Origin of the sequence: Marinobacter sp. DUT-1, assembly GCF_050379415.1 — a bacterium.
In the GTDB taxonomy this organism is placed as follows: domain Bacteria; phylum Pseudomonadota; class Gammaproteobacteria; order Pseudomonadales; family Oleiphilaceae; genus Marinobacter.
The window spans coordinates 57188-114858 of the sequence record NZ_JBNRLS010000005.1; the positions used below are offsets into that span (position 1 = coordinate 57188).

Genomic DNA, 57671 nt, shown 5'->3' on the forward strand with positions numbered 1-57671 from the left:
GACCGTGGCCACGGCATCCCGTTCGAGGGCAACTACAGCCAGTGGCTGGAGAACAAGGAGAAGCGTCTGGAGATGGAGGCCAAGCAGGAGGCTTCCCATCAGAAGGCCATCAAACAGGAACTGGAGTGGGTTCGCAGTAACGCCAAGGGCCGCCAGTCCAAGAGCAAGGCCCGTCTGGCCCGCTTCGAGGAGATGAGTTCCCAGGAATTCCAGAAGCGCAACGAGACCAACGAGCTGTACATTCCGCCCGGACCACGCCTGGGCAACAAGGTGATCGAGGTGGAGGGCATCAGCAAGTCCTTCGGCGACCGCCTGCTGTACGAAGATGTCTCCTTCAGCGTACCGCCGGGTGCCATTGTCGGCATTATCGGTGGTAACGGTGCCGGTAAGTCCACGCTGTTCAAGATGATTGCGGGTTATGACAAGCCCGATTCCGGCGACATCACTATCGGTGAGACGGTAGACGTCGCCTACGTCGACCAGATGCGGGACCTGGACGGCAGCAAGACCGTCTGGGAAGAACTGTCTGACGGCCAGGATATCATCAAGGTCGGCAACTACGAGACCCCGTCCCGCGCCTATGTGGGCCGCTTCAACTTCAAGGGCAGCGACCAGCAGAAGCGGGTCGGCGACCTGTCCGGTGGTGAGCGTAACCGCCTGCACCTGGCCAAGCTGCTGAAACAGGGTGGCAACGTCCTGCTGCTGGACGAGCCCACCAACGATCTGGACGTGGAAACCCTGCGCGCACTGGAAGAAGCCCTGCTGAACTTCCCGGGCTCAGCCCTGGTGATCTCGCACGACCGCTGGTTCCTGGACCGGGTGGCCACCCATATCCTCGCATTCGAGGATGATGGCGAGGTGGTCTACTTCGAAGGCAACTTCAGCGAGTACGACGAGGACTTCAAGAAACGCAAGGGCGATTCCGCGATGCAGCCCAAGCGGATGAAGTACAAGAAGTTGGCGTAATGGCCAAAGCAAAAACCGCCTTTGTTTGCACCGAGTGCGGTGCCGACTACTCCAAATGGCAGGGCCAGTGCACCGCATGCCAGGCCTGGAACACCGTGAGCGAAGTGCGTGGCGTGAGCAGTAATGCCAAAGGAGCCCGCGGCGCCCGGTTCGAAGGCTTTGCCGGCAGCCTGTCAGAGGTCCAGAGCCTGGACGATGTCAGCCTGGCCGAGCAACCGCGTATCAGCTCGGGCATGCAGGAATTCGACCGGGTCCTTGGCGGTGGCCTGGTGGAGGGCTCGGCGGTGCTCATGGGCGGCCATCCCGGCGCCGGCAAGAGCACGTTGCTGCTGCAGGCGGTCTGTCACCTGGCCGAGAGTGTCCCCGCACTCTATGTCACCGGCGAGGAGTCTCTACAGCAGGTGGCCATGCGCTCCAAGCGCTTGGGCCTGCCGACCCGGGACCTGAAGATGCTTTCGGAAACCAGCGTCGAACGAGTCATGCAGGTTGCCGAGGCGGAAAAGCCGAAAATCCTGGTGGTGGACAGTATTCAGGTCATGCATGTTGCCGACATCGAATCCGCCCCGGGATCGGTGTCACAGGTCCGGGAAAGCGCCGCGTTCCTGACCCGCTTCGCAAAGCAGACCGGCACCATTCTGTTCCTGGTAGGTCACGTCACCAAGGACGGCAGCCTCGCAGGACCGAAGGTGTTGGAGCACATGATTGACTGCTCAATCCTGCTGGAAGGCTCCAGCGACAGCCGTTATCGCACTCTGAGGGGCATCAAGAATCGCTTTGGCGCCGTGAACGAGCTGGGCGTGTTCGCCATGCTGGAACAGGGTCTGAAAGAGGTGAAGAACCCCAGCGCCATCTTCCTGAACCGGGGCGAGGAGGCTGCGCCCGGCAGTGTGGTCATGGTGGTCTGGGAAGGCACCCGTCCGATGCTGGTGGAAATCCAGGCGCTGGTGGACATGGCCCAGGGCGGCTATCCCCGAAGGGTTGCCGTGGGCCTCGACCAGAACCGGCTGGCCATGCTGCTGGCTGTGCTCCATCGTCACGGTGGCATGCATGTATCGGATCAGGATGTTTTCGTCAACGTGGTGGGCGGCGTGAAGGTCAACGAGACCAGTGCCGACCTGGCGCTTCTGGCGGCCATTGTCTCCTCCTTCCGCGACCGCGCCCTGCCCCAGGATCTGGTGATCTTTGGCGAAGTTGGCCTATCCGGCGAAATCCGCCCGGTGCCGAGCGGGCAGGAACGGATTTACGAAGCGGCCAAGCATGGTTTTACCCGCGCCCTGGTGCCCAAGGCCAATGTCCCGCGTAAGCCGGTTGAGGGAATGAAGGTAGTGCCGGTGGCCAAGCTGAGTGATGCGTTGGCGGCGTTGGAGGAGTTTTAGGTGTGAAGATGGGGTCAGATGAAGGTTTTCATCAGACCCCGTTTTTAGGGCCAAGTTTTCACTTATCCACCAGCCTTGCGAATTCCCGTTGCAGCAACGCCGGATCACCGAGGTTCAGTTCCACCAGGCGCTTGAGGTGGGTGGCACTCTCCAGATCAATGTACTGGCAACTGAACCCCAATCGCTCCTCATCCACATGCTTCAACTCCACCGCCATGACGATCGCCGTCGAGTGGGCGTCCAGGTGAATCACCACCTCGCAGGGCTGCCGGAGCGGCGCTGACCAGCCTTCCGGCCGCTTCACCAACACTCCCTTCATGGAAATATCCAGAACCTCGGTGCGCCAGACGTTGTCCTGCCAGTGCAGTTCACAAGGCGCGTCGAATTCAATGCGCTGGAATCGGCGTTTGTCTTGGACGTGTGCGGACAAGCGATTACTCCTGTTGTCGGTTTTTTTATATGACCATAGTCCCGACAGGATAATTCCGCCAGATGTGAGGGAAGAACCCGGGGTCAGATGAAAGCTTTCATCTGACCCCTTTTTCACCAGCCAGCCTGGAGGGCCGGCCAGCAAGCATCTTTACTGGTGGTATTCCGGACTCAACTCTACAACCGCCTCGATAAAGGCACCGGCATGCTCCGGATCCACATCCGGGGTGATGCCATGGCCGAGGTTGAAGATATGACCGGTCCCGGAACCATAACGGCGCAGTATGTCCGCCACTTCCTGGCGGATCCGCTCTTTCGGGGCATACAGCATGGCCGGATCCATATTACCCTGCAGGGCAACGCGGTCACCGATCCGGGCCCGGGCGTTGCCGATATCAGTGGTCCAGTCCAGACCCACGGCATCACAACCGGAATCAGCAATGGTTTCGAGCCACTGGCCACCGTTCTTGGTGAACAGGATCACCGGCACCCGCCGGCCGTCGCTCTCACGGATCAAGCCGTCGACAATCTTCTTCATATAGCGGAGGGAGAATTCCTCGTAGGCCCAGCTACTGAGCACCCCGCCCCAGGTATCGAAGATCTGCACCGCCTGGGCGCCAGCCTTGATCTGACCGTTGAGATAGCCAATGACGGCGTTGGCCAGATGATCCAGCAGGCGATGCATCACCTCCGGCTGGCCGTACATCAGCTTCTTTGCCTCGCGGAAATCCTTCGATGAGCCACCTTCGATCATGTAGGTCGCCAGGGTCCAGGGGCTTCCGGAGAAACCAATCAGCGGTACGCTGCCCCCAAGGGCGGAGCGAATCGTGGACACGGCGTTCATGACGTAGTCCAGGTCTACCTCTGGGTTCATCGCGGGCAGCGCATCAACGTCCGCCGCCGAACGGATCGTGTGCTTGAATTTGGGGCCTTCTCCGGTCTCGAAATACAGGCCCAGCCCAAGCGCATCCGGGATGGTCAGGATGTCGGAGAACAGGATAGCGGCATCGAGTGGGAAGCGCTCCAGGGGTTGCAGCGTGACCTCACAGGCCAGCTCGGTGTTCTTGCACAGACTAAGGAAATCACCGGCCTTGGCCCGGGTAGCGCGGTACTCCGGCAGGTAGCGGCCGGCCTGGCGCATCATCCATACCGGGGTGCGGTCTACGGGCTGGCGCATCAGGGCACGCAGGAAACGGTCATTTTTCAGCTCGGTCATGGGAACTCCTGGCCTGGGTATCGAATTTTCTGGGGTGCAATGATACGCGGTTTGGGGGAATTGGGAAGGTATGAACAAGGGGGCAGAACAAGGGGTCTGAAGAAAGCTTTCTTCTGACCCCTTCTTGGAGACTGGCCTCGGGGTTTGCTGGAAACTCGGGGTCAGAAGAAGGCTTTCTTCAGACCCCTTGGGTTTACGCCTCAGACATCCAAGTAGTCGAGGATGCCCTCTGCTGCCTGGCGACCTTCCCAGATGGCGGTGACCACCAGGTCAGAACCCCGGACCATATCGCCGCCGGCGAAGATCTTCGGGTTGCTGGTCTGGAAGGCGAACTCCGCCTCTTCCGGTGCAGCAACGCGGCCGGAATCGTCGGTATCAATCTTCTGCTCATCGAACCAGTCCGCCGGGCTCGGACGGAAGCCGAAAGCAACCAGGACGGCATCGGCAGGGATCACCTCTTCGCTGCCGGGGACCACTTCCGGACGGCGACGCCCATTCTCGTCCGGCTCGCCGAGCTGGGTCTGGACCACTTTCACACCCTCAACGCGATCTTCACCAATGATCGCAATGGGCTGACGGTTGAACAGGAACTTCACGCCCTCTTCCTTGGCGTTGGCCACCTCGCGGCGGGAACCGGGCATATTGGCCTCGTCCCGGCGATAGGCACAGGTCACACTTTCCGCCTGCTGACGGATGGAGGTGCGATTGCAGTCCATGGCGGTGTCGCCACCACCCAGCACGACAACCCGCTGGCCCTTCATATCAATGAAGTCAGCAGGATCCTTCTCGAAACCAAGGCGGCGGTTCACATTGGACACCAGGAACGGCAGCGCATCATAGACGCCCGGCAGGTCCTCGCCCGGGAAACCGCCCTTCATGTAGGTGTAGGTACCCATACCCATAAACACCGCATCGTATTCGTCAATGATGTCCTTGAGCTGCACGTCCTTGCCCACTTCGGTAGCCAGACGGAATTCCACACCCATTTCCTCGAATACTTCGCGCCGGCGGGACATCACGGACTTTTCCAGCTTGAATTCGGGGATACCGAAGGTCAGCAGGCCGCCAATTTCCGGGTACCGGTCGAACACTACCGGCTTGACGCCATTACGGACCAGAATGTCGGCACAGCCCAGGCCGGCAGGACCGGCACCGATCACCGCAACCTTCTTGTCGGTCCACTTCACCCGGGACATATCGGGCTTCCAGCCCAGGGCAAAGGCGGTATCGGTGATGTACTTCTCCACGGAACCGATGGTCACCGCACCAAAGCCGTCATTGAGGGTACAGGCCCCCTCACACAGGCGGTCCTGCGGGCACACGCGACCACACACTTCCGGCAGGGAGTTGGTCTGATGGCACAACTCCACCGCCCTCATGATGTTGCCCTCGGAAACCAGCTTCAGCCAGTTGGGGATGTAGTTGTGTACCGGGCACTTCCATTCACAGTAGGGGTTGCCGCACTCCAGACAGCGATGGGCCTGGGTCGCGGCATTATCTGAGGTGAACGGATGGTAGATTTCACCAAATTCTTTCTTCCGCTTACTGGCCGGAACCTTCTTGGGGTCGATCCGCCCAACTTCGACAAACTGGAAGTCGTTACTCAGTCGTTCTTTCATCATGATGCTCTCATCAGCTCAATTTCGACCGGGGCGCCGGACCCGCCGCGCGCCCCCAAACCTCTTCGAACCGGGCGCTTATTCCGGACGTGCCCGGGTGCTGGCCAACAGGCTGCGCAAACTCGCCGCCTTGGGCTTGACCAGCCAGAAACGGCCGATGTAGTCGTCGAAATTCTCAAGAATGTGCTCCGCCCACTCACTGCCGGTCTCCGCGATATGCTCACGGATGACGCCGCGCAGGTGGTTGCGGTAGGACTCCATGTCCTCGCTGGAAATACGCTGGATTTCTACCAGTTCGTGGTTGTATTTGTCCACGAAGGTGTTGTGCTGGTCCAGTACGTAGGCAAAGCCACCGGTCATACCGGCACCGAAGTTATGTCCGGTGTTACCCAGCACGGTCACCAGGCCGCCCGTCATGTATTCACAGCAGTGATCACCGGCGCCCTCGACCACAGCATGGGCACCCGAGTTACGGACGGCGAAACGCTCACCGGCGGTACCCGCTGCGAACAGCTTGCCTCCGGTGGCACCGTACAGGCAAGTGTTGCCCATGATGGAGGTTTCCTGGCTCTTGAAGCCGCTGTTACGGGGCGGCTTGATGACCAGCTTGCCACCGGTCATGCCCTTGCCCACGTAATCGTTGGCATCACCCTCAAGGATCAGGTTCAGGCCGCCGACGTTCCAGACACCGAAGCTCTGGCCAGCGGTACCGGTGAGATCCAGGGTAATCGGGGCATCCACCATGCCCTGGTTCCCGTGCCGCTCGGCAATCTCGCCGGACAGCCGGGCACCGATGGACCGGTCACAATTGGTGACCTTGTAGGACCAGGCACCACCGGATTTGTTCTCGATGGCTGTCGCCGTGTCCTTGACCATCTGCTCAGCCAGGGTACCGCGGTCGAAAGGCTCGTTCCGCTCCACCTGACAGGTCTGGGGTTTGTCCGCCGGAATGCTGTCATTCTCCAGCAGTCGGGTCAGGTCCAGCTTCTTCTGGCGCTCGGTGTCTCCCGGCAGACGTTCCAGCAGGTCCACACGTCCCACCAGCTCTTCCAGGTTGCGGACACCCAGCCTGGCCATCCATTCCCGGGTTTCTTCCGCCACAAAACGGAAGAAGTTCATCGCCATTTCCACCGTGCCCTTGAAGTGCTCTTCACGCAGATGGTCATTCTGGGTGGCGACACCGGTGGCACAGTTATTCAGGTGACAGATTCGCAGGTACTTGCAACCCAACGCCACCATCGGCGTGGTACCAAAGCCGAAACTCTCGGCACCTAGGATGGCACCCTTGACTACATCCAGACCGGTCTTGATACCGCCATCTGTCTGCAGGCGGATCTTGCCGCGCAGGTCATTGGCGCGCAGGGCCTGCTGGGTTTCGGTCAGGCCCAGCTCCCAGGGGGAGCCGGCATAACGGATGGAGGTCAGCGGACTGGCTGCGGTACCGCCGTCGTAACCGGACACCGTGATGAGGTCGGCATAGGCCTTGGCCACACCTGCCGCGATGGTACCGACGCCGGGCTCGGACACCAGTTTCACGGAAACCAGTGCCTGCGGATTGACCTGTTTGAGGTCAAAGATAAGCTGCGCCAGGTCCTCGATGGAGTAGATGTCGTGGTGCGGCGGCGGCGAGATCAGGGTTACGCCGGGCACGGAATAACGCAGGCGGGCAATCAGGTCGTTGACCTTCCCGCCCGGAAGCTGGCCGCCCTCACCGGGCTTGGCCCCCTGAGCCACCTTGATCTGCATGACATCGGCACTGCGCAGGTACTCGGCGGTTACACCAAAGCGACCAGACGCCACCTGTTTGATCTTGGAACGCTTCTCGGTGCCGTAACGGGCCGGATCTTCACCACCCTCACCGGAGTTGGAACGCCCACCCAGAGTGTTCATGGCCACCGCCAGGGCTTCATGCGCTTCCGGAGAGAGAGCCCCGAGGGACATCGCCGCGGAATCGAAGCGCGGGAAGATGTTCTCCACCGGCTCAACCTCGGCAATATCAATCGGCTTGAGATCCTTGCGGAAAGCCAGCAGATCCCTGAGGGTTGCCACCGGGCGTTCGTTAACCAGACCGGCATACTCCTTGTAGTGACCGTAATCACCACTGGTTACCGCTTCCTGCAGCTTGCCGACCACATCCGGATTGAAGGCGTGGTATTCCTGGCCGTGAACATACTTGAGCAGGCCGCCCTGGGAAACCGGCTTGCGGGCCTTCCAGGCAACGGATGCCAGCTTTTCCTGGTCTTCCTGAAAGTCGATGAAGCCAGCACCCTGGATTCGGCTCGGTACACCCTTGAAGCACAGATCCACGACGTCATCCGCCAGACCGATGGCCTCGAACAACTGGGCGCCACGATAGGACGTCATGGTTGAAATCCCCATCTTGGACAGGATCTTCAGCAGCCCCTTATTGATGCCCTTGCGGTAGTTGTTCTTGGCATCGATCGGATCGATCAGCACTTCGCCGGTGCGAATCAGGTCGTTCAGCACCTGGTAGGACAGGTACGGATAAACCGCCGTGGCGCCAAAACCGAACAGCACAGCAAAGTGATGCGGATCCCGCGCCCAACCGGTTTCAACAATGATGTTGGAATCACAACGCAGACCCTTGCTGACCAGGTGGTGATGGACGGCACCGGTCGCCATCAGAGCATTCACCGGCAACTCACCCTCTTTAAGGTCCTTGTCAGTCAGGATCAGCAGGACCTTGCCGTCACGCACCGCCTGCTCCGCGCGATCGCAAACATCGCGAACAGCCTGCTCCAGGCCCAGTTCCGGGCGGTAGCTCATGGGTATCCGCGCTACTTCGAAACCGGACCGGTCGTTATTGCTGATACGGAGGAACTTGGCCGGAGACAGTACCGGCGTGGTCAGAATGATCCGGTCCGCGTGCTCCGCGGTTTCCTCAAAGACATTCCGTTCCGCCCCGAGACAGGTCTCGAGGGACATGACGATGGATTCACGCAGGGGGTCGATCGGCGGGTTGGTCACCTGCGCGAACTTCTGGCGGAAATAGTCCGCCACGTGACGCACCTTGCTGGAGAGTACCGCCATGGGGGTGTCATCACCCATGGATCCCACAGCCTCCTGACCGTTTTCGGCCAGCGGGCGAAGCACCTGGTCGCGCTCCTCAAAGGAGATGTTGAACATCTTCTGGTGAACCAGGAGCTCGTCGGAATCCATCAGTTTGAATTCCGGGGTATCCTGGTTGAGGGTGGTTTCCACGCGAAGCGCATTTTCACGAAGCCAACGCTTGTATGGCTGCGCGGTCTTCAGGCGCTGGTCGATGTCCCTGGTGTGCAGTACCTCACCGGATTCGGTATCGATCGCAAGCATCTGGCCCGGACCGACCCGTCCCTTGGCCACCACATCATCCGGCTCATAGCCGTAAGTGCCGATCTCGGAAGCCAGGGTGATGAAATCGTCCTTGGTAATGACCCAACGTGCCGGGCGCAGGCCGTTGCGGTCGAGCATGCAGACAGCATAGCGGCCGTCGGACATAACCAGACCCGCAGGACCGTCCCAGGGCTCCATGTGCATGGAGTTGTACTCGTAGAACGCCCGCAGCTCGGAATCCATGGTGTCGACATTCTGCCAGGCGGGCGGAATCATCATGCGCACGGCCCGGAACAGATCAACGCCACCGGCCAGCAGCACCTCCAGCATATTGTCCATGCTGGAGGAGTCGGAACCGGTCAGGTTAACCAGTGGTTGCAGAGTCTGCAGATCGGGCAGGTCCGGCGAGCTGAACTTGGCAGCACGGGCAATGGCCCAGTTCCGGTTGCCGTCGATGGTGTTGATCTCACCGTTATGGGCCAGGTAGCGGAATGGCTGTGCCAGCGGCCACCTGGGCATGGTGTTGGTCGAGAAACGCTGGTGGAAAACGCAGATGGCAGTCTGCAGGTCCGGATCACCCAGGTCCTTATAAAAGTTCGCCAGATCCGCCGGCATCATCAGGCCCTTGTAGGCCAGGGTACGATGCGAAAGGCTGCAGATATAGAACTCGGCATCATCAGCCATATCGCGCTCGGCATGGCGACGACCGATAAAAAGACTGATCGCAAACTCTTTCTCCGCCTTTCCAGCGGGAACCACGAAAACCTGCTCAATTCGGGGCAGGCAATCCAGTGCCATGGGGCCCAGGCAGCTGTCATCAACCGGCACTTCCCGCCAGCCCATCACTTCCAGACCCTGCTCTGTCAGGCGCTTCTCAAGCGCCGCACGGCCGGCCGCCGCTTTGTTCTCATCCGGGTTCAGGAAAACCTGGCCCACGGCAAACAGGTCTCCCGGCTCCTTGCCGAAAGCTGCCTTGGCCGCTTTCTTCAGAAATGCATCGGGGCTCTGGATCAGGAGGCCACAACCATCGCCGGTCTTTCCGTCTGCAGCGATACCACCTCGGTGGGTCATGCAGGTCAGCGACTCGATGGCAGTTTGCAGCAACTTGTGGGAAGCCTCGCCCTTCATGTGGGCAATCAGACCGAATCCACAGTTGTCCCTGAATTCATCGGGGTGATACAAACCTGTCATCATAAGCGTTCTCTCGCGTAGAAATGCTTTTCAATCAGAAACTTGCGCACCAAGATGGTGCATAAACGTACTGACACTGAAAAAAGGGGCCGGCTATTTTACACACGTAGAAGTACGTATTCAAACCAGCCTAAAGTTTAGGGGAGAGCAGAGCCATTGCAATAGCGCAATAAGCTTTACTTGATATGAATGATTTCGAGCTACAGGGCAATGCACCCTTCCAGACCTGGTCACGTCAGCCACAGAAGGCGTTGAGAGTCGCTGCCAGGCTTTCTTTCCGGGCATCCGCTGTTACAAACGCATCACCGATACTGCGCAACAAAACCAGGCGGAGAGCGCCGTCCACATTTTTCTTGTCGACCGCCATCAGACGCATGAAGTCCTCCGGGGTCATAGCTTCCGGAGGCCTTTCCGGCAGCCCGGCGCGAAGGATGATATCGACTGCCCGACGATAGTCTTCACCGGAAATCATCCCCTCGCGGGCCGACAGATCTGCGGCCATAATCATGCCGGAGCCTACCGCCTCACCATGGAGCCAGGTTCCGTAACCGGCAAATGTCTCGATGGCATGACCAAAAGTATGTCCCAGGTTGAGAATGGCCCGCAGCCCCCCTTCCCTCTCATCAAGAGCCACGACCTCGGCCTTGCAGGCGCAGGACCGATAGATGGCCTCGGCCAGCACGTCTGCCTCCAGACCTACCAGGGCATCCATATGGTTTTCCAGCCAGCCCAGAAACTCCGCGTCCCGGATGAGTCCGTACTTTATCACCTCTGCCAGCCCGGCAGATACTTCCCGTGGCGGCAGGGTTTGCAGGGTATCGGTATCGATCAGAACCACCTGCGGCTGGTGGAAAGCACCGATCATATTCTTGCCCAGCGGGTGATTGATCCCGGTCTTGCCGCCGACGGAGGAGTCCACCTGTGACAGCAGCGTGGTGGGCACCTGGATAAAGGGCACCCCTCTCTGGTAACAGGCCGCCGCGAAACCGGCCATATCCCCGATGACGCCTCCGCCCAGAGCCACCAGCGTAGTCTTCCGGCTATGTCGCTGCTCCAGCAGCGCATCGAAAATCCGGTTGAGGGTCTGCCAGTCCTTGAACCTCTCCCCGTCCGGAAGCACAACAGTGTCGACCTGCTTACCCGGGAAACTATTCCTTATCTTGTCCAGATACAGGGGAGCCACGGTGTCATTGGTCACGATCATGACCTGGGAGCCGGCAACGTAAGGGGACAGATCGGTACTCCCCAACAGCCCCGAACCGATGAGGATCGGATAGCTTCGCTCACCCAGATCGACAGTGAGCTCACGGAATATCTCAGACATGGTTGCGACCTTCCTTACGCACCTGGCGCCGGTGCCGTGGCGTTCTGGGGTTAATACGATTGATCAGTTGCCGGACGACCAGGCGGGGGCTTTTGCGGTCGGTGTGCATGACAACGTCGGCCAGCTGCTGGTAAATCGGGTCCCGGATATCGAATAACTGGCGCAAAACCGCTTCGGGATCGTCATTTTGCAGAAGTGGCCGGTTCCTGTCCTTGCGCGTACGCTCCACCTGCTGATCGATGGACGTCCTCAAGTAGACGACAATCGAATCTCGTTTCAGCAGGGGGTGATTCTCGGGGCGCATCACCGCCCCGCCGCCGGTAGCAAGCACAGTTTGAGGCTCAGCAGAAAGCTCTTCAAGCATGGCGGTCTCCCGCTGCCGGAAACCGTCCTCCCCTTCAACATCAAAAATCCACGGAATGTTGGCGCCGCACCGTTCTTCGATGATCCGGTCGGTATCAAGAAAACGGTAGCCCAGCTCCCGGGCCAACATGCGACCGATGGTACTTTTGCCGGCGCCCATGGGGCCAACCAGAACAATGCGTTTGGGCAAAGACATAACTTCCGCTCAACAGGTTTCAGGCGGGTGAGAATATCACAAAAAAAGCCGCCGGTTTTACGCGGCGGCTTTCGACTTCGGCAGGACGATTAGCGAAGCAAATCGTTCTTGATGATTTTCGGTGTGATGAAAATCAACAGCTCGCTGCGCTCGTCGATGTGCTCGGTCCGCTTGAACAGACGCCCCAGGTAGGGAATGTCGCCAAGGAACGGGGTCTTGGTCACCTGGGTAGCCACTTCGGACTGGAAGATGCCACCGAGAACCACTGTTTCACCGTTACCGACGAGCACCTGCGTGGTGACTTCGTTGGTGTTGATGGACGGGATACCGGCAGTCACCTCGCCACGGGAGTCCTGATTCACCACCAGATCCATGATGATCTTGTCATCCGGGGTTATCTGCGGCGTTACCTCGAGGGACAACACCGCTTCCTTGAAGGATACTGAGGTGGCGCCGCTGGAAGAGGCCTCCTGGTAGGGAATTTCCTCACCAGACTTGATGGACGCGGTCTGACGATCGGCCGTCACCACGCGCGGCTGGGATACCACCTCGGCCTGACCATCGCTTTCCAGGGCAGACAACTCCAGGTCCACCAGGAAGTCGTCGCTGCCCCAGCCAATGGCAAAAGAGGAAGCGCCCTCACCGGTCACACCCAGATCCACGGCCAACGCGCCCGGGAAGGTGATGGTGCTGTCAGTCCCGGAGGCGGCATCACGAGCCTCCTGCAGGGTACCCTGGGAGCCACCGACGGTGAACACGTTGTCGCCGCTCACATCGTAGGCTGCGCCCCCCCAGCGAATGCCGAGATTTTCCGCCACGTTGGTCTGGGCGCGAACAATCCGCGCTTCAATGGAAACCTGACGTACCGGCACGTCCCACGTGGACACCAGACGGCGAATTTCCTCAAGTTTCTCGGAAGTTTCACGCACGCTGATGGTATTCGTGCGCACATCCGAGGATACGAAACCGCGGTCGGAGATCAGCTCTTCGTCGGCCTTGATCAGCTCAACGATGTCGCCCGCCTTGGCGTAGTTGACCTGGATGATGTCGAGACGAACCGGTGCCAGCTCGGCAATCTGCTTGGTGGTTTCAAGTTCCAGCTTCTCACGGGCAGCGATTTCGTCGGCCGGAGCAACCAGCAGGACGTTACCGATCTGCCGCTTGTCCAGGCCCTTGGTCTTCAGAATCAGATCCAGAGCCTGATCCCAGGGTACATTCTGGAGGCGCAGGGTGATGCTGCCACTGACGGTGTCACTCGCAACCAGATTCAGGCCGGTGAAATCGGCAATCAACTGAAGTACCGAACGCACCTCGATGTCCTGGAAGTTCAGGGACAGCTTTTCACCGGTGTACGGGAATTTCTCTTCACGACGGGCTTCAGCCTCCTGCTCGGTGAGCTTTTCCACACTTACCGTGAACTCGCTGCCGGACTGATAGGCGATGTAGTCGTAATTGCCTTCAGGACGAATTTCGACCACGGCGCTGCCATCTTCAGTGTAGGTGTCGATCCGGGTTACCGGGGTCGCGAAATCGGTAACATCCAGACGACGGCGCAGGTTCTCGGGAACCAAAAGCTCAGGCATGGTCAGACGGATCCGGCCACCGAGTTCGGAAAGATCAACCGGAGTGCTGCTGGAACCGAGATCGATGATGACACGGCCCTCGCCATCCTTGCCACGGCGGAAGTCCACGCCGGCAAGCGTGTTGGGAGCGGTACGCGAGGAAGTGGTGGCCGGAGCCGCTGACCCACTGGTGCCAGTCGATGCCTGCGCCGAGCCTTCACCACCAATGGTCATGACCAGGGAGTTGTCCTGGCGAACCGTGTTGTAGGGAACCAGCTCCACGAGATTGAAAATCAGGCGTGTGCGATCGGGAGTTTCCACAACCGTCATGCTCTGGGCGTTACCGCCGCCCAGCGGGATGCTCCGGCTGTCCAGACCACTGGTGGTATCACGAAGATCCACGGCGATGCGGGCCGGGCGCTCAATGGTGTAGCCGGAAGGCTCAGGCGGTTGCCCGTCAAACTGGAGCGTTACCTCCAGGCGCTCTCCCGGCAGCGAGGAAAACGACACGTCCTCCAGCGTGACCGCATTGGCCAGGCCGGAGAACAACCCCAAAGCAATCACGCTGACGTATACATTGAGTTTTTTGAACATCGCTAGCCTCGACCCCAAACCTTTTTGTTCGTGCATGTTTCTTTCAAATTTCATTGTGCCGCTCCTTAGCCTTGTTCCTCGTCCAGAGACAGGGAACGAGGACGCTCGACCCATCCGCCCGAGCCATTCGGAACGATTTCAATCAGTTCGATACGGGTTTCGCTGACACCGACAATACGGCCATAGTTCCGGCCCATATAATTACCGGAACGAACGCGGTGAATACCGCCGGAGCTATCCCGGATGAGTGCGAACAGATTGCCGGTCGGCCCCTGAAGCGTACCCACCATACTGAGTTCTTTCAGATCAAAATTCTCCAGCACCTCACGGGGGCGATCCAGATCCGGCTCGACATCACTGACTGGCTGATCGTCGACCATGGTCAGCTGGACATCCACCGGCGGCTCAAACGGCGCACGCCGGTCCGCTGCCGAATAGGTAAACGCCTCATATGCCTTGAATTCCGGCAGTGGCTCTACGTGCCCCCGCGGCTTGGCCCGGGTTTCTGCCATGAACTGATCCAGATCCGAAAAACCGCTCTCCTGGGTACAGGCCGTCAACAAGGACACCAGACACACTCCCAGCCAGGCCTTACCTGCATGCTTTGCTGCCATGCTTACTCTCCAGCCCGGTAGCGGTAAGTACGAGCGACAACCTGCATATCAAGCTGTTCTCCATCTCCGCCTGTTGGTTTGATGGTTAAATCGTGCAGTGTCACGATCCGTGGAAGGCTTGCAACACTGCTCACAAATGACGCCAACTCGTGATAGGTGCCGGAAACCCGGATATTGATGGGCAATTCGGCATAGAAGTCACGCTGCTGCTCCGGCTGCAATTTGATTTCCTGCAACGACAGGCCGCTGCCAAGCGCGGTGTTGGTGATGTCCTCGAGCAGGCCGGGTACTTCGGTTTCACTGGGCAACTGACGTACCAGCGCGCCAAAGGTTTCCTCCATTTCAGCCATTTGTGCCTTGAACACATCCAGGTTGGCTACCTGGTAGGCCTTTTCCTCGTATTTCTTACGCAGCTCCTGTTCGGTTTTCTGCACCCGCTCGAGCTGGGCATACTGATCCTTGACGAAAAACCAGTACCCGCCACCGACGATCAGTCCAAACACGATCAGGGCAACAATAACCTTGACCGGTGTCGGCCAGATACCGGCATTGTTGAGGTCCAGATCGTTGACGTCGAATTCATTCAGACTTTTAAGAGAGTCCGCGAGGCTCATTACTTATCCTCCCCTTCGGGCTCGGGGGTTTTCTGTTTCACAGACAGGTTGAACTGGCTGTATCCGGCGCGGCGCTGATCGGCAGCGGCAACATTGGAGAGGTTTGGATCGGCGAACCAGTCTGACTTCTCGAAATCGCGCATGAGGGTGGAAATACGGCTGTTGGACTCGGCCATCCCGACAATCTGGATGCTATCGCCGGTTTTCTTCAGATCGGTATAGAACAGGCCGTCCGGCAGGGTCCTGACCAGCTCATCGAAGACGCGAACAATGACTGGACGCTTGCCCTGGAGATCCTGGATCACCTGCATCCGCGCCAGCAACTCGTCACGCTTGCGCTTGAGATTCTCGATCTCCTTGATCTGGGCATCCAGCTTTTTCGAAGCCGTCTCTATGTAGGCATTACGGGACTGCTGGTAGGCAATCCGGTTGTCCATGTCGGTCTTCCAGAGGAACACACTACCGGCTCCGATAATGGCAGCCGCCAGGATCATGACCACGAACTGCTTCTGCTTCTCGGCACGCAGCTCTTCCCGCCAGGGTCTGAGGTTAATCTTTGCCATCAGTCGAAGCTCCTCATTGCCAGGCCACACGCTATCATCAGTGAGGGTGCATCGTTACTGAGTGCCGATGCGTTAACCCGGGACCCCACGGCCATGTCGGCAAAGGGGTTTGCCACCAACGCGGGCGTTCCGGTCTTTTCCTCCACCATTTCGATCAGGCCCTGGATAGACGCGGTGCCACCGGCAAGTACCACATAGTCCACAGCGTTGTACTGACTGGCGCCAAAGAAGAACTGGAGGGCCCGGGCCACCTGCTGAACCACGGCTTCCCGGAAGGGAGTCAGCACCTCGGACTCATAATCATCAGGCAGGCCGCCCTGCTTCTTGGCAAGTCCGGCTTCTTCGAGCGACAAACCATAGCGGCGCTGGATTTCTTCGGTCAGCTGCTTGCCACCGAAAATCTGTTCGCGGGTGTAGACGGTCGTCCCGCCTGCGAGCACGCTCAACGTGGTCATGGTCGCGCCGATATCGACAATGGCGACCACCAGTTCTTCACCCTGGGAATCGAGCTGTGGCTCGATCAGGGCATAGGCGCGCTCAAGTGCATAGGCTTCCACGTCCACGATCTTGGTGGTAAGACCCGCAATCTCCAGCGCGTCTTCCCGGATATCGACATTTTCCTTCCGACACGCTGCCAGCAATACATCAACCTGATCGGGATTGGTTTCTGATGGCCCCTGTACCTCGAAGTCGATCGCAACTTCATCCAGGGGATAGGGAATGTACTGGTCTGCCTCCAGGGCGATCTGGTCTTCCATCTCGAATTCATTGAGACCGCCATCCATCTGAATCAGCTTGGTGATGACAGCAGAGCCGGAGACCGCCACCGCAACCTGCTTCAGGCTGGTACGGGACTTGGACGCGACGCGCTTGAGAACCTCGCCCACCGCCTCAACATCCGTGATGTTTTTTTCTACCACGGCATTGGCTGGCAACGGTTCCACCGCGTAGCTTTCAACTTTGTACCGGCCGCCCTGTTTTGACAGCTCCAGAAGTTTGACCGAGCTGGAGCTTACATCCACGCCCAGCACTGCACTGGATTTCTTTCCGAACAATCCGAACACGCGCTCACCCTATACCTGGTTACATGCACCCGGTTAAATAACTTATGTGTTTTTTATGTAAGAGAATTTCTTCTGCTTTCCGTCTACAATGCCTGTTCTTCTTTTTGAGATGCATTGCTTAACAGCGAAGTGAGTTACTCTTCCTAAAGCAATTTCTCAAATGATAGACCTATATCCAACAGTTGTCAGAAAAAAATGTCTCATTTGTTGCGTACATCTCGTCTTTTTGCCTGGCTGTTTCTAACTGGACTGAGTGTCGCAGTTATTACGGCGTCAGGCTTCTATCTTTATCTTCGTCCCGGGCTGCCTCCCGTCGAGCAGTTACTGGAGATCAAGCTCCAGACGCCGCTGAGGGTCTACAGCGAGGACAACAGATTAATAGCAGAATTCGGTGAAAAGAGAAGGGCACCAATCACAATCGAACAGATCCCTACAATTCAGTTACAAGCCTTCATGGCCGCTGAAGACGCCCGCTTTTACGAGCACTTCGGAGTCGATATCAAAGGCCTGATGCGGGCTGCAGTGCAATTGGTCTCCACCGGGGAAATCCAGTCCGGTGGCAGCACGATCACGATGCAGGTTGCAAAAAATTACTTTTTGTCACGGGATCGGACCTTTATACGAAAGTTCAACGAGATACTTCTGGCTCTTCAGATAGAGCGTGAGCTCGACAAGAATCGCATTTTCGAGCTGTATCTGAACAAGATCTACCTGGGCAACCGGGCCTACGGTATTGCCGCGGCGGCACAGGTGTATTATGACAAACCGGTCAATGAGCTGACATTGGCACAAATGGCCATGCTGGCTGGCCTGCCCAAGGCTCCGTCAGCCTATAACCCCCTTGCCAACGCCGAGCGCGCACTGATCCGCCGCAACTGGATCCTCGGGCGCATGCAGGAACTGGGATACATTACCGCTGACGCATACGAGCTGGCGGTAAACGCCCCCCTGACAGCCAGTTACAACACCACTGAAGCAGAAGTGGATGCTGACTATGTTGCGGAAATGGCCCGGGCCGAAATGGTGCGCCGGTTTGGCGAGGACGCGTACACCGACGGCTACTCCGTTACCCTGACCGTAGAAGGCGACAAGCAACAGACGGCAACTGAGGCCCTGCGTGCAGGCCTGGAAGCTTATGACCGACGCCATGGCTTCCGCGGGCCCATCGGCCAACTCGACCCTTCAGAACTGAAGGAACGCGAGCTTTCCGATCTGGTGCGGAATTACCCGCGAGTCGAGTCTCTACTACCTGCGATTGTCACTGCGGTCAATGACGATGAACCGCAGGTCGGGGTCCACGTCAGGGGCCTAGGCGCAGCCGTCATGCCTTTCGAAACCATGACCTGGGCCAAACGCTACAAAACCGAGGACCTGACCGGACCAGAACCGAAAAAACCATCGGACGTGGTTGCCATCGGCGACGTGGTTTACGTCAAACCGCAAACCCCGAGCATCGTTGATCCGGAAACTGGAAGCACCGAAGAGCCTCAGACCACCCCGGTCACGGTGGCCCTGAGCCAGGTGCCGAAAGTTGAAGGCGCACTGATTTCTCTCGAGGCCGATACCGGCGCCATCGAGGCGCTTGCCGGCGGCTACAGCTTCAACCAGAGCAAATACAACCGGGCCACCCAGGCCGATCGCCAGCCCGGCTCCACCTTCAAGCCGTTCCTGTATCTGACCGCCCTCGAGAACGGGATGACCCCGGCAACCATCTACAATGATGCGCCGATCGTGTTCGAGGACTCGGAACTGGAAACCGCCTGGCGCCCGGAGAACTCTTCAGGTCGCTTTGGCGGCCCAACCCGGCTGCGAGAGGCGCTTTACCGCTCGAAGAACCTCGTATCCGTCAGGCTTTTGCGCGATGTCGGCATCAGGACCACGCTCGAGAACCTCGAGCAGCTTCGTATCCCTGTGGACAACATGCCGGACAACCTGTCCCTGGCCCTCGGCAGCGGCCTGATCACCCCTATGCAACTGGCCCGCGCCCAGGCGGTGATTGCCAACGGCGGCTTTGACGTGGAACCCTATCTCATCAAAGAAATTCGCGATATGAACGGTGAGGCGATCTATCAGGCTCCGAAAACCATCCTGTGCGAGGAAAACTGCGACGACCTGGTCGCCGAGGAAGAGCTAAGCGAAAAGCCTGAATCACTGACAGACACTAACCCGAAAGATCTGACCAGCGAAGGATTGACAGATACCCGTGACGACAAATCGGTTCGCATCATGAAGCGGCTTGCCGATGAGCGCTCTGTCTACATTCTGCACTCGATGATGCAGGACGTGGTCCGCCGCGGTACTGGCCGCCGGGCGCAAGCCCTTGGCCGCAGTGACATCGCCGGCAAGACCGGGACCACAAACGAGCAGCGGGACACCTGGTTTGCCGGCTTTAACCACAAGGTCGCCACCACCGTGTGGGTGGGCTTCGATCAGCCGGCCCCCCTGGGCCGCGGCGAGTATGGCGCCAGCACCGCCCTTCCGATCTGGATCGATTACATGCAGGTCGCACTCAAGGACGAGCCGCCCGCCGTGATGCCCCGCCCGAATGGCATTGTGAACGTGCGCATCAATCCGGAAACCGGCGAACGGGCCAGACCGGGAGAGGAAGGAATATTCGAGCTGTTCAAGGAAGAGGAGGCTCCGCCGGCTCTGACCGCCGAGGACGGCAATGGCGGAGGCACCAACAATGGTGACAGCGACCTCTCCCGTCAGCTCTTCTGACCTACGGCCTTCAGGCACAAAAAAACCGGCGGGATCACCGCCGGTTTTTTTAAATCCTGAGAACGATCAGATGATGTCGTCCATGGACTTGAGCGGGTAGTGAGCCGGGTACGGGTTGCGAGCAACACCGGAATCCACTGCTGCACGTGCAACCGCAGCCGGAACCACTTCCAGCAGACGCACATCCATCGGCTTCGGAATGATGTATTCCTTGCCAAACTCGAACTTGTCTACGCCATAGGCCTCGCAGATCTCCTGCGGCACCGGCTCCTTGGCCAGCTCACGAATAGCGTTGACGGCAGCCACCTTCATCTCCTCGTTGATCGCGGTGGCACGAACGTCCAACGCTCCACGGAAAATGAACGGGAAGCCCAGCACGTTGTTTACCTGGTTCGGATAGTCGGAGCGACCGGTCGCCATGATAAGGTCATCACGAACAGAGTTTGCGAGCTCCGGGCTGATTTCCGGGTCCGGGTTGGAACAGGCGAACACGATCGGGTTCGGAGCCATTTTCTTCAGCTGCTCGGCTGACAGCAGATCCGGACCGGACAGACCAACAAAAACGTCCGCACCATCAATGGCGTCGTCCAGTGTGCGCTTGTCGGTATCGTTGGCGAACATCGCCTTGTACTGGTTGAGATCGTCACGACCAGAGTGGATCACACCCTTGCGGTCGAGCATGAAGATGTTCTCAGAGCGAATACCGCAGCTGATCAGCAGCTTCATACAGGCGATAGCGGCCGCACCGGCACCCAGGCACACCACTGTCGCTTCTTCAATTTTTTTGCCCTGCAGCTCAAGGGCATTGATCATGCCGGCTGCAGTCACGATTGCCGTACCGTGCTGATCATCATGGAAGACGGGCACGTTACACTTTTCGATCAACGCTCGCTCAATCTCGAAGCACTCAGGTGCCTTGATGTCTTCAAGGTTGATACCGCCAAAGGTATCCGCGATACGCTCAACCGTTTCAATAAACGCCTGCGGGCTTTCGGAATTGACCTCGATATCAAAGACGTCAATCCCGGCAAAGCGCTTGAACAGTACGCCCTTGCCTTCCATTACCGGCTTGCTTGCCAGCGGACCCAGGTTGCCCAGACCAAGAATCGCGGAACCGTCGGAGATGACAGCCACCAGGTTGCCCTTGGCGGTGTACTTGTATGCGTTCTCCGGGTCCTTTGCGATCTCGCGGACCGGTTCGGCAACCCCGGGGCTATACGCCAGGGAAAGGTCGCGGGAGGTCTGGGTCGGCTTGGTGATTTCAACACTCAGCTTACCAGGCCGCGGCTTGGCGTGATATTCAAGGGCTGCTTCTTTCAGATCTTGAGACATTGCCACTGTTCCGTTTGTCACGTTTAAAGGTAATGAACCGCTGGAGCCAGGAAGCCTCCCCACCCAGCGGAGCGCGCCATTATGGCCCGCCCGTCCCGAAACGACAAGTGGCAACAGCGCATTTTATGAACAGTCAATAGGGCTAATTGCGTATATCGCAAGACGCTACACGCTGAAAAATACCCATAAAAAAAGCGCCCGGAGGCGCTTTTTTGCGTGCAACTGTCAATATCAGGACTTGTTGCCACCGATACGGCCACCGAAACGCTTGTTGAAACGCTCGATACGACCACCGGTGTCCATAACCTTCTGCTTGCCGGTATAGAACGGGTGACACTGGGAACAAACATCCAGCTGCAGATCGTGGCCAACGGTAGAACGGGTCTTGATGACGTTACCGCAGGAGCAGGTAGCGGTAATGTCTTCGTACTTCGGGTGAATACCTTCTTTCATGGCGAACCTCTTTGGTCATGCCGCTACCCGGTCGCGGGGAATCAATCCCTGGCGCCTGGCACCGCATGTTTGAATCAAAGTGAAAGGCGAGGCACAATCATGCCCTGCCGAAAACAGACCGGGAATAATACTTGCAATCCCTGTTACAGGCAAGCCTTACGGGCGCTTCATTCCCTGCCTCGCAGCCACAATACCATCAGGCTGCCGGGCTCGATCCCTAAGTGAAAACCACGACATCACCAAAAATGGAGTCCCGAGTGCCCCGAACCGCACGAATCGCCCTCAACCGGCCATTACGTAGACTGTTTGATTACCTGATCCCTGAAGGCATGCAGGTTACCCGGGGGCGAAGGGTGCAGATTCCGTTCGGCCGGCAACAGCTGACCGGCCTGGTGGTGGAAACGGATGTAGAGCCGCCCGAGGGCATCACCCTGAAAACCATCAGCCATGTTCTTGAGGGCTGGCAGGCACTGCCAACGGAAACCTTTGAACTCCTGAGTTGGGCCAGCACCTATTACCAGCATCCGCTCGGTGAATGCCTGTTCACCGCACTACCGCCCGCCCTCCGCAGGGGCCGACCGGCCCGGGAAAAAGAGGAAGATAGCTGGATCGCAAAAAGCTCGGGCAGTGAATTACCGGCCAATGCCCACCGTCAGAAAGCCCTGTTGCAATGGCTGGGCCAGCAACCGGCTCCCGCCAGTACCGGCACCATCATCAAGGCCGGTTTTACCCGTGCCCAGGTCAACGGCCTGGCGGGGAAGCAGCTGATTGAAAAAGCGCAGCAAAACCATAACCTGGCAGCCGCAGCTGAATCACCGGGCCTTCGACCAATCCTGACACCCGCCCAACAGTGTGTGGCAAGCCAGCTTCCCCCAGACCAGAAAGGCTTCGATGCCACGTTGTTGTACGGGATCACCGGTAGCGGTAAAACCGAGATCTACCTTCACTATCTCAAGGAGTGCCTGACCGACAAAGGCCAGGCTTTGGTACTGGTACCGGAAATCAATCTGACCCCGCAAACCGTTGCCCGTTTCCGGCATTACTTCGGGGACCGCATCGTGGTCTGGCATTCGGCTCTGAATGACAGCGAACGATTGAATACCTGGCTCAAGGTCCGCCGCGACGAACCAGTCATCCTGATCGGTACCCGGTCCGCCGTACTGCTGCCCTTCACCGGCCTGGAAACCATCATCGTTGACGAAGAGCACGACAGCTCCTACAAGCAGGGCGAGGGCTTCCGTTATTCAGGCCGGGACCTGGCGGTTTATCGGGCCCACCTGAACCAGTGCCCGATCATACTGGGCTCGGCCACTCCATCCCTGGAGTCCTACCACAATGCCCGCTTGGGCAAGTACCGACTGGTACGACTGGAGGAACGGGCGAAAAAGGCGGTACCGCCCACCCTCAGCCTGCTCGATATCCGCAGTCGTCCGCTGGAAGGAGGTCTTGCCCGTCCTGCGCTGAACGCCATTCGGGACACCCTCGACAAGGGAGAGCAGGCCCTGGTGTTCGTGAACCGCCGCGGCTATGCCCCGGTCATGATGTGTTTTGACTGTGGCCACATGGTCGAATGCCCCCGCTGTGACACACGCCTGACCTACCATCGCCGGGACCGCGCCATGCGCTGCCACCACTGCGACTACCAGACGGCCGCCACCAGCCATTGCCCGAAGTGCCAGAGCGAGGCGTTCAAACCGGTTGGTCAGGGCACCGAGCGGACCGAAGACACGCTTGCCGAAGCTTTCCCCTCGGTCCCGGTGGTTCGGGTCGACCGGGACAGCACCCAGAGAAAAGGCAGCATCCAGGCCATCCTGGAAAAGGTAAACAGCGGTGCGCCCTGCGTGCTGGTGGGAACCCAGATGCTCGCCAAGGGCCACGATTTCCCTAATGTAACTCTCGTGGTGGTGGTGAATGCCGACGGTGGACTGTTCAGCGTGGATTTCCGCGCACCCGAGCAGCTCATCCAGACCCTGCTCCAGGTCAGTGGACGGGCCGGCCGCGGCACCAAGGCCGGCAAGGTGCTGATCCAGACCTGCCACAGCGATCATCCGCTACTCAAATCACTGTGCACAGAGAACTACCTGAGCATTGCCGACCAACTGATGGCAGAACGGGAACAGGGCCAGTTCCCGCCATTCCGGCACATGGCCATCTTCCGCGCCGAAGCTGGCACCATGCAGAGCAGCCTGGAACTGCTGGATGCCATCAAGCCCTCCGCCTCCGGCCCCGGCATCGAAACCTGGGGCCCCCTGCCCGCCCTGATCGCCCGCCGCGCCGACCGTCACCGCGCCCAACTGATTCTGCTCAGCAGTCAAAGGGGCCGGCTCAACGCCGTTCTTGCCGGCATCTGCCAGCACCTGGACCAGCAGAAGCTTCCGCCGAAGGTAAAATGGATGGTGGATGTGGATCCGATGGAGATTGGGTAACAACTTCACCAACCACTCCATCACTCGGGATTTTCTAAGTTTTCGTGGCGGGAATGGACATCAGCCTGCACAGTGCTAATATCATGAATACATATTAACACTTCTATACTTGCACTAATCATATAAGGCCTCTTCCAGAGACTCTACCAAGTATTGGACTAGGCAAATAAAATTCAGGGAGATTGGCATGCCAGGGAGACTTCCCCTACTCGGTTTAACATTATCTGCGACTTTCTTGTTGTCTGCGTGTGGCGGCGAAGAGTACTCCCAACCTCTGGCTCCTCAGGGCAACCCACCTTCCCCCCTGTTTGAGCCATGGACCCCGCCAACCAACACCCAGACGGAAACAGGCGATTCCGAACCAGCAGTTTCACTGCCCATCAGCCCTGGCTATTACGAGACAACTGTAAGCGTTGAAGGCGGCAGCACCTACTCAGGGGCTGCGACCATCCTCGATCCAGACGGGAATTTCGTTACGTTCATATCACCGAATGACGCAACGTTTGGAGTATTGGTGGGAGCGGGGGAAAACCAGATTATTGGCGCTGGCACCAATATTTTCTATTCGGATACATGGAGCCAAGTCGATGGTTCTGTAAGCGGACAAGCAACAGATTTAGAATCCGCCACACTAGATGTCGAAGCACCAGACACTGGTTACCGATCGGTGGTTGAACTCTCCAGAAACAACTCCATCAGCGATACGCCCATTTCTCTTGCAGAGCTATCCGGCTCATATCTGATGCAGGATACCGGCCTCGTCACAACCCAAATAACCATCGATTCGGACGGCATTGTCACCGGCACTGACCAGCGCGGCTGCATCTTTAATGGCTCGGCAAACATTCCCGACGGATCCGTTAACGTTTTCCAGGTACGCTTCACTGCAGAAAACTGTGGTAGCTCTGGAGGCTCAAACGCAGAACAGCGAAATGGAAATTACGCCGCATTGGGAATTTTCGGGGGCGACCAGGTACTCGTCGTTGGAACAAACGGTGTGGTGATCGCTTACTTCCGGGGACTCAAAAACTGAATTGGCAAAAAGCCCGGCCCCAGCGCCGGGCTTTTTGCTTACATCCAAACTTTCCGCGATAATACCCGCCTTCTGTTTCCATCGGGCACCCTGCCCTGACACCCATTCTCCAGTAAACCGAGTCATCTGACAGCATGAAAGAGACCGTTTCCGAGCTGCTCCAGTCTGCGCTGGCGGCGCTGCAATCTGAAGGCACCCTGCCCGCGGACCAGACTTTTACCCCGCAAGTAGGCAACACCAAGGACAAGGCCCACGGCGATTACGCCTGCAACATTGCCCTGGTTGCTGCCAAAGCCGCAGGCTGCCCGCCACGCCAACTGGCGGAGGCCCTGGTGGACCGATTGCCGGAGAGCAAGGCGGTGGCCAAGGTGGAGATTGCCGGGCCCGGCTTCATCAATTTTTTCATGAGCACGGCCAGTGCGTTCGAAATCGTGGAAACCGTCCTGAACGAGGCGGACCGGTTTGGCCGTAACGACAGCGGCAAAGGCGAGAAGGTGCAAGTGGAGTTTGTCTCGGCCAACCCCACCGGCCCCCTGCACGTGGGCCACGGTCGTGGCGCAGCGATTGGTGACAGCCTGTGCCGGCTGCTGGAAGCGAATGGCTACAACGTTACCCGCGAGTTCTACTACAACGATGCCGGCGCCCAGATCAACAACCTGGCGCTGTCTGTCCAGTCCCGTGCCAAGGGTCTGACACCCGACGATGACAGCTGGCCGGCTGACGGTTACCGGGGCGACTACATTATTGATGTGGCGAGATCCTACCTGGCGGGTGAAACCGTAACTGCCGACGACCGGGAAGTTACCGGCAAGGGCGACCCGGAAGATATGGATGCCATCCGCGAGTTTGCGGTGGCCTACCTGCGCCGGGAGCAGGACCTGGACCTGAAAGCCTTCGGCGTGCACTTTGACGTCTATTTCCTCGAATCCTCCCTGTACCAGGACGGCAAGGTCGAAGCCACCGTCAAGCGTCTTCAGGAAAACGGCTACACCTATGAGCAGGATGGCGCCATGTGGCTGCGCACCACCGAGTTCGGTGATGACAAAGACCGGGTGATGCGCAAGAAGGATGGCGGTTACACCTACTTCCTGCCGGATGTGGCCTACCATCTCGACAAGTGGCAGCGGGGCTTCACCACCGTCATCAATGAACAGGGGGCGGACCACCACTCCACCGTCACCCGGGTCAGGGCTGGCCTCCAGGCACTGAAGGCCGGCATCCCCCAGGGCTGGCCCGATTACGTGCTGCACCAGATGGTCATGGTCACCCGCTCTGGCCAGGAAGTGAAGATTTCCAAACGTGCCGGAAGCTACGTCACTGTGCGCGATCTGATCGACGAAGTCGGCCGGGATGCCACCCGGTTCTTCCTGGCGGCACGCCGGGTAGACTCACAGTTGACCTTCGATATCGACCTGGCCCGCTCCCAGACCAATGAAAACCCGGTCTATTACATCCAGTATGCCCATGCCCGGATTTGCAGCGTACTGCGCAAACTCGCGGACGAAGGGGTTAACCGCGACCGCCATGAATGCATTGGCGACCTGTCGATTCTGGCCCTGGATGAGGAAAAGGACCTGGCCAACCAGCTGGCCAAATACCCGGAACTGATCACCAACGCCGCCGCCCAGCGAGAGCCGCACCATGTGGCCCACTACCTGCGCGAGCTGGCCGGGCAGTTCCACACCTATTACAACGCGCACAAGGTATTGGTTGAAGATACCGCCCTGCGGGATGCACGCCTGAGCCTGTACCTCGCGGTTCGCCAGGTACTCGAAAACGGCCTGGACCTGCTGGGCGTCAGCGCACCGGAAGTGATGTAAGACAACCCAATGGCCCGAGACTACGCCCGCAAAGACCGGCCCAGCCGGTCTTCCGCCACGCCAAAGAAGGCGCCTGCAAAGCCTGCGCGCTCGAAACAGCGTGCCCGGCCTGCTGCACCGGCACACCGCCAGCACGGCAGCCTGTCACTGAAGTGGATCCTGTCCCTTGCAGCGGTGGGCGGCTTTATCGGGTTTATTGTGTACCTCAACTCCCTGCCGACCACCAGCCAGCAACCCAAGGCACCGGCACAGGAGCAAAAATCGGTACAAAAGGCACCGGCGACGGCCACCCAGGAGGAAAAGAAGCAGAACTTCCGTTTCTACGAAATGCTGCCAGAATCCGAAGTGGTGCCGCCCGAGGTAGAGGAATACAGCCCCTCCCCGAGCAAACAGAACTTCGATTACCTGGTCCAGTCCGGCTCCTTCCGCAGCCGTGAAGACGCTGAACGCCAGCGTGCCCAGATTGCCTTCCTGGGATTGCGTGCCAGCGTCCAGCGGATCGATCTGGACAACGGTTCCGTCTGGTACCGGGTCAATGTCGGGCCGTTCACCTCCCGCAGCCAGATGAACTCGGCCATCGATAAGCTGGTTTCACTGAACATCCAGCCTTTGATTCGGAAGATTCCCAAAGAGGGCTGACCTCTTCTGTTGGTGGAAGCACCTTTCGGGGACGTGATTCTGCTGCCCCTCGAAATCACCGCGGCCTACTCATCAGCTTGGGGCCGGGTTCGGTATGCAGCCATCCAAAACTGTGCGGAGCCAAGGATGGCGGAGCTCAAGCGCCACATGGACGTGCCGCAAGGAGCGTGTTTTGGATGGCTGCATACCGAACCCGGCCTTCCACCGAAACTCAGACTCTTGAATTCTCCGCCACTGCCTCCATTACTTCGGAATACCAATTTCAAACAGGCAATTGGAGCCCCAATGACTACCATTCTCTCTGTCCGGCGAGACGACGAAGTCGCCATGGGCGGCGACGGCCAGGTTTCCCTTGGCAACACCGTGATGAAAGGCAACGCCCGCAAGGTACGCCGTCTCTATAACGGCCAGGTGATTGCCGGCTTTGCCGGAGGCACCGCGGACGCCTTTACCTTGTTCGAACGATTCGAAGCACAACTGGAAAAACACCAGGGCAACCTGACCCGGGCTGCAGTTGAGCTTGCAAAGGACTGGCGAACGGACCGGGCCCTCAGGAAGCTCGAGGCTCTGCTGGCCGTGGCGGACAAGACCGCCTCGCTGATCATTACCGGCAACGGTGATGTCATCGAGCCCGAGCAGGGCCTGATCGCCATTGGTTCCGGTGGTCCCTTTGCCCAGGCATCAGCCCGTGCCCTGCTTGAGAATACCGAGCTATCCGCCCATGAGATTGTGGAAAAAGGCCTGGATATCGCGGCCGACATCTGTATCTACACCAACCACAATCGCACCGTTGAAGTGCTACCCACCAAAGATTGATCCGGAGCGACCATGTCTGCAATGACTCCCCGAGAGATTGTCCACGAACTCAACAAACACATCGTGGGTCAGGAAGAAGCCAAACGCGCGGTGGCCATCGCGCTGCGGAACCGCTGGCGCCGGATGCAGCTGGACAGCAGCCTGCGGGACGAGATTACTCCAAAGAACATCCTGATGATCGGCCCCACCGGTGTCGGCAAGACCGAAATTGCCCGCCGTCTGGCCAAGCTGGCCGATGCCCCGTTCCTGAAAGTGGAAGCCACCAAGTTCACCGAAGTGGGCTATGTCGGCCGGGATGTGGAGTCCATTGTCCGTGATCTGGCGGACATGGCAGTGAAAATGTTGCGCGAAAAGGAAATGAAACGCCACGAGAGCCGGGCCCTGGATGCCGCCGAGGAACGGATCCTGGACGCCCTGCTACCCCCTCCCCGCGACTTCAACGAAGAGAGCCAGCGGGCCAGCAACGACTCCTCGACCCGCCAGCTGTTCCGCAAGAAGCTGCGCGAAGGTGAACTCGATGACAAGGAAATCGAGATCGACCTGCGCAGCGCGGGTGCCGGCGTGGAGATCATGGCACCTCCGGGCATGGAGGAGATGACCAATCAGCTGCAAAGCATGTTCTCCAACCTGTCTTCCGACAAGCGCAAGACCCGAAAGATGAAGGTGGCCGACGCGCTCAAGCAGGTCAAGGATGAGGAAGCAGCCAAACTGGTCAACGAGGAAGAGATCAAGCAAAAGGCCATTCAGGCGGTGGAGCAGAATGGCATTGTGTTTCTCGATGAGATCGACAAGGTGGCCAAGCGGTCGGAAAACACGTCTTCTGACGTTTCCCGGGAAGGCGTGCAGCGGGATCTGTTGCCACTGATCGAGGGTAGCACGGTAAGCACCAAGTACGGTTCGGTGCGCACCGATCATATCCTGTTCATCGCTTCCGGCGCCTTCCACCTGTCCAAGCCGTCGGACCTGATTCCGGAGCTGCAGGGCCGTCTGCCCATTCGGGTTGAACTGCAAGCGCTCACGCCGGATGACTTCAAGCGGATCCTCACGGAGCCCGATGCATCACTGGTTCAGCAGTATGAAGCGCTGATGGCGACCGAGGGAGTCAAGCTGACCTTCGGCGAAGATGCCATTGCCCGGATTGCGGAGGTGGCCTGGAAGGTCAATGAAACCACCGAGAACATCGGCGCCCGTCGTCTGCATACCGTGCTGGAAAGATTGCTGGAAAGCCTGTCCTACGATGCTGGTGATGCGGTGACCGAGAGCTTTGAGGTGACCGCAGAGTATGTGGACGAGAAGCTTGGGGAGTTGTCCGAGGATGAGGATCTGAGCCGGTATATTCTCTGACGGGAAGATGGGGTCAGATGAAAGCATTCATCAGACCCCGGCCAGGACATCAACTCCGAGCTCTAGCGGAATCCCTGGGGTCAGATGAAAGCTTTCATCTGACCCCTTTTTCATTCAGTCACTGGGCCCTGGAGAAAAGATGCGTCACGTTCTCCAGACCGGCCGCAATTTTTCCCTTCTCCGACTGCTTCTTCCTGCCTTTCGCCACATACAGCGGCAACATCTCGCCATACAGACTGGTGCTGATCGTCCTCTGCTCGTCCTCGAGCCGATCGCGGCGCAGCTTGATACCGTAACGGGCCAGTTTCGGCTCCAGTTCGTCGGCCCGGTTGAGCAGGTCCCGACGGGTCATCTGGTAAGCGTGCTCGCAGACCATCCGGCGACTCTGGAAACTGAACACGTTGGAGAAAAACAGCTTGGCATCGTCCCGGGTCGGCTCGAACAGGAGAATCTCCTTGTCCGGATAGTCCCGTGCGTACTGGGCGATGCCGGACTGCATTCGGGAGTACACCATGGTCCGAAGGGTCTGGGACAGCAGGTTGGGCATGCCTGAGCGGGTGAGCTCCCCCGGCTTCATGGTGCCGGCCCGCACGGCGGCGCTGGCGTCGATGGGTACCTGAGGGTTCACCGCAAACACCACATCAGCTCCATCCTCGAAGGCAACCGAGGCATGCAGCCCTTTGCGCAGCGTGCCATCAACATAGTAACGGCCGTCGATTTCCACCGGCACGTAGAGCCCGGGCGAGGATGTGCTGGCCTGGATGGCTTTGGAAATCGGCACGTGGTCAAAACCGGGCGCTCCGAAACACACGGCTTCGGTGCTTTCCACATCGGCAGCCACCACATAGAGGCTGTGTTTCAACTCCCGGAAATCGTTGGTACGCCCGAGCATGGTGAAGGCGCGCTTGAGGTAGTCGTGCAGCCCTTCGTTGTCGAACAGGCCGGCCGGGGCCGCTTGGGCCAGAATAGTCAACGCCTCCAGGAAACTCTGATCGTAGGGGTTATTGATGAACCGGCTGACGGCGGTAGACATCAGGCCCGGTACCGCCAACAGACGGCTGCCGATCTCCCGGAATGCCGGACGATAAAAGACTTCCGGATGAAACGGATGCACCTCAGCCTCATTTCGCACAAAAATCCGGCACAGCTGCGCCGTGGTCATCTGGTTCGCCAGATTGGCAGCGGCAAAGGAGCCGGCATTGACACCCACATAGACGTCCAGATTGTTGAAATCCAGACCATCAAGTGCCTCATCCAGCGCTCTGAGCGCACCGATCTCGTAGATACCGCCCAGCGGACCACCGCCACCAAGGGCGAGGCCGATTCTGGGTTTCGGTTTGAGTTCTGTTGAGGCGCTCATAATCAGTCATTCTCCGGACTGTATGGTTGTCGGTATCCCTTTGGCCACAACATAACAGTCGAATTTAGAAAACACACCCTATATTCCCGGGCCAGGGCAGGAGGTCAGGAAACGGCCTGTTCAGAGATTGCCATGGAGGACGTTCGTCCGGGGCGCAGATAGCGGCCGAAGCCGGCGTTCCGCAACGCCAGATCCACACAACTCTTGATGACATGGGGAGAATCCAGCAACAGAACATCTTCCAGAAGCTGTATCGCCCACTCACGGCTGATGCTCCGGATGACCGACTTCACCTTGGGCAGGCTCGCCGCGTTCATGGACAGGGAGTCATAACCCATGGCCATCAGCAGCAGCGCCCCACCGGGATCACCTGCCAACTCACCGCAAATGCCCACCGGCTTGCCGACAGCGTGGGCGTCCTGGGCAATCCGGACCAGGGCCTGGAGCACTGCCGGGTGATAGGAATGATACAGCTGCGCCACCCTGGGGTTATTGCGATCCACCGCCAGCAGGTACTGGGTCAGGTCATTGGAGCCCACAGACAGGAAATCCACCCGGTCCGCCAACTCTCGAATCTGGTAGACCGCCGCAGGAATTTCCACCATAACGCCGACCTTCGGCATATGGATGTCATAGCCCTCTTCCCTCACCTCGTGATAGACCCGGTATATCAGGTGCAGGGATTCCTCGACTTCCGAGATGTTGCTGATCATGGGCAGCATGATCTGCAGATTGTTCAGCCCCTCACTGGCCTTCAGCATGGCCCGGACCTGTACCAGGAAGATTTCCGGGTGGTCCAGGGTTACCCGGATGCCACGCCAGCCCAGGAAGGGGTTCTCTTCATTTATCGGAAAATACGTGAGCGCCTTGTCGCCACCGATATCCAGAGTGCGCATGGTGACCGGGTTGGGCGCAAACGCCTCCAGCTGCTCCCGGTAATACTCCCGCTGCTCCTGCTCGGAGGGGAAGCGGTCCTTGATCATGAACGGTACTTCAGTGCGGTACAGGCCGATACCCTCAGCACCGTGGGAGAGAGAACGCACCACATCAGTCATCAGACCGGTGTTCACCAGCAGGGATACCCTGTGGCCATCGGTGGTCTCGCAGGGCTTGTCGCGAAGCGCCTCAAGTCCGCGGATCAGCTCATCCTCTTCATCGCAGATGGCCTGGTAGAAAGCGCGAAGATCCTGTGACGGCGAGGCGAAGATCTGGCCCTCGAAACCATCAACAATCAATTCCTTGCCATCGAGCTGGTTGACCGGGATATCCACCAGGCCCATCACCGTGGGCACGCCCATGGCCCGGGCCAGGATTGCCACGTGGGAGTTACTGGAGCCCTTGACCGACACCAGCCCCACCAACTGGCCCTTGGGCACTTCTCCGAGCATCGCCGGAGTCAGCTCCTCGCTGACGAGCACGGTTCTCTCCGGGTATACCAGGTGCTTCTGTTCACCTTCCTGCAAATGGGACAGCAGGCGCCGGCCGAGATCCCGGATATCCACCGCCCGCTCCTGCAGGTAGTGATCATCCATCATCTCGAAGTGGCGGACATACTGCTGGACCACCTGCTTGAGCGCACCCTGGGCCCAGATACCGTCAGCAATCTTGTTGGCCACTTCGCCGGGCAAGGCCTCATCCCCCAGCATACGAAGATAGACATCGAACAGCGCCTGTTCTTCCGGGCGGAGCTGGCTGGCCAGTCGCTTCGCCACGCGTTCGATATCTTCCCGAACCGCCTTGACCGCGGCCTTGAACAGCTTCAGCTCACCGTCGATATCTTCCGTTGGCTTTTCCGGAACCACATCAAGGTCGGCCGCCGGATAGACCACTACACCAGAGCCAATCGCGACACCGGGGGCACCGGGCACACCGTTGAAGCTGACATCCCGGGCCTCTTCGCCGGTCAGGGACAGGCCACTGATTGCACCAGTCGCCTCACTGTGGGCAATAACCCCGGCCAGCTGGGCGGAGACCGTCACCAGGAAGGCTTCTTCACCCTCATCAAAACACCGGGAGCTTTCCCGCTGCTGAACAACGAGCACACCAAGTACCCGGCGATGGTGAATGATGGGAACCCCCAGGAAGGAACGGAAACGCTCCTCACCGGTCTCCGGGAAATAGCGGTAACGGGGATGGGACGGAGCGTCTTCCAGGTTGATGGGCTCCTCGCGGGAGCCCACCAGACCGACCAGACCCTCCGAGTAACCCAGGCTCACCTGACCAACCGCCTTGCGGTAGAGGCCCTCGGTAGCCATCAGGATATAGCGGTTGGTGGCGGGGTCGAGCAGATAGACGGAACAGACCTCGGTGTTCATGGCCTTTTGCACCCGCGATACAATGATATCCAGCGCCTCCTGCAGATCGCGGGCGCTGTTTACCTCTTGTACAAGACTTCGCAGTATGCTCAGCATGGCAGGGTCATTCCGTCATCTTGAGTGATCCTTCAGCCGCCGGTTCTGCTCGGCTTTCCGCCACTGTTCCATGTTGTAGAACAGTCGTGGAGCCAGCTCCCGCAGCGCACGTCTGTATACTTCTCGTTTGAATGAAACCACCTGGCCCAGCGGGTACCAGTAGCTGACCCACTGCCACCCGTCGAATTCCGGTGAATCCGTGCCGTCCACACGCACTTGCGCGTCCGGCGATAACATCCTCAGCAGGAACCATTTCTGTTTTTGGCCCACACACACAGGGTGTGAGTTATGGCGCACCATCCTCCTCGGAAGACGGTACCTGAGCCAGCCCCGGGTACAGCTGATGATCTCCACATCACTGGCTGTGAGGCCGATTTCCTCTCCAAGCTCCCGGTACAGTGCATCCTCCGGTGATTCGTTGTGCTGGATACCACCTTGGGGAAACTGCCAGGAGTCCTGACCTATTCGCCTTGCCCAGAGAACTTCGCCCCTGTGGTTGGCCAGAATGATTCCGACATTGGGTCTGAAACCGTCTGAATCGATCACGGCACAGTCCTCGCAAAAGTCGGCCGCCGGTCAATTTCTGACCGGCGAGAATTGTCCAAGTTGCTCTCATTCTTACAGAATCCCAAGGGTTCGGCAAACGGAGCCGATGCCGACAGGTCATGGTAGACTGTGAGCCTTCCTGAAAGCCCTTGTAACAGCGGAGGACACCCTTTGACGCTCGCACTTTTTGATCTGGACAACACCCTGCTGGCTGGCGACAGCGACCACGCCTGGGGCGAATTTCTGGTGGAAGAAGGCCTGGTCGATGCCGAGGAATACCGCAAGGCCAACGACCGGTTCTACGAGGAATACCTGAACGGCGAGCTGGACATCTTTCACTACCTCCGCTTCGCCCTGCAGCCGTTGGCCCGGCATGAAATGGACGAATTGCTGGCGTGGCGCGAAGCCTTTCTTGAGAAGAAAGTACGCCCGATGATGCAGGACAAGGCCCGGGAACTGCTCGACCAGCACCGCCAGCAGGGCCACACGCTGATGATCATCACCGCCACCAACCGCTTCGTCACCGAACCGATTGCGGACCTGCTGGGCGTTGAGCACCTGATCGCCACCGAGCCGGAACTGGTCAATGGCCGGTATACCGGGGAAGTTGCCGGTGTCCCCAGCTTCCAGGACGGCAAGGTGACCCGGCTGAACGACTGGCTTGACCATCACAGACGCACCCTGGAAGGGGCCTGGTTCTACAGCGACTCCCATAACGATGTGCCGCTTTTGAAGCAGGTGGAAAACCCGGTGGCGGTGGATCCGGATCCGAGGCTGGAGGCGCTGGCGAAGGAATCGGGGTGGCCGGTGATTTCTTTGCGGGGGTGATTTCAGGAAGAAAGAGGGGTCAGAAGAAGGCTTTCTTCTGACCCCGAATCGCAAGGCAGGGGTCAGATGAAAGTTTTCATCAGACCCCGGGAATCAAGACCCTGAGCGTTAGATTGGGGTCTGAAGAAAGCCTTCTTCTGACCCCGTTTTCAGGTCCTTCACATAAACCCGGTCAGCGAGCGCACGAAGCACGACTTGATGTAATCCGTCTCCGGAATCCCCGGAATCACCGGGTGATCCGGCGCCTGATGGCCCTGCTCCAGCAGCTGAACAAACCTGTCAATTTTCCGGCCGCTGCTTCGAATAATGTCGATCAGCTTTTCCTGGGACAGATGCATGGAACAGGATGCGGAAACCAGCAAGCCATCCCGCTCAAGCAGCCGCAACCCCAACTGATTCAGGCGGGCATAGGCCTGCTCACCGGCCTTCTGGTCCCGGCGACGGGGAATCAGGGCCGGCGGATCCAGCACTACGATGTCATATTTTTCTTTCTCGTCCGCCAGGGCCTTGAGCGCTTCGAAGGCATCGCCCTCGATGGTTTCGATATTGTCGAGCCCGTTGATCTTCGCATTATGGTGTACCGCATCGATCGCCGTTGCAGAGGCGTCGACACAAGTCACTTGGGTAGCGCCGGCACAGGCGGCCTGCAGCCCCCAACCACCGACATAACTGAACACATCCAGCACCCGCTTACCGGGCGCGTAGGCCTGCAACCGCTGACGATTCATGCGGTGATCGTAGAACCACCCGGTTTTCTGACCACCGGCCAGCGGCACCTCGAAGCGAACGCCATTCTCCTCGACCGGCAGAAGATCCGCCACCGGCCCGTGCGCCTGCTCGACGTAGGTATCCAGCCCCTCAACCTTCCGCATCTTGCCGTCGTTTTTCAGGATGATCGCATTGGCATGCACCAGACGCTGAACGGCGCGAACAATCGCCTCCTTCATCAGCTCCATGCCCGCCGTGGAAATCTGCACCACTACGGTATCCCCGAAACGGTCAACCACCAGCCCGGACAATCCGTCACTGTCGCCAAACACCCAGCGATAGAACGGCTTGTCGAACAGCCGCTCCCGCATTGCCAGCGCAAGCTCCATCCGCTCGGTCAGCCGCTGCGGCGTCATCCCCTGGGACGGATTCCGGCTGATCAACCGGCCACAGATCAACGCATGGGGATTAACAAACACCGTGCCCAACGGCTTGTCATTGGACGCCCGCAGCTCGGCCTGATCACCGGGCTGGAACTCGGTCAGCGGCGTACGACGGGTATCGACCTCATTGCTGTAAACCCACAAATGGCCGGCACGGAGGCGGCGTTCAGCGCCTTTTCGAAGATACAAAATCGGGAAATTCATCAGATACACCAGCCAAACAAGAAATCAATGGATGCGAGATTATAGCCAATTGGTCACTGCACCCAGACATGGGAGCAGTCGGGCAGGGCTTGAGCGTGTTTCGGAAAGCCCACCCTGAAACACGCATGCTCCCAAACTGCTTATTCCTCCGCAGCCACATGCTCGGCGTAAGCGGTGGCATCCATCAGGCCATCCAGCTCACCGGCATCCTCCAGCTTCACCTTGAACATCCAGCCGTCGCCATACGGATCCTCATTGACCAGCTCCGGCTCATCCTCAAGATTCTCGTTGACCGCAATCACCTCACCGGTCACCGGACTGAACACATCCGAGGCCGACTTCACCGACTCGGCCACGCCGGCTTCCTCACCACCGTTGACCGTCACCCCGACATCCGGCACACCGATGTACACCACATCGCCGAGCTGCTCCTGGGCAAAATCGGTAATACCTACGGTAGCGGTGCCATCGTCAGCCACCCGCACCCACTGGTGGGTCTCAATGTATTTCAGATCTGCGGGGATATCACTCATGATTGTGCTTCCTGTTGAATTTTTCGCGCAGTTTAACGCAAGAACCTAGCCCCAGCGAACCTCCCGGGCCAGGTTCATGAACGAATCCAGGTAATCGACCTCACAATCCCGTTCACGGAGGCCCAGAAAGATCTGCTTGGGCAGCCCTTCCTTCCCCAGACGCACCGGAACCACCGGGAGTTTCTCAGCATACTCCGCCACCAGCCATTTCGGCAGCGCCGACACGCCCCGCCCGGCGGCGACCATCTGCAACATGATGTCCGTCGTCTCGATGGTCTTGTGCCGGGCCGGGCTGGCGTGAGCGGGCAAAAAGAACCGGGTATAGATATCCAGCCGCTCCACTTCCACCGGATAGGTGATCAGGGTTTCCCGCTCCAGGTCTCCGGGCACGACAAACTCCCTGCTCGCCAGGGGATGATCCCGGGAGACCACCAGCACCTGCTCGTAATCGAACACCGGCTCAAACACCAACCCCGGCCGATGCAGCGGGTCCGGAGTTACCAGCATATCAATATCATGCCCGAACAGGGCGCCGATCCCGCCAAACTGGAATTTCTGTTTCACATCCACATCCACATCCGGCCAGCGCTCAAGGTAGGGCCCAACCACCTTGAGCAACCACTGATAACAGGGATGACACTCCATGCCGATCCGGAGTGTCCCGCGCCGCCCACTGGCAAATTGACCGATAACTTCTTCCGCGTGTTCAAGCTGGGGGAGAAGGCGATTCGCCAGCGACAGCAGATACTCACCCGCCTGGGTCAGCCGTAACTGACGACCATCCCGCAGCCACAAGGGTGTGTCCAGATAACGCTCCAGCTTGCGAATGGCATGACTGAGCGCCGACTGCGTGAGATGCAGGGACTCTGCTGCCGCTGTCAAAGAGCCGTCGCGATCAACGGCACGGAGAATCTCGAGATGGTGTCGATCAATCATGGGCCAATACACTAATTGGTGAATTTATTTCATGAACTACTGAAATAATACCATTTTTATTCATGCCACTGCCCGCCTACCCTGACCGACTCTTACCCGAAGCACAAATCAGACGTCAGGAGCAGAAGATGGTTACCACTCACTCACTGGGCTACCCCCGTATCGGCGCTCAACGGGAACTGAAATTCGCCCTGGAAGCCTACTGGCAAGGCCAGCTAACCGAGGAGGAGCTGGAGATTACCGCCGGAGACCTGCGGCGCCGACACTGGCAGGACCAAAAGACCCTGGACCTCGTCCCGGCAGGGGACTTTTCCCTGTACGACCAGGTGCTGGACATGAGCGAAACCCTCGGACACCTGCCCGAACGTGCGGGCAAACCGGGCGGGCACGCACTCGACCGGTATTTCCGGGCCGCACGCGGTCGCGGTGCCAATGACGATAGCTGCTGCGGCACCCAGGCCGGCGAAATGACCAAGTGGTTCGACACCAACTATCACTACATTGTCCCGGAGTTTCACCAGGACACGGAATTCCGGCTCGACAGCAGCCGGATACTGGCCCAGCTCGATGAGGCGCAGACTCAGGGTTTTCGTGCCAAACCGGTCATTATCGGCCCGGTGACCTATCTCTGGCTGGGAAAATCCAAGGACGGCAGCGATCCCCTGGCACTGCTGGAGCGCATTCTGCCCCTTTACGGTGACCTGCTCGACCAACTCGCCGAGGCCGGTGCGGAGTGGGTGCAGGTGGATGAGCCTGCCCTGGTCACCGAACTGGACGATCGCTGGCGCCACGCCTTCAGTCTTGCCTACCATCACCTAAAGGCTACCCGCCCGAAACTCCTGCTGACCACTTATTTCGGCCAGCTCCGGGACAACCTCCAGCTCGCCTGCGAATTGCCAGTGGCCGGGCTGCACCTGGATGCCGTTTCTGCCCGTCCTGAAGCCGACCGTCTGGCAGACTGGCTCGCGCCTCATAAAGTGTTGTCCCTGGGTGTCGTCAATGGCCGGAACGTCTGGAAAACCGACCTCAATGCCACCCTCGACTGGCTGGAACCATTGCATTCACGACTCGGCGAGCGGCTGTGGCTGGCCCCGTCCTGCTCACTGCTGCACGTTCCTGTCGACCTGGAACCTGAAGACAAGCTCGATCCGGACATTCGCCAGTGGCTTTCCTTCGGCCGGCAGAAACTCGGGGAGCTGGCCACCCTGGCCAGAGCCCTTAACACCGGCCGGAGCAGTGTTGCCCGGGACCTCGAGGACAACCGCATCGCGGTTGACTCTCGCAGGCTATCGCCGAAAACCCGCAATCCGAAGCTCCGCGAGGCCATGTCACTTATCACCCCACAGCTTGGCGAGAGAAACAGTGCTTTCGAGACGCGGCAGAAGCTCCAGAGCAAGGCTCTGCCCCTGCCCCTTTTCCCGACCACCACGATCGGCTCCTTCCCGCAAACCGGAGATATCCGGCAAGTGCGGCAACAGTACCGGGCCGGAAAACTGGGCAAAGGAGATTATCTGGCACGTATCAAACAGGAGATTGCCCATTGCATCCGTGAACAGGAGTCTCTGGGCCTGGATGTCCTGGTCCATGGCGAAGCGGAGCGAAACGACATGGTGGAGTATTTCGGGGAGCAGCTGGATGGTTATGCCTTCAGCCGGTTTGGCTGGGTCCAGTCCTACGGCTCACGGTGCGTCAAACCGCCGATCCTGTTTGGTGATATCACTCACTCCAAGGCAATGACTGTAGACTGGATCCGATATGCACAGTCACTGACCGACAGGCCCGTCAAGGGCATGCTCACTGGCCCGGTCACCATGCTGAACTGGTCCTTTGTCCGGGACGACCAGCCCCGGGCGGAGACCTGCTGGCAGTTGGCCCTGGCCATCCGCGAAGAGGTGCAGGAACTGGAGAGCGCAGGCATCCGGATCATCCAGATTGACGAAGCGGCGCTGCGGGAGGGCTTGCCCCTGCGAAAATCCGACTGGCAGGACTACCTGGACTGGGCCATCGACGCCTTCCGGATTGCCGCCAACGGGGTCGATGACACAACCCAGATTCACACCCACATGTGTTATTCGGAGTTCAATGACATCATTCAGGCGATTGCCCGGATGGACGCCGATGTCATTACCATCGAGACCTCCCGTTCCGATATGGAGCTCCTCGATGCTTTCCGGAATTTTGAGTATCCCAACGACATTGGCCCCGGTGTCTACGACATTCACTCACCCAACATGCCCGAACAGGCCGGGATCACTGCCCTGATGGAAAAGGCAGCGGAGAGGATTCCGGCCGAAAGGCTGTGGGTAAATCCGGACTGTGGCCTGAAAACCCGACAGTGGCGGGAGGTGCGGCCGGCCCTCAGGGCCATGATCACGGCAGCCAGGGAGCTGAGGAAAAGGCTGGAGCAACCGGCCGAGAACGGCGAACTGGAGACTCAGTAACCGGAGCTCTTCTGGTCCAGTTCGAACTCGAAGGCTCCGGCGCGATGAACTTTGGTGCTGAAGTGACCGTTCGGCTCGAGCTCGAACCAACGGTAACCCGGCGCCAGTGGCTCCACGGAAAAGTCCCTGGCGCCGGAGGTGAACTGGATACAGGTGGAGGGTGTGGCAAGCAGCTTCACCCCGTTCCGGGACTCTTCATGCTCCTGATGGACATGACCCCAGAGCACGATCCGCACCTGGCGATGACGGTCGATCACGGCCCAGAAGGCGTCGCGATTGCGGAGCCCGATTTCCTCCATCCAGTCCGCCCCGATATCTACCGGGTGATGGTGCAGTGTGACCAGCGTCGGGGTATCGGGATACTCGGACAGCGCGCGATCGAGAAACGACAGCTCACTCTCCGCCAGCTCACCGTAAACCTTGCCCTGGACGGAAGAATCGAGCAGGACGAACTGCCAGCCGCCCTGCAGAATCTGCCTGCGATCGGCCTGATAGTTCTTGGCAACCCGGTTGAGCATTGCCGAGTTGTCGTGATTGCCGGCCAGCCAGGCGGAACCGCAGTGGAAGCAGGAAAGACTGTCACCGAAAACGCGATACGCCTGTTCGGAGGCATCCTGAGCGAGGTCACCGGTGGCCAGGATCAGGTCCGGCTGGCCATGGGCCTGCAACACCTCATCGATCACGGCCGCGAGGCTGTTCCGAGTATTCACACCCAGCAAGGCACCGTCCTCACGGGCCATCAGATGGGGGTCTGTTATCTGGAGTACCCGCAAGGGGCGGGCCTCGTCCGATCTGGTCATGGCGAACCTGTTAAGCCTGCTGCAACCACTTGAAACAGGGACAAGTGTACGACGAACGCTTCAGAATTGGTCACCGGCAATTGCAACCGGAGTCACATTCCCGCCAGGCGTCGTCAACATATTGCTATTTTTGACAACTATGACACATCCACTTCGGACCGTCAGTCCACACCCTCGCCGGCCGGCCAGGCAGCGTATTCCATGGGCAAATGGCCAAAGCGCAGACAGTAATCCAGCCAGTCGGCCAGGAAACCATTCACCTGAACCTTTTCGTCCGGGTGATGCATGAAGCGGTTGGGATAATCGTTGACCGGTGCGATCTGACGATCCCGGTAACAGCTGATCACCTCCGCCATGGCGGCGTCGTGATACACGCGCACGGTCATCTGGGGATTGTTCAGCCAGCGACCGGAATTGTGGACCTGTTCCAGCAGCAGGGTTTCGGTAAATCGGGCCGTCTGCAGGACCTTGATCCGGACCCGGCCCAGGTACTGGTTCTCCCGGTGCAACTCGAACTCGCACACCGGCTTGCCATCGGCTTCCAGCTGACGCAACTTGCTCAGGCGCTGGTAATTGCCGTCGCACAGGGCGCCAAGCTGCCGAAGATCCGGCACGTAGCGCTGGGGTTTCATGGTCCACTCGGTCATCACTGCTTTCCTTCACGGAGTCTTGAACGGTTCAGTTCAAGCCATTGAAGCGCGATGATAGCGGCAGCATTGTTGATCCGGCCATCGTGGATCATGGCTATGGCTTCGTCTGCGGAAACCACGTGGGCCCGGATATCTTCGTGCTCGTGCTCCATGCCGTACAGGCCGCCGGCATCCCTGGTACTGATGTGGCCACAGTACAGGTGGATCATTTCGGTACTGCCGCCCGGGGAGACGAGGTAATCACAGATCTTGTCGAGCTGGCTGAAGGTGAGCCCGGCCTCTTCCTGGCCTTCGCGTTGGGCGACTTCTTCCGGGGTTTCGCCGTCTTCGTTCATGCCGGCCACGAGCTCGAGCAACCACGGGGACTGGCTGCGGCCGAGGGCGCCGAGGCGGAACTGTTCGAGCAGGACGACTTCGTCCCGGTCGCAGTCGTAGGGCAGCACGCAGGTGGCGTCGCCCCTTATGAAGAGTTCCCGGGTAAAGACCGGCATGTCACGGCCGTCAAATCGCGGGTGGGTCAGCCAGAGCTTGTCCATGCGGAAGAAGCCCTGGAAGACGGTTTCGCGTTTTTCGATTTTGACGTCGCTGTCTTTGAACTGGAACGGTTTGGTCATCGTTCACCCCGGTTGGTAATCGACTTTGAACGATAGCCGGTTGTTGGGGTTTCCTGCAAGCTCACGATCTGGCCTTTCGGCTCCTGACCCAGCCTGATAGTTGCGGGAGCTGGGCGAACCGGGAAGCGCCTCCCAAAACACGCTCCTTCGGCACGTCCCTGTGACGCTTGAGCTCCGCCATCCATGGCTCCGCACAGTTTTGGGAGGCGCTTCCCGATTCACCCGATCTGACGCCCTGCAATGCGCAAGTAGAATTCCTGCCAGAAAGCTAACAGGGCCGTATCGCTTCTAAATTTCCGGTTTCTTAAAGCGAATTCCCGTGAGTCTAGTAGAGCTCGGTGGGTGGCCGGGTTCAGGACTGTGCGGAGCCAAGGATGGCGGAGCCCAAGCGCCCCAGGGATGGGCCGTCAGGAGCGTGTCCTGAACCGGGCCACCCACCGGGCTCCACCCGCGAAGTCACAGTCCTGCGAACCAGAACACCAAGCTATCAGACCTTGTCGTAAAGCTTACCGCCGGACTCCACAAACTCGCGGGACTTTTCCTGCATCCCGGCGTCAATCGCGGAAACCTCGTCCAGCCCGTTTTCTGCCGCGTAATCCCGGACTTCCTGGGAGATTTTCATGGAACAGAACTTAGGACCACACATGGAGCAGAAGTGAGCCACCTTGGCGGAGTCCTTGGGCAGGGTTTCGTCGTGGTAGGCCCGGGCGGTGTCCGGATCGAGGCCGAGGTTGAATTGGTCTTCCCACCGGAACTCGAAACGCGCCTTGGAGAGGGCATTGTCGCGGATCTGGGCGCCCGGGTGGCCTTTGGCCAGGTCGGCGGCGTGGGCGGCGATCTTGTAGGTGATGATGCCGGTTTTCACGTCGTCCTTGTTGGGCAGGCCCAGATGCTCTTTGGGAGTCACATAACAGAGCATGGCGCAGCCGTACCAGCCGATCATGGCAGCGCCGATGCCGGAGGTGATGTGGTCATAGCCCGGCGCGATGTCGGTGATCAGCGGGCCGAGGGTGTAGAATGGGGCTTCGTCGCAACATTCGAGCTGCTTTTCCATGTTTTCCTTAACCAGGTGCATGGGCACGTGGCCGGGGCCTTCGATCATGCACTGGACATCGTGCTTCCAGGCAATCTTCGTAAGTTCGCCCAGGGTTTCCAGTTCGCCGAACTGGGCCGCGTCGTTGGCGTCGGCGATGGAACCGGGGCGCAGGCCGTCGCCGAGGCTGAAGGAGACATCGTAGGCTTTCATGATTTCGCAGATGTCTTCGAAGTGCTCGTAAAGGAAACTTTCCTTGTGGTGGGCCAGGCACCACTTGGCCATGATGGAGCCACCACGGGAGACGATGCCCGTAACCCGGTTAGCGGTAAGCGGGACGTGATGCAGGCGCACACCGGCGTGGATGGTGAAGTAATCCACGCCCTGCTCGGCCTGTTCGATCAGGGTGTCCCGGAAGACTTCCCAGGTCAGGTCTTCGGCCACGCCGCCGACTTTCTCCAGGGCCTGGTAGATGGGCACGGTGCCGATGGGTACCGGGGAGTTACGGATGATCCATTCCCGGGTTTCGTGGATGTTCTTGCCGGTGGACAAATCCATGATGGTGTCGGCGCCCCAGCGGATGCCCCAGGTGAGCTTTTCCACTTCTTCCTCGATGGAGGAAGTGACCGCCGAGTTGCCGATATTGCCGTTGATTTTCACCAGGAAGTTGCGGCCGATGATCATCGGTTCGATTTCCGGGTGGTTGATATTGGCAGGAATGATGGCGCGGCCTCGGGCCACTTCGTCGCGAACGAATTCCGGTGTGATTTCCGCTGGCAGGTTGGCGCCAAAGGACTGGCCGGGATGTTGTTGGTCCAGCAGGCCCTGCTCACGGGCTTCCTGGAGTTTCATGTTCTCGCGTATTGCGATGTATTCCATTTCCGGGGTGATGATGCCCTGGCGGGCGTAGTGCATCTGGGAAACGTTCCTGCCCGGCTTGGCCCGCAGGGGTTTGCGCTCATCCATGAACCGGAGCGGGTCCAGTTGTGGGTCTTTCATGCGCCGGCGGGTGAATTCCGAGGTGTAGCCTTCCAGCTGTTCAACATCGCCCCGTTCGGCAATCCAGCCGGCACGGATGGGCTCCAGGCCTTTGCGCAGGTCGATACTCGCCTCCGGGTCCGTGTAGGGGCCTGAGGTGTCGTAAACGACCACCGGTGGGTTCTTCTCACCGCCCATTTCGGTCGGCGTGTCTTCCACAGTAATTTCCCGCATGGGCACTCGCAGATCGGATCGGCTACCCTGCACGTAGATTTTTCGTGAGCTTGGTAACGGTTTGATGGCGGCGGAATCAACTCTTGCGGAATCGCTGAGGTAGGATGGCAGGTCGGTCATCTTTCGCTCCCGGTAGATGGACTGGGGTTTCGGGTCGCGTATGACGGAGCCTGCATGGGCAGCCAAAGCCACTAGGACTGGGGACTGCTTTTGGGTCATCTGGTCTTAATCCCTACGCCGGTATTATCCGGATCAGGTCGCGGGTTCTGCGATGCAATCTCAGCCGGCCACCCAGGAATCAGGTAAGCCAGCACCCCGTCAAGACGCGAGTGAAATTCGGTTCAGCACACAATTTGTGTGACGTTTGCAAGTGTAGAGGCCAGGGGAATTATTGTCCATAATGGCCAACCATAAGCCCGCCGGATGCACACCCTGGTGCTTGAGAGCACTGTGCGGCCGGTTACCCGGCGTCCCGGACTGACGCCCATGCGCACAGGTATTCAGGAGAAAGAATGAAAAAACGACTGCTTTCCGGACTGATCGGTGTGATGGCTGCCCAACCAGCCCTCGCCATCGACCTGATCGACACCTACGAAAAAGCCCTCTCCTATGACTCCGGCATTGCGGCCGCCCAGGCCAGTTTCGAGGCCCAGCAGGCCGCGAGCGATGTCAGCAAAAGTGCGCTGCTGCCGCAGGTGGGCGCCTTCGGCAATGCCAACCATACGGACCTGGACGGCGACATTCAGGACGAAAGCTACAAGTCCACCAGTTACGGTGTCCAGCTGACCCAGCCGGTGTTCCGGGCCGACTCCTGGTTCCGGTACGACGCCAGCCAGTTCCAGACCGAATCCGCCCGGGCCCAGTACAACCTGGCCCAGCAGCAGCTGATCCTGGACGTGGCCACTGCCTATTTCAATGTACTCAGGGCCCAGGACACCGTCACTACAGCCCTGGCCACCGAAGCCGCAATCCAGCGCCAGTACGAGCAGGCCCAGGAGCGCTTTGATGTTGGCCTGATTGCGATTACCGAGGTATATGAGGCCCGTGCCAGCTATGACGATGCCAAGAGCCAGCGGATTGCCGCGGAAAACCAGCTCAATGTCGCCAAGGAACAACTGGCAAGGCTGACCGGGGAGTACCCGGAGGATCTGGAGAACCTGCGCCGGAACTTCCCGCTCGGTCGCCCGGAACCAATGGACCCTTCGGCCTGGGAAACCACGGCGCTGGAGCAGAACTGGTCCATTCAGTCCGCGCTCTATGACCTCAACGCCAGCGAGGCCAACCTGAAGGTTGCCAAATCCGGCCATTACCCGACCCTGGATCTCACCGCGTCCTACGGTGACAACGAGATTGACGGCGGCAGCCCCAACCAGTTCGAAGGGACCCAGGGCGTTATTGGCCTGGAGCTGAACGTGCCACTGTATACCGGTGGTGGTACCCAGGCGGGCGTTCGGCAGCAACGGTCCCTCGTTACCGTGGCGGAAGAGCAGCTCAACACCGTTCGACGGGACGTCCGGGTGAATACCCGCAGCCTGTTCCTGACCGTGAACAACAATGTCGAGACCGCTTCGGCGCTGTCACAGACCATTATTTCCCGCCGCAGTGCACTGGATGCCACCCGTGCCGGCTATGAAGTGGGTACCCGGAATATCGTGGAAGTGCTGGATGCGGAGCGGGCCTATTACGTGGCGCTGCGTGACTATGCCAATGCCCGTTATGACTACGTGATCAACACGCTGCAGCTGAAGCAGGCCGCCGGCACTCTCAGCCCACAGGATCTGGTGGACCTGAACAACTGGCTGAGCGAAACAGCACCAGGCATTGAAGCCCTGGCCAACGAGGAACAGACCCTGGACGATCCGGCCCGCTAGGGGACCGCTTTGGCGGGCAGGCACACTGCCCGCCACTCACATCAAACCCGCTCGATAATTCCCTCGACCACTTTTTCCAGCGCGCCCCGGTTCTTGTTCACCACTGACAGTGCGCGCCGTCCAATCGCTTCCCGCTCACTGGGGTGACTGAACAGGGTGATCAGGAAGGTCGCCAATTCTTCGGCGTTGGCCACGATCTTGACGCCGGTATCGTCCAGCAGGCGCTGATAGATGGTCTCGAAATTGAACACGTGAGGCCCGGAAAACACCGGGATTCCCCAGCCAGCCGGCTCCAGGGGATTGTGCCCACCCCGTTCAATAAGCGAACCACCCACAAAGGCAATGTCACTGGCACCATAGAGCATCATCAGCTCGCCCATGGTGTCGCCCAGATAAACCTGGGCATCAGCGGGATCCTCGCCACGGGAACGCCTGGCAACGGTCATCCCCCTGGACATGGCCTTGTTGGCCACCGAATCAAATCGTTCCGGGTGCCTTGGCACCAGGATCAGGAGCGCTTCGGGATGGGCAACAAGCAATTCCTGATGGGCGGTGAGCAACTGAGCATCCTCTCCCCCATGGGTGCTGCCGGCAATCCAGACCGGCCGCCCCGCCAAACGTGTTCGGAGATCCCGTGCAGCCTGTCGGACATCCGGTGGTATATCCACGTCAAACTTGACGCTGCCGGTGACTTCCACCTTGTCCGGGACGACCCCGATACGGCGGAAGCGTTCGGCATCCTTCTCGGCCTGGGCCGCCACCCAGCTGATACTCTGCATGATCGGTAACGCAAGGCTCCGGATCCGTTCATAACCCCGGGCAGAGCGTTCGGACAGGCGGGCATTGATCAGGAAAACCGGAACACCGCGGGCCCGGGTCTGGCGTATCATGTTGGGCCAGATCTCGGTTTCCATGATGACCAGGATCCGGGGACGGGTGCGATTGAGAAACCGGCGAATGGAGCCAGGGCTATCGTAGGGTGCGTAGGCATAGCGCACCCGGTTACCGAACATCTTTCGGGCCTGGGCCAGGCCGGTGTCGGTCATGGCCGTCATCAGTATGGTGATCTGCGGGTCCCGCGCCAGCAGGCGCCGCACCATGGGTGCCGCTGCGATGGTTTCGCCGACCGACACCGCATGGACCCAGACAACCGGGCCCGGAAGCCGGGGAACCAGCCCGATGCGATGGCCAAGATCCTGGCGCAGGGCGGGAGCCTTTCGGCCCTGCCACCACAGCCTTAGCAGGATAAACGGCAGGATCAGGCGGATGAGCTGGGAATAGAGAAATTGGAACACGCAGGACTCCCGGCAAAACAGTGCGTTATCATAGCGCAAAAATCGTCAAGGGGCCGCATGGTGCCCCCGGATTCACCCATTGTCGATGCAAGGTTCCCTGTTTTGAAGAAGAAGTACCGCAAACTGCCACGCAACACGGACTTTTCCGCCTACCGGCACCCACGCTGGTGGCCAACCTGGCTTGGTATCAGCCTCATGTGGCTGGTGGCCCAACTGCCAATCCGTCTGCAGTGGTGGCTGGGCAAGCTGGCCGGATTGCTGGCGTGGAAATTTGCACGGAGCCGCCGTCACATTACCGAAGTGAATATCCGGCTGTGTTTTCCAGAGTTGACCGAACAGCAACAGGCAGCGCTCGTGCGCAAAGCCTTCATCGCCAACGGAATCGGGCTGATGGAGCTGGGCATTGCCTGGTTCCGGGACCCGGCAAAGCTCACTGGTATCACCCGCATCCACGGCATCGAGCATTTCGAAAAGGCCCTGGAAGCCGGTCACGGCATACTGCTGCTGGGCGGTCATTACAGTACCCTGGATCTGGGAGGTAGCCTGGTAACTGAATACATCGAGGCCGATGTCATGCAGCGGGATCACAACAATCCGCTGATGAATGCGGTCATGACCCGCGCCCGGGGCCGGCGTTACGGTAACGTGCTTGGCGCCAAGGATCTTCGCGGCCTGTTCCGCAGTCTGAAGAAAAACCGCGCGGTATGGTACGCCACCGACCAGGATTACGGGCGCAAGGATATCGTGTTCGCGCCGTTTTTCGGCATTCCCGCCGGCACCATTACCGCTACCTCACGGATTGCCGAGCGCAGCGGCTGCAAAATCGTGCCGTTCAGTCACTTCCGGCGGGATGACAAGCCGGGCTACGACATCTACTTCCACCCGGCACTGGAGAACTTTCCCAGCGGGGACGACCTTGAGGATGCCACCCGCATCAACCGGATCATCGAGCAGGAGATCCGCAAGGCACCAGACCAGTATCTCTGGATGCACCGGCGCTTCAAAACCCGTCCGGAACCCGACGACCCCGGTTTCTACCGGCGCAAGAAAAAGTAGGAGTTACCATTGAGCATGCAGCCCGAGGAGGATGCACCGGTGGTCTGGTTGGTGACCGACGGCAAGCCGGGGCACCGGAACCAGCTGAAGGGCCTGGGCAACCGCCTGCGAGCTCACACCGGGGCACGCCTCTATTGGCTCGATGCAACCGACTATCAGGTGCCATTGTGGCGCGCCCTGCTCGGAGCGGCGCCGACTCTGCCCGCCGACCTGCCCCGACCCGACCTGATCGTGGCCGCCGGTACCGGCACCCACCGGTTGCTGCTCGCACTCCGACGGCTGGGCAACGCCAAAACCCTGGTTATCATGAAGCCTTCCTTTCCCCTGTCATGGGTGGACGGCGCCATCATTCCCGCCCATGACAAGGTGAAAGCATCTGCAAACGTCCTTGTCACCGAAGGCGTGATAAACCCCATCACTCCGCTGGCAAGGCTGACCGATAACCGCGAGGCCCTGATCCTCATTGGCGGGCCTTCACCCCATTTTGATTGGGACGACGACGCCGTTCTGGCCCGAATCAATGACCTGGTTGCCCGTTACCCGGGCTGGCGCTGGACCCTGAGCGATTCCCGGCGCACACCCAAGGCAATGCGAGAGCGCCTCGCAGACCTGGCTCACCCCAGAGTCACCGTTATGAGCTGTGAAAACACTCACGAGAACTGGCTCAGGCATCAGCTGTCTGCCTCCAGGGCGGTATGGATAACGCCGGACAGCATGTCGATGGTATGCGAGGCCGCCACCTCGGGCGTGCCTGCGGGTCTTCTGGATCTCCCCACCAGACCGGACAGCCGGGTGGCACAAGGAGTCAACCGCTTGGCCGAGGCGGGATTTGTCGCCCACTGGAGCGATCACCGCAGCGTCATGACCAGGAAGGCCGTACCCTCCAGGCAACTCTGGGAGGCCGACCGGGCAGCCAGGTGGGTTATAGAACGGCTCCTCAAAAGCAAACGAAGATCGACAAAAGGAAAGAAAGCGTGAGGATTCTGCAGGCACTACCCGCTCTTTATAGCGGTGGCGTTGAACGGGGCACCGTGGATCTCGCTGCCGAACTGGTTCGCCGCGGTCACGAATCCTACGTGGTTTCCAACGGCGGCCCCATGGCGGAACAAGTGCGGGGGCAGGGATCCACCCATATTCACATGCCGATTCATCGCAAATCCCTGGCTTCCTTCGGCCAGATCCTGCCCATGCGCAAGCTGATTCAGGACCTGAACCCGGACATCATCCACGTGCGTTCCCGCATGCCTGCCTGGATCATCCACCTGGCCCTGAAGAGCCTGCCGGAGGAGGAGCGGCCTGCGGTCATCTCCACCTTTCATGGCATGTACTCGGTGAACCCCTACAGCGCCATCATGACCAGGGCCGATCACATGATCGCCGTGTCGAACTGTGTGCGGGACTACGTGCTGAAAAATTTCAACGTCCCGAAAGAGAAACTCACCGTCATCCAGCGCGGCGTAAACGTGGAGGCCTTCCACAACCGTGCCCTCAGCCAGCAGTGGCTGGATCACTTTTTATCCCGTTACCCCCAGCTGGCCGGCAAGAAAATCATCATGATGCCCGGCCGAATTTCCCGCTGGAAAGGCCAGCTGGACTTCCTCGCCATGATGAACCAGCTGATCCGCCTGCGCCCGGACTGCCATGGCATCATCGCCGGCGGCGCGGAACCGGGCAAGGAACGCTTCCTTGAGGAGCTTGAAAGGGAACGCAGCCGCCTGAGCCTGACCGACAAGGTGACCTTCCTGGGCCAGCGCAACGACATGAACAGCCTGTATCTGTTCGCCGATGTGGTCTGCCATATGTCCACCAAACCCGAGCCCTTCGGCCGCACGGTTACCGAAGCCCTGGCGTCGGGCACCCCGGTGGTTGCCTACAACCGCGGGGGGGCCGCAGAGACCCTCCAGGCCTGCTTCCGGGAGGGCCTGGTACCTCCGGATGACACCGGGGCCTTTGCTGCGACCGTTCAGAAAATTCTCGAGGAGCCGGAGCACGACATCCTGATTCCCGACCGGTTCCGGCTGGAGGCGCAGACAGAGACGACTCTCGAGGTCTATCGCAACGTTCTGGAACAGCGCCATCGCTCATGAAGATTGCCATGATACTGGGCACACCGGGAACCGGATGGGGCGGTATGGAAAAGCACACCGCAGATCTTGCTGGCGCCCTTGCGACGCTTGGCCACGAAGTGCACGTTCTCGCCCATCCCTCCTATCGGCAACAATTTGGTGAACGGATCCAGTTTCATCCCTGTCCCATGCAACTGGGCAGGCGGAATCCCTGGCTCAGTTACCGGGTGCGAAGGGTCGTCAGTGCCCTGAATCCGGATGTGGTCCACGCCCAGGGGAGCAAGGCGGCCACCATGGTGAGCCGTTTGCGACTAACGTCCGGATGCCAGAAAGTTGGAACGGTTCACGGCAGCAAGTCGACCGAGAAGCCTTTCCTGCAACTGGACAAAGTAATCGCGGTGAGCACACCGGTGTATGACAGCCTTACCCACCCCCGAAAATTCCGGATCTTCAACGGAATCGATGTGCAGCAAAGCGATGAAACCGTATCGGGGGTAGAGGAATATCGCCTGCCCTCAGCCATTAACGTGGTTGCCGCCGGCCGGCTCGAGCCGGTCAAGGGCTTCCGGCAGCTCATCTCGGCTTGGCCCGGAGTACTGGCACAGTTTCCGTCAGCGCATCTGACCATCTTTGGTGATGGCAGCGAGAAAACCGGACTACTGGAGCAGGCGCACCAACTGGGCTGCAGCGACTCCATCACCCTGGCTGGCTATCTGACTGGCCTGATGCCTGTCCTGGAGCAGGCAGATCTCCTGGTTATCAGCTCCGAGAGGGAGGGATTCCCCTACATCCTTGTCGAAGCACTGATGACGCAATGCCTCGTTGTATCAACCCCTGTGGCCGGTTGCGTTGAAATCCTCCCCAACGAAGCCATCGCCCCGGACCACTCCGTCACCGCCTTGTCGACCCTGATCATCGCAGCCTTGTCTGCGCCGGGGGAACTCAGGCGTCAGGAGCAACGGGCTTTTGACTACGCCCGAGCCCACCTGACTCTGGAAGCCATGGCCAACGCAACACTGGAGGTCTATGTCGATCCGGTCTCCGACGACTGACCATCGGATTTGCCCAGTGCTTCCAGCTCCGAGAGCATCTGGATCTCCTTTGCCTTCGCCAGGCGCATGAAGTTGCGGTTGGCAGCGGTAATTGACACGCTAAGACCAAACCAGCCGTTGAGAATCTGGCGGTGAATCAGGTAGTACTTGAGGAATTTGAGAGGGAACTCCACGAACAATCGACCTGAGGAAATCTTTCGGCCCCTGGCGGCCATGTACCTGGCCTGCTCGGAAGACAACTGGCAGTACTTGCGCTCCATCTGTTCCAGGGAAATGAGAGTGCGGTGGAGGACATCACCCTTCAAATCGAGCACTTTACCCGACAACACTCTCGGGCGGTCGTCATTGCTATCCTTTTCCGCGTGTATGGCTGCTCTGGACCGATTGTAGAGGCGCAGTATTTTCTTGGTCTTGTCATGACGAAACGGGTGCCCCAGGTTGGGTTGGGACAGCACCCAGCGCATTCGATAACCTGCGACATCCTCAGGTAACGGAGCAGAAAACAAAGCCTTGATATTGGCCACCAGTTGCTCGGAGAGCACCTCGTCCGCATCAAGATCCAACACCCACTCATTTCGGCATAAACTGGCTGCGTAGGCCTTCTGGCTCGCAAAGCCCTCCCAGGGCCGATGCACAACCCTCGCGCCAAACGACCGGGCAATAGCTACGGTGTTATCAGTGCTGCCCGAATCGACCACAACCACCTCATCGGCCCAGTCATGAACCCGCTCGAGGGACTCCGGTAGCCTTTCCTCCTCGTTTTGGGTGATGTAGTAGACGGATAACGGTAATTTCATAATTCAAAACCGCAATAACATGAACAGTAGAATGTTAGCTGGCCTGCCGAAACAAAGCGCCTGTGATAGAATCCGTGGCCATAAATTCTGAGTGATGCTGGACCAACCCAATCCCCGGAGCAAATCCATGATACACCCCGTCATTATGGCCGGAGGCACCGGCTCCCGTCTCTGGCCCCTTTCCAGACAGCTGAACCCGAAGCAGTTCCTGAAACTGACGGACGAGCGGCTGTCCATGCTGCAAATGACGGTAGCCAGACTGGACGGAATGGCCGCAGCAGATCCCCTGTTGATCTGCAACGAAGAACATCGGTTTCTCGCCGCAGAACAGATGCGCCAGTCCGGTTTTGACGATGCCCGCATCATTCTGGAACCCTGCGGCCGGAACACCGCACCCGCCATTGCCCTGGCGGCTCTCCAGATGGTCAACGAGCTCGGTGACGATGACGAAGACCCTCTGATGCTGGTATTGGCCGCAGACCACCTGATTCAGGATGTGACCGCATTCCAGGCAGGCATTTCCCGAGCCGTTCCCCTGGCTCAACAGGGCCGCCTGGTGACCTTCGGTATTGTACCGGGGCACCCGGAGACCGGATATGGCTACATCCACCGCGGTTCGGAACTGGCTCCGGGATGCTTCGCCGTAGACAGCTTCGTAGAAAAGCCCGACCTGGATACCGCCCGGACATACCTCGCTTCCGGAGACTACCTCTGGAACAGCGGAATGTTCCTGTTTGGTGCCCGCCGTTACCTCAAGGAGCTGGAAAAACACCGGCCGGACATCCTCGCGATTTGCCGGGCGGCCGTTGACGATGCAAGCCAGGACCTTCACTTCACCCGTATCAATGCCGGTGTTTTCGCCGACTGTCCAGAAGATTCCATTGACTATGCCGTGATGGAAAAGACCAGCGACGCGGCCGTAGTATCCCTCGATGCCGGCTGGAGTGATATCGGTTCCTGGTCAGCCCTGTGGGAAGTCAGCGAGAAGGACGACCGTGGCAACAGTTTCAGCGGTGATGTGATCGCCCATGAGACCAGCAATACCCTGGTGCGGGCAGACAGTCGCCTGGTCGCTACGGTTGGCGTGGAAGACCTGGTGATCATTGAAACCAAGGACGCGTTGCTGGTTGCCCACAAGGACAAGGTTCAGGACGTCAAGAAGGTTGTGGAGACCATCCGCAACGACGGTCGCCACGAACACATGAATCACCGGGAGGTGTATCGCCCCTGGGGGGTTTACGATTCTATCGACAGTGGCAAGCGCTACCAGGTGAAGCGGATCACCGTAAAGCCCGGAGCCAAACTCTCGGTCCAGATGCATCATCACCGCGCCGAGCACTGGATTGTCGTCAGCGGGACTGCCCAGGTCACCAACGGCGAGAAAACCTACCTGGTCACCGAGAACCAGTCCACCTACATTCCAGTCGGCCAGGTACACTCCCTGGAGAACCCGGGCGTGATCGATCTTGAATTGATCGAGGTTCAGTCCGGTTCTTACCTGGGTGAGGACGACATTGTCCGGTTCGAGGACCTGTACGGCAGAACATGAGCAAGCTGAAGTATTTTCTCATTGCCGGCCTGCTTCGCATCGCGGGCTCAATGCCATTGGGGCTTGCCCAATGGCTCGGAAAGCTCATTGGCCTGATTGCCTGGGCCCTCCCGACCAAATCCCGGAAGGTGACTGACACCAACATCGCCATTTGCCTGCCCGAACTCCCAGCCGACGAACAACATCGGCTCTCGAGAGATTCGATGGCGCATACGGGCATGACGTTGATGGAAATCCCGCTGATGTGGGAATGGCCCGTGGAGAAGTGCCTGGACCTGATCAAGGAAACCCGCGGACTCGAACTCGTGGACGAGGCCCTGGCTACCGGGAAGGGCCTGATATTGCTCGCCCCCCACCTGGGGAACTGGGAACTGGCCGGGCTGTTCTTCTCCTCACGCTACAAGATGGCAGCGCTTTACAGCCCCCCTCACCTGCCGGAATTCGAAGATTACATGATCCGAGTACGCGGCAGACTGGGCTCGGAACTCGTGCGCGGTGATCGGCGCGGCCTGACCCGACTGATGGCCATTCTCAAACAGGGTGGCGTGGCCGGCATCCTCCCGGATCAATCGCCCAGAGGTAAAACCAACGCCTTTGCCCCGTTTTTCGGCATGGAAGTGAAAACCATGACCCTGGTGAGCAAACTGATCCAGAAAACCGGCGCGCAGGCGCTTGTGACCTACGCCGAACGGTTGCCGGACGGGCAGGGCTTCCGCATTCTGGTGACGGAAGCCGAGTCCGGCATGGGCGATGCCGACGCCGTTTTGGCGGCAACCGCACTGAATCAATCGGTTGAAAAAGTGGTGCGGATGTCTCCAGAGCAATACCAGTGGGAATACAAACGACTGCGGCATCGCCCCCCCGGGGAAACGAATCCCTACAACCCGGACCGGGTTTGCTGAGCCACACTCCTGCAAGCTCACCAGATGTAACAAGGACTGATGGAAGCCCAGATGACACGTCTACCCCAATTCCTCCTGCCCGCATTACTCATGACAGGTCTGGGCGGTGCCCTCGTTTCCTCCAGCATCCTGGCCGGCGCCACGGCACTGCTGGCCATTGCCGGGATCACTCTGACGATCCGGAAATCCCTGTACCGGTCCGGCTGGGAGATTCCAAAGGAACTGAGGCTACTCCACTTCGCCTTCTGGTTCTTCGTGTTGGTGAGCTTCTGTTCGTGGACGCTGGAGGGCTTCAGCTACGAGGGAGGGAAAAACCTCGGCACCCATGCCCGCCTTATCCTTTTCTGGCCATTGGTCGTGGCACTCACCTTCGTCGGGATCAAGGCAAGGGGCACCTTTGTGGCGCTGTCCCTGGTATCCATCTCTGTGATCGCCATGTTCCTCCTTGCCCTGGCGGACCGCAATGGCGCCATTGAAAAACTGTTGAGCATCCGTTTCGGCGCGGGCATCAATCCGATCAGCTTCGGCAATCTTGCGTTGCTGGGCGGCATGCTTACCCTGACGGGTGGCTTCTTCTTCGCCCGCAGCAAGCGCCTTGTGCCGGCCACCCTGCTCTTTGTGCTGGGCCTGAGCGCCGTGGTCATCTCGATGCTTTCGGAAACCCGCAGCAACCTGGTCGCCCTGCCCTTCCTCTCACTACTACTGCTGCCGCTGGTCGGCAAAAAGTGGCGCATTGGCGGCGCTGTGATTATTGCAGTGCTGGTAGTCGCTACGGCGATCAGCAGTGACAGGCTATCCCGCTCATTTGATCAACTTTTGGGCGGAGGGAAACTGGATAATTCTATGGAGATCCGGTTTGAGGTCTGGGAACTGGCCTGGAACATGTTCCTGGAAGAGCCCTTCACCGGCGCCGGCATGGGAGGCTACACGCGGGGCGCGGAAGCTGCCGTGGCAGCGGGCGACGCGAGTCGCAGAGTCGGCGCATGTTGCACCGGCCACGCGCACAATGACGTGCTGAACAATGCCGCCATGAGTGGAATACCGGGGGTACTGAGCTGGGCATTCCTGATTTTCATCCCGCTGGTAATCTTTGCCCGCAACCTGTTCAGCAACCACGCTCCCACAGCGCACATTGCCGTTGCAGGTACCATGGTACCGACCGGCTACCTGATGTTCGGGCTCACGGAAGCCACGTTTGACCGGAGCCTGTTCCTGACCTTCTACCTGCTGGCAACAGCCGGCCTGGCTTCAGCTCTGTTCACTGAACTTCGCGCTTCCTATCACCGTGAACGTCGCGTCAAGGTCTCTGCCACCGTCATTACCATGAACGAGGAAGACCATATTGGCGACTGCCTGCAGTCCGCCCGCCTGGTGGCTGATGAAATCATTGTACTGGACAGCGGCAGCTCGGACCGGACTGTAGAGATCGCGCGGCAATATGCCGACGTTGTCGAGGTTACCGACTGGCCCGGTTTCGGCATCCAGAAACAGCGGGCCCTGGACAAGGCAACGGGGGACTGGGTGCTATCCCTGGATGCTGACGAGCGGATCACGCCGGAACTGGCCCGGGAGATCAACCATCACCTGGCCGATCCTGACGCCGATGCCTACAAGCTTCCCTGGGCCGTCACCATCTATGGCAAGCGCCTGGACTTCGGTCGGAGTGGTCGCGCGCCACTCCGGCTGTTCCGTCGGGAGGGCGTCCGCTTTTCGGATGCCCTGGTGCATGAGCGAATTCTCATTCCCGGGGGCCGTAAAACCAAAACCCTCCGGGGACGGCTGACCCATTACACCCACCGGGATTTTGGTCATTCTCTTGAGAAAAGCGCCAAATACGCATGGCTCGGGTCACTGGAGAAACATCGCAGGGGCAAGAAGACCCGGACCATGATCTACCCGACCCTGCGGGGACTGATGACCTTTATCCAGGTCTACTTCATCCGCTTTGGCTTTCTTGACGGCGCGGTGGGTTATCTGACGGCGGTGACCTATGCCCAGGTGACCTTTAATAAATACGCGGGATTGTGGACGCTGGGTCGTCCGGGGAAAGACAACAGGACTGGCAAATAGCTCAGGACAGGATCAATCCTCGAGTCAGAGTCGGGTAGTTTCAACGCCTGCTCCCCGAAACATGCTTTGGACTTCGCCGTAAAACGGGAGCTTTGCGGCGAGAACAGCGTCGTCAATCTGATAGACGGATAACTCGGGGAAGATTTTCTTAAGGGTAAACAAGGCGGTCGAGGTGAAGCTGTAAAACGCCACGTATGACTCCCGGGAAAGCGCCACTTCAACTTCAATCGGCCAACGCGGGGAAGAACGCAATTCAATAGGCAGATCCACCAGAGCCTGCTCCAGTTCCCGGCGTCGCTCTTTTCGGTGCATGAAGTAGACGATCTTCGCCCCCGGGTGCCGATCAACCACATGTCCCACCTGCGATCGCATCTGCGTGAGGCGATCTTTACCGCCGAACGGCTGCCCGATAAAGCCGACGAGGGGCATGCCACTCTTTGCCCCGGGTTCAGGCTGGAAGGTCCGACGAAACACTGGAAAATCATGGGTCTCGACACCCACCCTGTCGGAACTCTTCAGCGGAAAACAGGTGAAGAAACTGACGCGTTTCGGGATGACACTGTGCAAATGGACCCCGAGTCTGATCAACAACCGACGCTTGCCCGCGGTAATCCTCGAAGCAAGACCTTCGCTGTGAATGGCATGGTAGTACTTTACTGTCGCAAGCCCATCGTCGACGAAAATCA

45 protein-coding genes and 1 riboswitch (2 of these 46 running past the window's edge) are annotated in these 57671 nt (G+C 59.1%); of the genes, 19 read left to right on the forward strand and 26 right to left on the reverse strand.

Annotated features, from left to right (window positions below):
* Window positions 1–966: the 3' portion of an energy-dependent translational throttle protein EttA gene (gene ettA / locus ACQUTG_RS16210; RefSeq protein ID WP_428920403.1), read on the forward strand. 696 nt of this gene lie to the left of the window's left edge; only the last 966 of its 1662 coding nucleotides appear in the window; its start codon lies beyond the left edge, outside the window; the stop codon is at window positions 964–966.
* Window positions 966–2342 (forward strand): DNA repair protein RadA, encoded by a 1377-nt coding sequence (gene radA / locus ACQUTG_RS16215; RefSeq protein WP_428920404.1) that lies wholly within the window; start codon window positions 966–968, stop codon window positions 2340–2342. Before ettA ends, radA begins: the two co-directional genes overlap by 1 nt.
* Window positions 2343–2400: 58 nt before the next feature.
* Here radA and ACQUTG_RS16220 read toward each other — a convergent pair whose 3' ends face one another.
* From ACQUTG_RS16220 to ACQUTG_RS16270, 11 genes are all read right to left on the reverse strand, one after another.
* Window positions 2401–2772 (reverse strand): PilZ domain-containing protein, encoded by a 372-nt coding sequence (locus tag ACQUTG_RS16220; RefSeq protein WP_428920405.1) that lies wholly within the window; start codon window positions 2770–2772, stop codon window positions 2401–2403.
* Between the two features lie 150 nt (window positions 2773–2922).
* Window positions 2923–3987: a uroporphyrinogen decarboxylase gene (hemE, locus tag ACQUTG_RS16225; protein WP_428920406.1), complete on the reverse strand. Its 1065-nt coding sequence runs from the start codon at window positions 3985–3987 to the stop codon at window positions 2923–2925.
* A gap of 200 nt (window positions 3988–4187) precedes the next feature.
* Window positions 4188–5606, reverse strand: a complete 1419-nt coding sequence (locus tag ACQUTG_RS16230) for an FAD-dependent oxidoreductase (protein WP_428920492.1) — start codon at window positions 5604–5606, stop codon at window positions 4188–4190.
* A 78-nt stretch (window positions 5607–5684) separates the two neighbouring features.
* Window positions 5685–10133, reverse strand: a complete 4449-nt coding sequence (gltB, locus tag ACQUTG_RS16235) for a glutamate synthase large subunit (RefSeq protein ID WP_428920407.1) — start codon at window positions 10131–10133, stop codon at window positions 5685–5687.
* 232 nt (window positions 10134–10365) lie between these two features.
* Complete coding sequence (gene aroB, locus ACQUTG_RS16240; protein WP_428920408.1) at window positions 10366–11454, reverse strand: 3-dehydroquinate synthase; 1089 nt, start codon at window positions 11452–11454, stop codon at window positions 10366–10368.
* Window positions 11447–12013 carry a shikimate kinase AroK gene (gene aroK, locus ACQUTG_RS16245; protein WP_428920409.1) on the reverse strand — a complete coding sequence of 189 codons (567 nt, stop codon included), beginning with the start codon at window positions 12011–12013 and terminating at the stop codon, window positions 11447–11449. The genes aroB and aroK overlap by 8 nt, the downstream gene beginning before the upstream one ends.
* A gap of 89 nt (window positions 12014–12102) precedes the next feature.
* Window positions 12103–14169, reverse strand: a complete 2067-nt coding sequence (gene pilQ, locus ACQUTG_RS16250) for a type IV pilus secretin PilQ (RefSeq protein WP_428920493.1) — start codon at window positions 14167–14169, stop codon at window positions 12103–12105.
* A 65-nt stretch (window positions 14170–14234) separates the two neighbouring features.
* Complete coding sequence (locus ACQUTG_RS16255; RefSeq protein WP_428920410.1) at window positions 14235–14783, reverse strand: pilus assembly protein PilP; 549 nt, start codon at window positions 14781–14783, stop codon at window positions 14235–14237.
* Window positions 14784–14785: 2 nt separating this feature from the next.
* On the reverse strand, window positions 14786–15397 hold the full coding sequence (locus tag ACQUTG_RS16260; protein WP_428920411.1) for a type 4a pilus biogenesis protein PilO: 612 nt from the start codon (window positions 15395–15397) through the stop codon (window positions 14786–14788).
* A complete protein-coding gene (locus ACQUTG_RS16265; protein ID WP_428920412.1) occupies window positions 15397–15960 on the reverse strand; it encodes a PilN domain-containing protein in 564 nt (187 codons plus the stop codon). Before ACQUTG_RS16265 ends, ACQUTG_RS16260 begins: the two co-directional genes overlap by 1 nt.
* Complete coding sequence (locus ACQUTG_RS16270) at window positions 15960–17024, reverse strand: pilus assembly protein PilM (RefSeq protein WP_428920413.1); 1065 nt, start codon at window positions 17022–17024, stop codon at window positions 15960–15962. Before ACQUTG_RS16270 ends, ACQUTG_RS16265 begins: the two co-directional genes overlap by 1 nt.
* Window positions 17025–17219: 195 nt before the next feature.
* On the opposite strand from ACQUTG_RS16270, the gene ACQUTG_RS16275 reads away from it, so the two are divergent.
* Window positions 17220–19745 carry a penicillin-binding protein 1A gene (locus ACQUTG_RS16275; RefSeq protein WP_428920414.1) on the forward strand — a complete coding sequence of 842 codons (2526 nt, stop codon included), beginning with the start codon at window positions 17220–17222 and terminating at the stop codon, window positions 19743–19745.
* Between the two features lie 66 nt (window positions 19746–19811).
* Here the strand turns inward: ACQUTG_RS16275 and ACQUTG_RS16280 are convergent, their stop codons facing one another.
* Window positions 19812–21077: a malic enzyme-like NAD(P)-binding protein gene (locus ACQUTG_RS16280; RefSeq protein WP_428920415.1), complete on the reverse strand. Its 1266-nt coding sequence runs from the start codon at window positions 21075–21077 to the stop codon at window positions 19812–19814.
* Window positions 21078–21308: 231 nt separating this feature from the next.
* Complete coding sequence (gene rpmE / locus ACQUTG_RS16285; RefSeq protein WP_410330641.1) at window positions 21309–21530, reverse strand: 50S ribosomal protein L31; 222 nt, start codon at window positions 21528–21530, stop codon at window positions 21309–21311.
* Between the two features lie 257 nt (window positions 21531–21787).
* Between rpmE and ACQUTG_RS16290 the strand changes: the two genes are divergently transcribed.
* From ACQUTG_RS16290 to hslU, 6 genes are all read left to right on the forward strand, one after another.
* On the forward strand, window positions 21788–23956 hold the full coding sequence (locus ACQUTG_RS16290; RefSeq protein WP_428920416.1) for a primosomal protein N': 2169 nt from the start codon (window positions 21788–21790) through the stop codon (window positions 23954–23956).
* A 187-nt stretch (window positions 23957–24143) separates the two neighbouring features.
* On the forward strand, window positions 24144–24989 hold the full coding sequence (locus ACQUTG_RS16295; protein ID WP_428920417.1) for a hypothetical protein: 846 nt from the start codon (window positions 24144–24146) through the stop codon (window positions 24987–24989).
* A gap of 134 nt (window positions 24990–25123) precedes the next feature.
* Entirely contained in the window at window positions 25124–26809 is a 1686-nt protein-coding gene (gene argS / locus ACQUTG_RS16300) for an arginine--tRNA ligase (protein ID WP_428920418.1), read from the forward strand.
* Between the two features lie 9 nt (window positions 26810–26818).
* Complete coding sequence (locus ACQUTG_RS16305) at window positions 26819–27448, forward strand: SPOR domain-containing protein (protein WP_428920419.1); 630 nt, start codon at window positions 26819–26821, stop codon at window positions 27446–27448.
* A 285-nt stretch (window positions 27449–27733) separates the two neighbouring features.
* Window positions 27734–28264 carry an ATP-dependent protease subunit HslV gene (gene hslV / locus ACQUTG_RS16310; RefSeq protein ID WP_092005633.1) on the forward strand — a complete coding sequence of 177 codons (531 nt, stop codon included), beginning with the start codon at window positions 27734–27736 and terminating at the stop codon, window positions 28262–28264.
* A gap of 12 nt (window positions 28265–28276) precedes the next feature.
* Window positions 28277–29608: an ATP-dependent protease ATPase subunit HslU gene (gene hslU, locus ACQUTG_RS16315; RefSeq protein ID WP_428920420.1), complete on the forward strand. Its 1332-nt coding sequence runs from the start codon at window positions 28277–28279 to the stop codon at window positions 29606–29608.
* Window positions 29609–29726: 118 nt separating this feature from the next.
* Here hslU and ACQUTG_RS16320 read toward each other — a convergent pair whose 3' ends face one another.
* The 3 genes from ACQUTG_RS16320 to ACQUTG_RS16330 form a co-directional block, all read right to left on the reverse strand.
* Window positions 29727–30968: a patatin-like phospholipase family protein gene (locus ACQUTG_RS16320; protein WP_428920421.1), complete on the reverse strand. Its 1242-nt coding sequence runs from the start codon at window positions 30966–30968 to the stop codon at window positions 29727–29729.
* Window positions 30969–31072: 104 nt separating this feature from the next.
* On the reverse strand, window positions 31073–33379 hold the full coding sequence (gene ptsP, locus ACQUTG_RS16325; protein ID WP_428920422.1) for a phosphoenolpyruvate--protein phosphotransferase: 2307 nt from the start codon (window positions 33377–33379) through the stop codon (window positions 31073–31075).
* Window positions 33380–33394: 15 nt separating this feature from the next.
* Entirely contained in the window at window positions 33395–33925 is a 531-nt protein-coding gene (locus ACQUTG_RS16330; RefSeq protein WP_410330649.1) for an RNA pyrophosphohydrolase, read from the reverse strand.
* 171 nt (window positions 33926–34096) lie between these two features.
* On the opposite strand from ACQUTG_RS16330, the gene ACQUTG_RS16335 reads away from it, so the two are divergent.
* Window positions 34097–34753 (forward strand): HAD family hydrolase, encoded by a 657-nt coding sequence (locus ACQUTG_RS16335; protein WP_428920423.1) that lies wholly within the window; start codon window positions 34097–34099, stop codon window positions 34751–34753.
* 158 nt (window positions 34754–34911) lie between these two features.
* Here the strand turns inward: ACQUTG_RS16335 and ACQUTG_RS16340 are convergent, their stop codons facing one another.
* The 3 genes from ACQUTG_RS16340 to ACQUTG_RS16350 all read right to left on the reverse strand — a co-directional run bounded on the left by ACQUTG_RS16340 (window position 34912) and on the right by ACQUTG_RS16350 (window position 37577).
* Window positions 34912–36108 (reverse strand): class I SAM-dependent rRNA methyltransferase, encoded by a 1197-nt coding sequence (locus tag ACQUTG_RS16340; RefSeq protein ID WP_428920424.1) that lies wholly within the window; start codon window positions 36106–36108, stop codon window positions 34912–34914.
* Between the two features lie 140 nt (window positions 36109–36248).
* Window positions 36249–36641 carry a glycine cleavage system protein GcvH gene (gcvH, locus tag ACQUTG_RS16345; RefSeq protein WP_428920425.1) on the reverse strand — a complete coding sequence of 131 codons (393 nt, stop codon included), beginning with the start codon at window positions 36639–36641 and terminating at the stop codon, window positions 36249–36251.
* Between the two features lie 45 nt (window positions 36642–36686).
* Entirely contained in the window at window positions 36687–37577 is an 891-nt protein-coding gene (locus tag ACQUTG_RS16350) for a LysR family transcriptional regulator (RefSeq protein WP_428920426.1), read from the reverse strand.
* 128 nt (window positions 37578–37705) lie between these two features.
* On the opposite strand from ACQUTG_RS16350, the gene metE reads away from it, so the two are divergent.
* Entirely contained in the window at window positions 37706–40018 is a 2313-nt protein-coding gene (metE, locus tag ACQUTG_RS16355; RefSeq protein ID WP_428920427.1) for a 5-methyltetrahydropteroyltriglutamate--homocysteine S-methyltransferase, read from the forward strand.
* Here metE and cpdA read toward each other — a convergent pair.
* From cpdA to thiC, 4 genes are all read right to left on the reverse strand, one after another.
* A complete protein-coding gene (gene cpdA, locus ACQUTG_RS16360) occupies window positions 40012–40818 on the reverse strand; it encodes a 3',5'-cyclic-AMP phosphodiesterase (protein ID WP_428920428.1) in 807 nt (268 codons plus the stop codon). The two genes, metE and cpdA, sit on opposite strands and share 7 nt — an antisense overlap.
* Window positions 40819–40979: 161 nt before the next feature.
* The gene (locus ACQUTG_RS16365) at window positions 40980–41465 is read right to left on the reverse strand and encodes a DUF1249 domain-containing protein (protein WP_428920429.1); all 486 of its coding nucleotides are present in this window, start codon (window positions 41463–41465) and stop codon (window positions 40980–40982) included.
* Window positions 41465–42082, reverse strand: a complete 618-nt coding sequence (locus ACQUTG_RS16370) for an NUDIX domain-containing protein (protein WP_428920430.1) — start codon at window positions 42080–42082, stop codon at window positions 41465–41467. Before ACQUTG_RS16370 ends, ACQUTG_RS16365 begins: the two co-directional genes overlap by 1 nt.
* Window positions 42083–42569: 487 nt before the next feature.
* A complete protein-coding gene (gene thiC / locus ACQUTG_RS16375) occupies window positions 42570–44447 on the reverse strand; it encodes a phosphomethylpyrimidine synthase ThiC (protein ID WP_428920431.1) in 1878 nt (625 codons plus the stop codon).
* A gap of 92 nt (window positions 44448–44539) precedes the next feature.
* A riboswitch (TPP riboswitch) is annotated at window positions 44540–44655 on the reverse strand.
* 184 nt (window positions 44656–44839) lie between these two features.
* On the opposite strand from thiC, the gene ACQUTG_RS16380 reads away from it, so the two are divergent.
* Complete coding sequence (locus tag ACQUTG_RS16380) at window positions 44840–46198, forward strand: TolC family outer membrane protein (protein ID WP_428920432.1); 1359 nt, start codon at window positions 44840–44842, stop codon at window positions 46196–46198.
* Between the two features lie 41 nt (window positions 46199–46239).
* Here ACQUTG_RS16380 and waaA read toward each other — a convergent pair whose 3' ends face one another.
* The gene (gene waaA / locus ACQUTG_RS16385; RefSeq protein ID WP_428920433.1) at window positions 46240–47493 is read right to left on the reverse strand and encodes a lipid IV(A) 3-deoxy-D-manno-octulosonic acid transferase; all 1254 of its coding nucleotides are present in this window, start codon (window positions 47491–47493) and stop codon (window positions 46240–46242) included.
* A gap of 102 nt (window positions 47494–47595) precedes the next feature.
* Between waaA and lpxL the strand changes: the two genes are divergently transcribed.
* From lpxL to ACQUTG_RS16405, 4 genes are read left to right on the forward strand one after another with little or no spacing between them, the layout of a single operon-like run.
* A complete protein-coding gene (gene lpxL / locus ACQUTG_RS16390) occupies window positions 47596–48549 on the forward strand; it encodes an LpxL/LpxP family Kdo(2)-lipid IV(A) lauroyl/palmitoleoyl acyltransferase (RefSeq protein WP_428920434.1) in 954 nt (317 codons plus the stop codon).
* Between the two features lie 15 nt (window positions 48550–48564).
* Complete coding sequence (locus ACQUTG_RS16395) at window positions 48565–49527, forward strand: mitochondrial fission ELM1 family protein (RefSeq protein WP_428920494.1); 963 nt, start codon at window positions 48565–48567, stop codon at window positions 49525–49527.
* Window positions 49524–50636, forward strand: a complete 1113-nt coding sequence (locus ACQUTG_RS16400; RefSeq protein WP_428920435.1) for a glycosyltransferase family 4 protein — start codon at window positions 49524–49526, stop codon at window positions 50634–50636. The genes ACQUTG_RS16395 and ACQUTG_RS16400 overlap by 4 nt, the downstream gene beginning before the upstream one ends.
* Window positions 50637–50680: 44 nt before the next feature.
* Window positions 50681–51667, forward strand: a complete 987-nt coding sequence (locus tag ACQUTG_RS16405; RefSeq protein WP_428920436.1) for a glycosyltransferase family 4 protein — start codon at window positions 50681–50683, stop codon at window positions 51665–51667.
* On the opposite strand, the gene ACQUTG_RS16410 is transcribed toward ACQUTG_RS16405, so the two are convergent.
* Entirely contained in the window at window positions 51640–52464 is an 825-nt protein-coding gene (locus tag ACQUTG_RS16410) for a glycosyltransferase family 2 protein (protein ID WP_428920437.1), read from the reverse strand. The genes ACQUTG_RS16405 and ACQUTG_RS16410 overlap by 28 nt on opposite strands.
* 127 nt (window positions 52465–52591) lie before the next feature.
* Here ACQUTG_RS16410 and ACQUTG_RS16415 point away from each other — a divergent pair, with 127 nt between their 5' ends.
* Genes ACQUTG_RS16415 through ACQUTG_RS16425 form a run of 3 tightly spaced genes read left to right on the forward strand, consistent with a single transcriptional unit; the run spans window position 52592 to window position 56985 of the window.
* Window positions 52592–54013: a mannose-1-phosphate guanylyltransferase/mannose-6-phosphate isomerase gene (locus ACQUTG_RS16415; RefSeq protein WP_428920438.1), complete on the forward strand. Its 1422-nt coding sequence runs from the start codon at window positions 52592–52594 to the stop codon at window positions 54011–54013.
* Entirely contained in the window at window positions 54010–54915 is a 906-nt protein-coding gene (locus ACQUTG_RS16420) for a lysophospholipid acyltransferase family protein (RefSeq protein ID WP_428920439.1), read from the forward strand. The genes ACQUTG_RS16415 and ACQUTG_RS16420 overlap by 4 nt, the downstream gene beginning before the upstream one ends.
* Window positions 54916–54966: 51 nt before the next feature.
* Window positions 54967–56985: a glycosyltransferase gene (locus tag ACQUTG_RS16425; RefSeq protein ID WP_428920440.1), complete on the forward strand. Its 2019-nt coding sequence runs from the start codon at window positions 54967–54969 to the stop codon at window positions 56983–56985.
* Between the two features lie 24 nt (window positions 56986–57009).
* Here ACQUTG_RS16425 and ACQUTG_RS16430 read toward each other — a convergent pair whose 3' ends face one another.
* On the reverse strand, window positions 57010–57671 hold the 3' portion of the coding sequence (locus ACQUTG_RS16430; RefSeq protein WP_428920441.1) for a hypothetical protein. Its footprint extends 328 nt past the window's final position; 662 of the gene's 990 nt are visible here — the last part of the coding sequence; its start codon lies beyond the right edge, outside the window; the stop codon is at window positions 57010–57012.

Coding starts and splice junctions, on each gene's coding strand:
- ACQUTG_RS16395 (WP_428920494.1), top strand. CDS start 48,565: ATGCAGCCCGAGGAGGATGCACCGGTGGTCTGGTTGGTGACCGACGGC.
- ACQUTG_RS16295 (WP_428920417.1), top strand. CDS start 24,144: ATGCCAGGGAGACTTCCCCTACTCGGTTTAACATTATCTGCGACTTTC.
- hslU (WP_428920420.1), top strand. CDS start 28,277: ATGTCTGCAATGACTCCCCGAGAGATTGTCCACGAACTCAACAAACAC.
- ACQUTG_RS16230 (WP_428920492.1), bottom strand. CDS start 5,606: ATGAAAGAACGACTGAGTAACGACTTCCAGTTTGTCGAAGTTGGGCGG.
- ACQUTG_RS16350 (WP_428920426.1), bottom strand. CDS start 37,577: ATGATTGATCGACACCATCTCGAGATTCTCCGTGCCGTTGATCGCGAC.
- cpdA (WP_428920428.1), bottom strand. CDS start 40,818: ATGACCAGATCGGACGAGGCCCGCCCCTTGCGGGTACTCCAGATAACA.
- argS (WP_428920418.1), top strand. CDS start 25,124: ATGAAAGAGACCGTTTCCGAGCTGCTCCAGTCTGCGCTGGCGGCGCTG.
- ACQUTG_RS16305 (WP_428920419.1), top strand. CDS start 26,819: ATGGCCCGAGACTACGCCCGCAAAGACCGGCCCAGCCGGTCTTCCGCC.
- metE (WP_428920427.1), top strand. CDS start 37,706: ATGGTTACCACTCACTCACTGGGCTACCCCCGTATCGGCGCTCAACGG.
- ACQUTG_RS16260 (WP_428920411.1), bottom strand. CDS start 15,397: ATGAGCCTCGCGGACTCTCTTAAAAGTCTGAATGAATTCGACGTCAAC.
- ACQUTG_RS16425 (WP_428920440.1), top strand. CDS start 54,967: ATGACACGTCTACCCCAATTCCTCCTGCCCGCATTACTCATGACAGGT.
- thiC (WP_428920431.1), bottom strand. CDS start 44,447: ATGACCGACCTGCCATCCTACCTCAGCGATTCCGCAAGAGTTGATTCC.
- ACQUTG_RS16415 (WP_428920438.1), top strand. CDS start 52,592: ATGATACACCCCGTCATTATGGCCGGAGGCACCGGCTCCCGTCTCTGG.
- ACQUTG_RS16320 (WP_428920421.1), bottom strand. CDS start 30,968: ATGAGCGCCTCAACAGAACTCAAACCGAAACCCAGAATCGGCCTCGCC.
- gcvH (WP_428920425.1), bottom strand. CDS start 36,641: ATGAGTGATATCCCCGCAGATCTGAAATACATTGAGACCCACCAGTGG.
- hslV (WP_092005633.1), top strand. CDS start 27,734: ATGACTACCATTCTCTCTGTCCGGCGAGACGACGAAGTCGCCATGGGC.
- ACQUTG_RS16365 (WP_428920429.1), bottom strand. CDS start 41,465: ATGACCGAGTGGACCATGAAACCCCAGCGCTACGTGCCGGATCTTCGG.
- ptsP (WP_428920422.1), bottom strand. CDS start 33,379: ATGCTGAGCATACTGCGAAGTCTTGTACAAGAGGTAAACAGCGCCCGC.
- ACQUTG_RS16410 (WP_428920437.1), bottom strand. CDS start 52,464: ATGAAATTACCGTTATCCGTCTACTACATCACCCAAAACGAGGAGGAA.
- ACQUTG_RS16380 (WP_428920432.1), top strand. CDS start 44,840: ATGAAAAAACGACTGCTTTCCGGACTGATCGGTGTGATGGCTGCCCAA.
- ACQUTG_RS16370 (WP_428920430.1), bottom strand. CDS start 42,082: ATGACCAAACCGTTCCAGTTCAAAGACAGCGACGTCAAAATCGAAAAA.
- hemE (WP_428920406.1), bottom strand. CDS start 3,987: ATGACCGAGCTGAAAAATGACCGTTTCCTGCGTGCCCTGATGCGCCAG.
- ACQUTG_RS16265 (WP_428920412.1), bottom strand. CDS start 15,960: ATGGCAAAGATTAACCTCAGACCCTGGCGGGAAGAGCTGCGTGCCGAG.
- radA (WP_428920404.1), top strand. CDS start 966: ATGGCCAAAGCAAAAACCGCCTTTGTTTGCACCGAGTGCGGTGCCGAC.
- ACQUTG_RS16255 (WP_428920410.1), bottom strand. CDS start 14,783: ATGGCAGCAAAGCATGCAGGTAAGGCCTGGCTGGGAGTGTGTCTGGTG.
- gltB (WP_428920407.1), bottom strand. CDS start 10,133: ATGATGACAGGTTTGTATCACCCCGATGAATTCAGGGACAACTGTGGA.
- pilQ (WP_428920493.1), bottom strand. CDS start 14,169: ATGTTCAAAAAACTCAATGTATACGTCAGCGTGATTGCTTTGGGGTTG.
- aroB (WP_428920408.1), bottom strand. CDS start 11,454: ATGTCTGAGATATTCCGTGAGCTCACTGTCGATCTGGGTGAGCGAAGC.
- ACQUTG_RS16280 (WP_428920415.1), bottom strand. CDS start 21,077: ATGTCTCAAGATCTGAAAGAAGCAGCCCTTGAATATCACGCCAAGCCG.
- ACQUTG_RS16420 (WP_428920439.1), top strand. CDS start 54,010: ATGAGCAAGCTGAAGTATTTTCTCATTGCCGGCCTGCTTCGCATCGCG.
- ACQUTG_RS16340 (WP_428920424.1), bottom strand. CDS start 36,108: ATGAATTTCCCGATTTTGTATCTTCGAAAAGGCGCTGAACGCCGCCTC.
- ACQUTG_RS16275 (WP_428920414.1), top strand. CDS start 17,220: ATGTCTCATTTGTTGCGTACATCTCGTCTTTTTGCCTGGCTGTTTCTA.
- aroK (WP_428920409.1), bottom strand. CDS start 12,013: ATGTCTTTGCCCAAACGCATTGTTCTGGTTGGCCCCATGGGCGCCGGC.
- ACQUTG_RS16405 (WP_428920436.1), top strand. CDS start 50,681: ATGGAAAAGCACACCGCAGATCTTGCTGGCGCCCTTGCGACGCTTGGC.
- rpmE (WP_410330641.1), bottom strand. CDS start 21,530: ATGAAAGAAGGTATTCACCCGAAGTACGAAGACATTACCGCTACCTGC.